This is a genomic window from Acetobacter okinawensis, from assembly GCF_002153655.1.
In the GTDB taxonomy this organism is placed as follows: Bacteria; Pseudomonadota; Alphaproteobacteria; order Acetobacterales; family Acetobacteraceae; genus Acetobacter; species Acetobacter okinawensis_A.
On the sequence record NZ_JOPJ01000001.1, the window covers coordinates 115,344 to 157,026 of the forward strand.

The following is a 41,683-nucleotide window of genomic DNA, read 5'->3' on the forward strand; positions in this document are numbered from 1 at the left end:
AATATCCTCTGCCACGATCCGGCCCGTTCCTGTTCCTGCCAATGCATGCCTGTCCGTTATTATGGCATATCTGCCCCAGCCGGACGCATCAGGCAAGGCGCAGCGTGTCTGTTGCGTGCCTGTTATACCGCCTTGCGGGCCAACAGGCAGCACTCAAAACCCCAAAATACGACTTAATGGGCTGCTTTTTGCAGCTTTGCGCCCCCGGCCTTGAGCGCGGTGGTCAACTGCGTAAAATTGGCACCAATACGCTGCTGCACGGCTGTGCTGCCTTCATGAATATACGCAATTTTTTCCCGCGCTTCATTGCTGATCGCGGTTTCATCCTTCAGGGCGGTTTTGGACACGCAGGCATTGTAGGTGCGGGCCGCTTTTTCGTACGCGCTGACCTTGTCCACGCTGGCATTATATTTTTCCACGCTGGACACATCAACCGTGGGGGCTGTGGGCTCCGTACCGCAGGATGCCGGCAGCCAGGACCGTTCCGCCGCGTGGGCAGGCGCACACACAACCACAGCTAACAGCCCCCCGATGGAAGCCAGCAAAAAACCTTTCCGCACCATTGCCAAAATACCCTTACTGCCTGAACAGCGAACCAAGGTGCCGCCCCGCTCCATGCGGGTCCATGCACCTTGCACCGCAACGGCTCATCTTCTGGCATACGCGGCGCAAAAGTCCATATCTGCCTCGCTTGGAAAAGACACAAAGAGACAGTATAGCCTGTTGGCATGCGCATTCTTTTCATTACGGCCACACGTCTGGGGGATGCGGTGCTCTCCACCGGCATTCTCAACACCCTGATCCAGCAATGGCCCGATGCGCGCATAACCGTTGCCTGCGGGCCGGTTGCCGCCGGGCTGTTCAGCCATATGCCCGGACTCGAGCGCGTTCTGGTCATGCGCAAGCGCCCTTATGACCTGCACTGGCTGGACCTGTGGAAAGCCTGCGTGCCCACCCGCTGGGACATGACCGTGGACCTACGCGGATCGGTCATCAGTTTTGTCCTGCGCTCGGGGCGGCGGTTTGTCATGCGTGGCGGGCGCAGGCCCGGCCGCCGGGTTGGCCATCTGGGCGCACTGCTTGGCCTGTCCCCCGCCCCGCACCCTACGGTCTGGCTGAATGACGCGGACAGGCTGACCGCAGCACAGACCATTCCAGCCCCCTCCCCCGGCGCTCCGGTCATAGCCCTTGGCCCCACCGCCAACTGGCATGGCAAGGTCTGGCCTACAGAAAATTACCTGCCACTGTGGCAACAGATAACCGCAGACTACCCCCATGCCCGGGCAGCCATATTCTATGGCCCCGGCACGCAGGAGGCCGAACTGGCCCAGCCCGTGCTCCATGCCCTACCCGACGCCGTGGACGCAGGGGGCCGATTTAGCCTGACCCAGACCGCCGCCATGCTGGCAAGCTGCGCACTCTATATTGGCAATGATTCCGGGTTGATGCATCTGGCTGCCGCAGCAGGCACCCCCACACTGGGGCTGTTTGGCCCGTCCCGCGCATCGGAATATGCACCCACAGGGGCGCTGACACGTTGGGTAGAGGCACCGGGGCCGGAAGGCCAGGCCCCCATTGCCGGATTAAGCGTTGAATGCGTGGCCAATGCGGCGCTCGCACTCCTGCACCAGACACAGGCGTGAACACGGACCCTCTGGCCCCCATGCACGCTCCGGTCTAGGGTTTGCCATTATGGCCTGTCCGTGCAGCCAGCGCCGCGCTCACAAGGAAAACCATACCATGTCCATGCCAGCCCCATCCCACATGACCCGGCTAGAGGGCCGGACCATTATCAAGCTTTCCGGTGCAGACCGCGTCAAGTTCCTTCAGGGACTGGTCACGGCGGATATTGCCAGTGTGCAGCCCGGGCAGGCGGTATGGGCTGCATGCCTGACCCCACAGGGCCGCTGGCAGGCAGATTTTTTTGCCATTTCCGACCCCGATGACACCTGCCTGCTGCTGGACTGTGCGACCGAACAGGCCGAAGCCCTGCGGACGCAGCTCATGCGCTTCAGGCTACGTTCGGATGTGCAGATGGAACTGACCGCGCTCTCCACCTACGCCGCGTGGGGCAACAGGCCAGATGCCGCAGTGCTTGAAAACGCCATATGCGTTGCAGACCCCAGACTGCCCAATGCCGGATGGCGGCTGATAGACCCAGCACCCGGCACCGAGCAGAATGCAACCGAGCGCGACTATGACCTGCACAGGCTGGCCCTTGGCCTGCCCGACGGTATGCAGGACTGCGAGCCCGGCCGCACACTGGCCGCAGAGGCCAACATGGACCTGCTCGGTGGCATTGCATGGAAAAAAGGATGTTACATGGGGCAGGAAGTCACGGCCCGCATGCACTACCGCACCCTGCTCAAACGCCGCCTTATGCCCATTGCCAGCACGGCACCACTCCCCGTGCCCGGCGCGCCCATTCTGCACGGCACGCAGGAGGTTGGCATCCTGCGCTCCTCGCGCGATCATATCGGGCTGGCGCTGCTCAAGGTGGACATGGCAGACAAGACCCTGACATGCCTTGGCCATAACGTGGTTGCCCGCCCACCCGCGTGGCTGCTACCTGCCCTTGGCACCCCACCAGAACCCACCACCACACCGGACTGAACCATGACCTACACCGCCCCCGATGCCGCAACGCTTGATGCCATGCTCAGCACGGTCAAATACGACGCCTCCGGCCTGATTGCCGCCATTGCCCAGCAGCACGACACGGGCGAAGTGTTGATGATTGCATGGATGAACGCCGAGGCCCTGCGGGAAACACTGGAAAACGGGCGTGTCTGTTACTATTCACGCAGCCGCAAAAAGCTCTGGCGCAAGGGCGAAACATCCGGCCAGATCCAGCACCTGAAGGAAGCACGGCTGGATTGCGATGCCGATGCCGTTCTACTGCTGGTCGAGCAGATTGGCGTTGCCTGCCACACCGGCCGCAGGAGCTGTTTTTACCGCGCCTTTACCCCCACCGGCCTTGTTGAACTGACAAAGCCCGAAATTGACCCCGCCAAACTCTACCACACCCACGGCTAGGGAGCGGGCCGAGCGCTCCCCTGCGCTGCCAGCAGGTCCAGCACGGCACTGGCCGCAGCATCTGCTGGCAAAACACCCCCCGGCCCTTCCAGCCCATGCAGGACCGAAGCAAAGGCCGTACGCTGGGCCTGTGCTGCTGCGGGGTTATCAAACAGTCTGCGCACTTCACACGCCAGCACGTCTGGTGCGCAGTTTTCTTGCAATAATTCAGGAACAACCTTGCGCCCCGCCAGCAGGTTGACCATGGCCACATAAGGCACACGGATAAGCCTGCGTGCCATAAACGCCGTAATCGGATTAACCCTGTAGGTCACGGCCATGGGTACGCCCGCCAGCGCCAGTTCCAGCGTGGAGGTGCCCGACTTGGTCAAGGCGGCCCCCGCAGCGGCAAACGCATCGTGCTTGTCCTGCACATCGGTCACAATAACCGGGCGTACAGGCCAGTCCTGTACCGCCCGCTCCACAGTAGCCGCCACTACGGGGGAGACGGGCACAACCGGCACCACATCGGGCATACTGGCGCGCAGCAGGGCCAGCATACGCCCGAACACCGGCAGCAGGCGCGGCACCTCCGAGCGGCGGCTGCCGGGCATAAGCACCAGCACACGAGCCCCCTCCGCCACCCCGTGGCGCGCCCTGAACCGGGCTGCATCCCCCTCCTGCGCACCCGATTGCAGGACCGGGTGGCCCACAAAGCGGGTTTTTAGCCCATGTGCGCCAAAAAACTTTTCCTCAAACGGCAGCAGGCACAGCAGCTCATCCCATAGTCCGGGGAATTTGCGCACGCGCTTCTGCCGCCATGCCCAGACCTGCGGCGCCACATAATGCACCCGCAAAACGCCCATGCCCGCAATCCGCCGTAACAGGCGCAGGGCAAAGCCGGGGCTATCTATGGTTATGACCAGATCGGGCTTGTGGGCGGCAATGTCCGCCACCGCCTGATCGAGCCTGCGCGCAAGCTGGCGCACACGCGGCAGAATTTCCACCAGCCCCATGACCGCAAGGTCACGCATGGGAAAGAGGCTCTCAAACCCCACCTCCACCATGCGCGGACCACCCACCCCCGCAAAGCGGATATGCGGGTTACGCGCACGCAGGGCGAGCATAAGACGCGCGCCCAGCACGTCTCCACTCGCCTCTCCGGCCAGTATCCATATCAGGGGGGATGAGGGAGAAAGACCAACCATAATCCGTGCACCTAGAACACAACGCCCGCACCACCATTCCGGCCAGGGAGGGGATGCGCAAGCCGTGATGCGAAAAGAAAAACCTTTCCGCCCATAAAAAGTCCGGTTTATGCGTGGAGCACCAGACCCTAAACCCCATCATACAGGATATTGTCCGCCTCGTGAGTGTTCAGCAGTATATGCGTGAGTGGACGGAACAGCCCGTCCGCAACGTTCTGGCCGGCATGGTCGGCACTTTTGCCCTTATTCCCGAAGTCATTGCTTTTTCCTACGCTGCGGGAGTCGCGCCAGAAGTGGGGCTTTTTGCCTCGTTTGTCATCAGCATTGCCATTGCCATAACCGGGGGCAGGCCGGGCATGATCTCGGGGGCGGCGGGCTCGGTTGCACTGGTTGCGGCAGATCTGGTGCATGGGCACGGCTTGCAATACCTGCTGCTGGCTACTCTGCTGGCGGGAGCTTTTCAGGTCCTGTTTGGCCTGCTGCGGCTCCAGAGCATGATGCGCTTTGTCTCGCGCGAGGTGGAGACGGGGTTTGTCAACGCGCTGGCTATCCTGATTTTTTCTGCCCAGATTCCACAGATGCTGCACGTCACATGGCACACCTACGCCCTGATCGCCCTTGGTCTGGCCATTGTCTACCTGCTGCCACGCCTGACCACGGCCATTCCCTCCCCCCTGATCTGCATTGTGGTGCTGACGGGGGTCAGTTTGGCCGTACCCATGCCCATCCATGTTGTGGCTGACCTTGGCGCACTGCCCACCGGCCTGCCAAGCCTGAGCCTGCCCCACCTCCCCCTGACATGGAACACCCTACAGATTGTGCTGCCCTACGCCTTTGCCATGGCCATGGTCGGCCTGCTGGAGTCACTCATGACCGCAGCAGTTGTAGATGAGCTGACAGACACCCACTCCAACAAGCGCATGGAGTGCACGGGACTTGGTATTTCCAACATTCTTGTTGGCCTGTTTGGCGGCATGGCAGGCTGCGGCATGATCGGCCAGACCGTGGGCAACCTGCGCTATGGTGGGCGCGGTCGGCTGTCCACCTTTACGGCGGGGGCCTTTTTGCTGTTGCTGCTGGTGGTCCTGCACCGCTTTGTTGCACAGGTGCCTGTGGCAGCCCTTGTGGCTATTATGATTATGGTGTCCGTCAGCACGTTCTCCTGGTCCTCCGTGCGTGAGGTCGTGCGCCACCCCAAGCTGGCCTCCACGGTCATGCTGGCAACCGTTGTTGTGGTGGTGCTCACGCATGATCTGGCGGCGGGCGTGGCCTGTGGTGTGCTGCTCAACGGGCTGTTCTTCTCGTTTCAGGTCATGGCGCTGGTGCAGGTCAGCACGCAGGATGCACCCGATGGCACCACCCGCACCTATGGCGTGCATGGCCAGCTCTTTTTTGCCTCAACCAGTGTGCTGACAGATAGCGTGGATTTTCAGGCCCCGGCCACACACGTGGTGATTGATCTGGCCGACGCCCATCTGTGGGACATCAGCGCGGCCAGCACTCTTGAAAAAACCGTGACACGGCTTGAAAAACGCGGAAAAACCGTCAGCATCATCAATGCAGATGCCCGCGCGGCAAAACTGCTGGCAACGCTTGGCCACCCCGGCCTGCTGGCCTGAACGGGCAAGGCCTGCAACAAAAAAACGGTCTTAACCTTGCCATAGCATCGGGCATTCTATTCATTACGATACAAAAACAGACTAGGAGATTCCGGAACCATGAGCACAGCACAGACAATCGGTTTTATCGGTTTTGGCGCAATGGCCAGCCGCATGGCCATCAACCTGAAAAAAGCCGGGTTTGCGACCGTAGCCTACACACCCTCCGGCAAAGGGGGAGATGACCATACCGCCTTTTTGCCCAGCCCGGCGGATGTGGCCAAAACAGCGGATATTGTTCTTGTCTGCGTTCCTGATGACGCAGCCCTGTCCGCCAGCATGTATGGGCCGCAGGGCGCACTTGCAGGCATGCCCGAAGGCGGGCTGCTGCTGAACACAAGTTCCATCTCCCCCGAAGCCGCACAGACACTGCTTGATGCGGGTGAAAAGCAGAAGATCAGCGTTGTGGACTGTCCCGTCTCAGGCAGCACACCCGAGGCAGACAGCGCTAATCTGGTTGTGCTCGCAGGTGGCAGTGAGGAAGAGATGGCCCGCGCCAAACCCGTGTTTGACGCCATTGGCCGCCTGACCATCCATGCTGGTCCCGCAGGCTCTGGCGCGCGGCTCAAGCTGGTGATCAACGGCATTATGGGGGCTGGGCTGGCTGCTGTGGCCGAGGGCATTGCCTATGGGCTGGCCGCAGGGCTGGACCGCTCCATGCTGTTTGACGCACTGGACGAAATGGCCGTGATCTCCCCCCACCACAAGCGCAAGATCAAAATGGCCAAAGCGGGTGATTTTTCACCCCAGTTCCCCACCCGGCTGATGCAAAAGGATATGCGCCTGCTTATGAATGCCTGTGCGCGTCTGGCAGTCCCCACCCCCACCATGGCGGCCGTCACGCAGCAGCTCTCCCTGACCCGCCGCGCCGCAGCAGATGCCGATTATTCGGCCCTGATCGGGGTGATGGAAAACATTGTCGCCAACGATCCGTAAGGGCTGGCCCTTCTTACGGTTCAGCCCCGCTCAAAGGCGCGCAGGGCCATCAGCCCGTGCCACATGACCCTTGCCCTGTCGCCCAGCCCTCTGGGTTGGGCGGCCTGTGTGCTCCCACGCAGCAGGTCCCGCCGCGCCAGTACAGCAGGCAGGGCTGCAAGCCGCGGGGCTGGGGGCAGCCCTGACCAGTCCAGCGCTGCAAGCCATGCCTGCCCATGCTGCCTGAGCGCCTCCCCCCCCTGTGGGCAGACAAAGCGGCCTGACTGCTGGAGTGCTGGCCAGTGCCGCAGCATGGCGCCCGCACCATAGGCCATGCCGCATGCCTCCAGCCTGAGCAGGATTGCTGCGTCTTCCACCCCCAGCAGTTCGCCCACTGCGCGTTGCAGCGCACCGGCTCCATCACGCATCATGCTCTGCCATGCGACGGGGTCACGCGGGCCACTCAACTCGCTCTCGCAAGAGTGAACAAGGCGGAGCAGCGTATTCTGCCGGGCCTGCCCGCACGCCACCATATCCAGCAAAAAAGGTGCCAGAACATGCTCTGGCGGGCGTGTCTGCTCCAGCACCTCGCGCCACCATTGCAGGCGGATCAGCCCGGCCATTGGCCCGGCAACCGCAGCCGAGCGGGCCGGGGCCAGCGCGCGAATCAGCTCATTATGGAACGCCAGCAGCACCAGCCCCCCGCTCTGGGCGGAAGCAGGCAGAAAACGCATACAGAGCAGCCTGTCCACGTCCCCTTCCGCCAGCCGCACCAATGCCTGCATATCACTGGGGGAGAGGGGAATGTTCATGGCTGTATCCTGTTGCTCTGGCCGGGGGCATGTTGCAAATTCATGCCGTTTCATGCGTAATGCACATATAGCTTTCCTTACGGACTGCCGCGCCACCCCACCCCCACCAGCAGGGCAAGTTTCCGTGAGCAAGGGAAAGAGACAGCGGCCCAAACCGTTGCCTTTGTGCCATATGGCGCACCCATAGCTCTGGACAGGCGCGTTTTTTAACACGCCCTGCTTTATATGACGGAGTTATGTCATGGCTTTTGAACTGCCAACCCTCCCCTACGCACCCAATGCTCTGGCCGCCCGTGGCATGTGCCAGGAAACACTCGAGTTCCACCACGGCAAGCACCATCTGGCCTACGTCAACACCCTGAACACGCTGCTTGAAGGCAAGCCTGAGCTTGCTGGCAAGTCCCTTGAAGAGATCATTCTCGCAGCCCACGGCAAGGCTGATCTGACCGGCCTGTTCAACAACGCTGGCCAGCATTGGAACCACTCGTTCTTCTGGAACAGCCTGTCCACCTCCGGTGGTGCCATGCCCGAAAAACTGGGCGCAAAAATTACCGCCGACTTCGGCAGCATCGACACCTTCAAGGACGAATTCCGCAAGGCCGCCATCTCCCAGTTCGGGTCTGGCTGGGCATGGCTGGTTCTGGGCAAGGATGGCAAGCTGGCCATTACCAAAACCCCCAACGGCACCAACCCGCTGGCCGAAGGTCAGGGTACGGCCCTGCTGACCGCCGACGTGTGGGAACACTCCTACTATCTGGACTTCCGCAACCGTCGTCCCGACTACATCACCAACTTCCTCGACAAGCTGGCAAACTACGAATTTGCAGAAGCCCAGTTGAACGCGGCCTGAGTGTAAAGCCCGGCCAACCCGGCCCGGCGCGGACAAAGGCGAAGCTCCCTTGCGGGCTTCGCCTTTTTTCATATCCGCCATTCCGCACAGTGTGCGGCTTATGCACACACCCCCCCTTGACTGTGCTCCGGGGCCTTCCAATCTTAGAACTGTCAACACGACAGACCCTGCCCTCCGTTGCCGCAAAGCGGGACGGGGCTCGGCCTTCAGTCGCCTACCATAAAGGGACAAGAGGGATATTATGGATATTACAAAATTTACCGAACGCTCACGCGGTTTTCTGCAGGCGGCACAGACCATTGCCCTGCGTGACTTTAACCAGCAGCTTACCCCCGAACACCTGCTTAAAGCCCTGCTTGATGATGAGGAAGGTGCCGCATCGGCCCTGATCCGCGCAGCCGGCGGCAACCCCGATGGCGTGCGCGCCGCAAACGAGCAGGCTTTGGCCAAACTGCCCAAAGTGCAGGGCGGCGGCGCAGGCCAGCCCGCGGCAACCCCCGACCTGGTGCGGGCTCTGGATTCCGCTGAGCAGATCGCACAAAAAGCGGGGGACAGCTTTGTTGCTCAGGACCGCCTGCTGGCAGCCTTGGCCGCAACCGACAGCCCGGCTGGTCAGGCGCTCAAAAACAATGGCGCCACCCCGGACGCGCTGGACAAGGCCATTACCACCATCCGCAAAGGGCGCACTGTGACCAGTGAAAACGCTGAGGCCAATTTTGATGCGCTCAAAAAATACGCACGGGATGTGACCGAGGTCGCCCAGCAGGGCAAGCTCGACCCGGTCATTGGCCGGGATGAGGAAATCCGCCGCGCCATTCAGGTTCTGGCACGGCGCAGCAAGAACAACCCCGTGCTTATTGGCGAACCCGGTGTGGGCAAAACCGCCATTGTGGAAGGACTGGCCCAGCGTATTGTCAATGGTGACGTGCCTGAAGCGCTCAAGAACAAAAAGCTCCTCTCGCTCGACATGGGCGCACTGGTGGCTGGCGCCAAATACCGTGGCGAGTTTGAAGAACGCTTAAAAGCCGTGCTCAAGGAAATTGAGACCGCCGAAGGTCAGGTGATCCTGTTTATTGATGAAATGCACACGCTGGTTGGCGCAGGCCGAACCGATGGTGCAATGGATGCCTCCAACCTGATCAAACCTGAACTGGCCCGTGGCACGCTGCACTGCATTGGTGCGACCACGCTGGACGAATACCGCAAGTATATTGAAAAAGATGCGGCTCTCGCCCGGCGTTTCCAGCCCGTTTATGTGGGCGAGCCCTCAGTGCCCGACACAATTTCCATCCTGCGCGGGATCAAGGAAAAATACGAACTCCATCACGGTGTGCGTATTACCGATGGCGCACTTGTGGCCGCTGCCACCCTGTCCAACCGCTACATTACCGACCGCTTCCTGCCCGATAAGGCCATTGACCTGATTGACGAAGCCGCAAGTCGGCTGCGCATGCAGATCGACAGCAAGCCCGAAGAGCTGGACGAACTGGACCGGCGCATTATCCAGCTCAAGATCGAGCGTGAAGCCCTGCGCAAGGAAGATGACACCGCAAGCAAGGACAGGCTGGAATCTGTTGAGGTTGAACTGGCTGATCTGGAGGAAAAATCCAACACGCTCAGCGCAACATGGCATGCAGAAAAAGACCGTGTGCATGCCGTGCAGAAGTTGCAGGAGCAGCTTGATCAGGCCCGCTCCGATGTGGAGGTGGCCCAGCGTAAGGGCGACCTGCAACGCGCATCCGAGTTGATGTACGGTGTGATCCCCAACCTGCAAAGCCAGATTGCCGCAGCCCAGCAGACGGAAGAAAAAGAAGCCAAAAACGCCAGCCTCGTCTCCGAAGCGGTGACGGATCAGGGCATTGCCTCCGTTGTCTCCCGCTGGACGGGCGTGCCGGTGGACCGGATGCTGGAGGGTGAACGCGCCAAGCTCCTGCGCATGGAGGACGAACTGCGCAAGTCGGTTGTGGGGCAGGAGCCTGCCCTGCGCGCCGTGGCCAATGCAGTGCGCCGTGCCCGCGCAGGTTTGCAGGACCCCAACCGCCCGATTGGGTCGTTCCTGTTCCTTGGCCCCACGGGCGTTGGCAAAACGGAGCTGACCAAAGCACTGGCCCGCTTCCTGTTTGATGATGACAAGGCCCTGCTGCGGATTGACATGAGCGAGTTCATGGAAAAACACGCAGTGGCACGTCTGATTGGCGCACCTCCGGGATATGTAGGGTATGAGGAAGGGGGCGTGCTGACCGAAGCCGTACGCCGCCGCCCCTATCAGGTCATTTTGTTTGACGAGGTGGAAAAAGCGCATGAGGATGTGTTCAACATCCTGTTGCAGGTCCTTGATGATGGTCGCCTGACCGATGGGCAGGGCCGCACGGTGGACTTCCGCAACACGCTTATCATTCTGACCAGCAACCTTGGTTCGGAATATCTGGCAAACCAGCCCGATGGCGACACCCCGGCCATGGTGCAGGCACAGGTGATGAAGGTGGTGCGTGAGCACTTCCGCCCCGAATTCCTGAACCGACTGGATGAGGTGATCCTCTTCTCCCGTCTGCAGCGGGTGGATATGGCGCGGATTGTGGAAATTCAGGTCAGCCGGCTGCAAAAGCTGCTTGAAGACCGCAAAATTGCCCTGCACCTTGATACACTGGCCGAAACATGGCTGGCGAACGAGGGCTATGACCCGGTTTACGGCGCACGTCCGCTTAAAAGGGTTATCCAGCGCAGCCTGCAAAACCCGCTGGCAGGGCAGTTGCTTGAAGGGTCAATCCATGACGGGGAGACGGTCAACATCTCCGCCAATGGCGATGGCCTGCTGATTAACGGCCACGCAGCGGCAGAACCCGAACCCGCTTACTGAACCGGGCTTAACGCCTGACATAACACCACGCAAAAAACGGGAGGGCGCGCGCCTTCCCGTTTTTTATTTTGAGAGAGGGGATTAAAAACCATGTCCGAGCCTGAATGGCTTGTCTGGGCCAGAGAGATACAGGCCATTGCCCAGACCGGGCTGACCTTTGCCAAAGACCCGTTTGACCGCGAACGCTACACCATGCTGCGCACTCTGGCCGCCAAAGCCATGGCGCTGGGCAGTGGCACGCCTGTGCAGCAGATTGAAAACCTGTTTGCCCAGCAGGCCGGGTACGCCACCCCCAAGCTGGAAGTGCGCACCGGGGTGTTTGATGCAGACAACCGCCTGCTCATGGTACGCGAAGTGCTGGACCAGAACCGCTGGACCGTACCCGGCGGCTGGGCGGATGTGAACCTCACCGCCTCGGAATCCGCAGCCAAGGAAGTCCGGGAGGAAACGGGTTATACAGTGCGGATTACCCGCCTTGCCATGGTGCTGGACCGCGCAAGGCAGGGGCATGAACCACCTGAGGCGTTCTCTATTACCAAACTGTTTTTTCTGGGTGAACTGACCGGCGGCGCACCCGCTACCAGCATTGAAACCAGCGAAGTGCGCTTTTTTGCACGCAATGAAATTCCGCACGACCTCTCAACCGGGCGCATATCGCGTGCCCAGATTGACCGGCTGTTCGCACACCATGCTGACCTGAGCCTGATAACCGAATTTGACTGACACAAAAAAGGGTGCGGAGCGCATAACGCGCCCGCACTCCGTTTTGCACCCCTGCCCTGCCCCTTTTAGGCCAGTTGGGGAATAATATGGCGGAACTGCCGTTCAAAACGGGCACGGTCTTCGGCCAGAAGGCGCACGGTAATATCCGTCTCCTCCTCCCGGTCATGGCGGTCCGTCACCTCACCATGCTGGTACAACCATGCCAGAGCGGCCCCTTCGGCCAGAGGCATGGCGTAGCGCACCATTTCCATCCCTGCTGTAATACGCTGGTCAATGCGGGCCAGAAGCCGGTCCAGCCCATCCCCCGTAATGGCGGAAATGGCTACCGTTTCATCCCCCTGCAAGGCTGCTGCCTGCTCACCTAGCAGGTCCACCTTGTTCAGCACCTCAATCACACGGGTCGGCCAGTCCTGCTCCAGCATGTTATCCTTGGCCATGCTTTGCAGCACACCCAGCACGTCCCTCTTCTGGGTCGCGCTGTCTGGGTGGGCTATGTCACGCACATGCAGAATAATGTCCGCCTCGGCGACCTCCTCCAGCGTTGCGCGGAAGGCGGCAATCAGTTCCGTTGGCAGATCGCTGATGAACCCCACCGTGTCAGACAGAATAACCTGCCGCCCCGATGGCAGCGCAATCGCGCGCATGGTCGGGTCCAGCGTTGCAAACAGCTGGTCCTGCGCATAGACCGTTGCCCCCGTAAGGGCATTGAACAGGGTGGATTTGCCTGCGTTGGTGTAGCCAACCAGAGCCACAACGGGGAATGGCACACGCTTGCGGGCCTGCCGGTGCAGCCCACGGGTGCGGCGCACCTGCTCCAAGTCCTTTTTAAGGCGCACAATACGCTCGCCAATCATACGCCGGTCAGCTTCGATCTGGGTTTCACCCGGACCGCCCAGAAAGCCAAAGCCACCCCGCTGGCGCTCAAGGTGGGTCCACAGGCGGACCAGACGCGAGCGCTGGTATTCCAGATGGGCGAGTTCGACCTGCAACGTCCCTTCCCGCGTGGCGGCACGAGCGCCAAAAATATCCAGAATAAGACCCGTACGGTCAATAACCTTGCACCCGAACTCGGTTTCCAGATTACGCTGCTGGGCGGGGGTCAGTTTGGTATCAACCACCAGCACATCAATATTGTCGGCCTTGATGGCAATGCGCAGGGAATCGATCTGCCCTTTGCCCAGCAATGTAGCCGAGCGGCGCATCCGCAGGAGAAGAACGGCTTTGCGAACAATAACCAGACCAATGGAGGCCGTCAGGCCCACGGCTTCTTCCAGCCGTGCCTCGGCCGCCCTTACGTCCTGCCCGTGGGCTGAGCGCTCCCACGGCAGAATAACGGCAGCACGCGTTGCAACCGTTTGTTTTTTCTCAGTAAAACTCGTCGCCAAGAGATGGTTCCTTGTCCGCCTTTGCGCCCGCTCCGGTGGGTTCTGCTATATCTACGGGAATGCTGGGCATAACAGTGCTAATCGCATGTTTGTAAATAAGCTGGGTCTGCTCATCACGCCGCAGGAGTACGACCTGATCGTCAAACCACGTAATAAATCCCTGAAGTTTGACACCGTTGACCAAAAATACGGTCACTGCCGCCCGGGAACGACGAATCTGGCCTAAAAATGCATCCTGCACATTGTGTGCATTCTCTTTTTCCACTGTGTGCGACCCTATTCCATTTTCTTTTTTTCTTGGGAGCCAGACCTAACGCCCTGCATGCCCCGCAACAACTCACTGATCAGCCAGTGTTCCGTTCGTCCGATGTTACACCAAGCTGCTTGAGTTTGCGATGCAAAGCGCTCCGCTCCATGCCTACAAACAACGCAGTGCGGCTTATGTTCCCTCCAAAACGTAACAATTGCGCCTGAAGGTACTGGGTCTCGAACAGGTCACGCGCCTCTCTCAGGGGCAGGCTCATCACATCGGTCGAGGCATCGAACTTCAACAGCCCCGGCGCGTTCTCCCCTATGGTGGAAGGTAGCATGTCCGCGCGGATCAGGTCCTGACTGCTGCCGGGCTGCATAATCAGCACTCGCTCCATCAGGTTGCGCAGTTCGCGCACATTGCCCGGCCAGTCATACGCCTGCAGAACGGCAACCGCATCGGGCGAAAGATCGCGCGAGGGCAGGCCCGCCATTTCCGCCGCACGGTGCAAAAAGAGCGTGGCCAGACCGGGAATATCATCCCGCCGTTCCTTGAGTGCGGGCATACGCAGGGGGACAACCGCCAGACGGTAGTACAGGTCCTCGCGGAAGCGCCCCCCCACAATTTCGGCCTGAAGGTCACGGTTGGTGGTGGCCAGTACGCGCACATCCACCTTAACCCGCGCCCCTCCGCCAAGGCGTTCGAATGTCTGGTCCTGCAAGGCGCGTACAATCTTGCCCTGTGTTTCCAGCGGCATGTCCGCCACTTCATCCAGCAGCAGGGTGCCACCGTGGGCACGCTCGAGCACACCGGTACGGCGGCCCACGCCATCCACCCCGCCCTCAAGCCCGAACAGTTCCTCCTCAAAACGGCCCGGTGCCAGTGTTGCGCAGTTCAGTGCGACAAACGGCCCGTCGGTCCGGCGGGAGCGGGCGTGGATCATGCGCGCAGCCACCTCCTTGCCAGACCCCGGCCCGCCACTAATGAGCACGCGCGAGCCGGTGGGGGCTACTTTTTCAATCTGGTTGCGAATGGCCACAATCTGCGCGCTGTTGCCATACAGCTCGGCATCCTGCCCGGCCCGTAGGCGCAGTTCCTCATTTTCACGCGCAAGGCGGGAGGCTTCGAGCGCACGCCGGACAATGACCAAAAGCCGATCTGCCTGAAAAGGCTTTTCTATAAAGTCATAAGCCCCGTGCTGGAGTGCCGCCACTGCGGTCTCGATCGTGCCATGGCCCGAGATCATGACCACGGGGACGGAGGCTTCCTCCGCCTTCATGGTTTGCAGGATTTCCAGCCCATCCATGTCCGAGCCCTGCAACCACACGTCCAGAATGACCAGCGATGGCCTGCGTACCCTGAACGCCGCCAGCGCGGCCTCGGAACTGGAAGCCACGCGGGCCTCATATCCCTCATCACACAGAATGCCTTCAATCAGCATCCGGATATCGGGTTCGTCATCAACGATCAGGATTTCATGCGCCATGGTCGTCTTTCACCGGCAAAACCAGAGTAGCCACAGTTCCTCTCTCTCCTGCCCTGTCTTCCAGACGCACGGTTCCACCATGGTCTTCCATGATTTTTTTCACAATAGCCAATCCCAGTCCCGTTCCCTTGGCCTTATGCGTTACATAGGGTTCCGTCAGGCGGTTCCGGTCGTCTTTTGGAAGGCCCACCCCATTGTCAGCCACGACAATAGCAATGTTTTCCGCCTCCTGCGCAATACGCACCCATACCTCCCCCGCAGATCCGCCCCCCTGCTCGGGGGGGGCAGCCTGCCGGGGCGCCATGGCAATGGCATCCGCCGCGTTTTGCAGCAGATTGATCAAGGCCTGACTGATAAGCCGCCGGTCACACCGGACCATTGGCCCATGATCGGGCAGATCAAGGTGGTATGTAATCTCATGATGGGCATTACGTTGCAGGATGAGCACCTCCTGCGCAATACGGGAAAGGTTCTCATCCTTCATAATTGGCTGGGGCATACGGGCAAAAGCCGAAAATTCGTCCACCATGCGCCCGATATCGCCGACCTGACGCACAATTGTGTCCGCACATTGGGCGAATGTATCTGGGTCGGAGGTGATCTCCTTGAGAAAACGGCGTTTGAGCCGCTCCGCCGCAAGCTGGATGGGGGTCAGCGGATTCTTGATCTCATGCGCGATGCGGCGGGCCACATCTGCCCACGCAGCCTTGCGCTGGGCCTGTTGCAGGGCGGTAATGTCATCAAACGTCATGACATACCCTTCGGTTACGGTGCCGCGCAGTTCCGCGCCCACACGCACCAGCAGGGTGCGCTGGCTGCTGGCCGGACCAATCTGGATTTCCCGCGTGAAAACGGCCTCTGGCGCACGGGTTACCTCGTCCAGCAAGGCTGCAAACTCAGGCACACGGGTCGCCAGAGGTTCGCCCGTGGCGTCTGCCAGGTTGGTCTGGAGCAGCACGCTGGCCGCGCGGTTTGGCAGTTCAATCCGCTGCTCCACATCCAGCCCGATCACCCCGGCGGACACGCCAGACAGAACAGCCTCCGTAAAGCGCCTGCGCTCATTGATCTGACCATAAGCGGCCATAAGCTCCGAGCGCTGGCTATCCAGTTCCTCCGTCATGCGGTTAAAGGCGCGCGACAGGCCCGCCACCTCATCATCGCGGTCAGTTTCGGGCACATGCACGCGCAGGTCCCCTTCGCTCACCCTGCGCGCGGCCATGCTCAGCAGGCCAAGCGGGCGGGCAATCTGGGTGGCCAGCGCAAAGCCGATCAGGGCGGCAACAGCCAGCACCAGCAACGCGACCAGCACAAAGATCATGACAAAGGTCAGCTGGATCTTGGCCTTGTTGCTGTTGAGGTGCTTGTAATCCGCCACCACGTTTTCCGTCCGGTGCATGTGCTCCAGAATGGACGGGTCCACCAGGCGGGTAATTACCAGCATAAGGGTTGGTGTTTGCGACAACTCCACAACCGCGCGCACCGTGCGCTCATCAGGGGAGTCGAGAATGGCCACGTCGTTCGAGCGCGCCATGAGTGTTGCCGCAGGTGGGGGGAGGTCCTGCAAATAGCCCGTGCGGCTCATCAACCCGCCTGCGGCTACAACGCGGTTGGTAATGGGGTCATACACAAGGGCCTCGGTCAGCCCGCGGATGGTCGCCTGACTGTCCAGCATCTGGGACAGGGCATCATGGTCCTGCAACAGTTCCATGCCACTGGCGGCCAGTTCGTTCTGTGCGCTCATGATGTAGTTGGACATCGAGAACGCATCTGTGCGGATATTGGCGTTATGTTCCTGCAAATACCCGCGAGAGGCCTGTAGCGCCTCGTTCAGGGCGGTGTTCACCCGGTCGGAAAACCATATCTGGATTCCGTAATGGAAGAACAGGGTAGCAAACACGCCAACCACAACAGTCGGTGCAACCGCCACAATGCCAAACAGGGTTACAAGGCGCACATGCAGGCGCGTACCTGCCAGCCCCTTGCGGTATTCCACCAGCATTGGCCAGCCACGCACCCCCATGGCCAGAAGCAGAAGCAGCAGAACCAGCCCGTTAATGCCCAGCACCAGCGGCTCGACCACGGCATAATGCCCAAACGACATACCACCGGAGAGCACCACAAAGGTTGCGAACACCAGACATAGCGCCAGAGCGACAAGGGTTACGGCTACACTCCTGCGCTCAAGAGCACGCAGGAGCCAGTGCAGCCGCGCGCGGGAGAAAAAATGCCTGAAGAAGAGCCGGGGCGTTTTGGGCATGGGCAAGGCTAGACCACACCGCGCACGACTGGAATTTCAAGATCGCGTATTTTTTTGCGCAAGGTGTTACGGTTCAGCCCCAGCATGGCGGCAGCCTTGATCTGGTTGCCCCGTGTTTCCGTCAATGTCATCTGGATCAACGGGCGTTCCACCTCGGCTATAATGCGGGCATGCAGGTCATGCAGCGGCATGCCTTCACGCCCCGCTTCAAGGTAGCGGGCAATATGGCGCGAAACTGAATCGACCAGCGGTTCGGCAACAGGTGCCCTGTCCGGCTCAAACTCGCTCCCCAGAGGGTCCGCCAGTTCCGCATCCACCAGATCCGCTGTAATGGTCTCCTGCGAATACAGGGCCACAATGCGGCGGATCAGGTTTTCAAGCTCACGCACGTTGCCCGGCCAGCGCCATGCCTGCAGGCGGTCCATGGCCTCCTCATCCAGCATCCGGTAGCCTCCGCCCGCCTCCCGGCACTGTGCAAGAAAATGCCGGGCAAGGAGGGGAATATCCTCCCGCCGCTCCCGCAGGGGGGGCAGGCGCAGCGGCACCACATTCAGCCTGTAGTACAGGTCCTCACGGAAGGTGCCAGCCTGAATGGCCTGCCGCAGGTCACGGTGGGTGGCAGCCACAATCCGCACATCGGCGTGCAGCGGGGTGGAGCCGCCCACGGTTGTAAACTCCCCTTCCTGCAGAACGCGCAGCAGGCGGGTCTGGGCCTCCTGCGGCATATCCCCGATTTCGTCCAGAAACAGCGTGCCGCCAGATGCCTGCTCAAACCTGCCGGGCATACGCCCCAGATTGCTGCCACGCTCATAACCGAACAGTTCGCTCTCAATCTGCTCACGCGGGATGGCAGCCATGTTGACGGCAATAAAAGGCCCGTTGCGGCGGCGGCCATATTCATGCAGAGCGCGGGCCACCAGTTCCTTGCCGGTCCCGCTTTCCCCCGTAATCATCACGGTCAGGTCCGAAGTCGTCAGCCGGGCAATGCTACGGTATATCCCCTGCATAACCACGGACTGCCCGATCAGGGGCAGGCGTTCTTCGGGCGTCTGGGGGGCTGTGGTTTTTTCCGCGGCCTGCACGGGGGTTGTGAGCGCACGGGCAACAACGGCCAGCAGCTCTTTAAGGTCAAACGGCTTGGCCAGATATTCAAACGCCCCGCGCTGGGTGGCCTTGACTGCGGTTGTCAGTGTGGACTGCGCGCTCATCACAATAACCCGCAGGTCAGGGCGGATCTGGCGGATGCGGGTCACAAGCTCCAGCCCGTTACCGTCTGGCATGGCCACATCCGTAATGACCAGATCCCCCTCCCCTTCCTGCACCCATTGCCACAAGGTCGAGGCATAGGGGGTCAACTGAACCTGATACCCCGCGCGGCCAAGTGCCTGCCCCAGCACTGTGCGAATGGACCGGTCATCATCGGCAACAAGAATGGTGGGCAGCGGTGTCATGCGTTCTGGACCAGAGGAAAAACAACAGGGAGAGGCTTATCAGGCTCAGGCAAGCCTATCGTCAAGGGAGGCCACCCCTTTCTTCCGCAAGCGGAAGAAAAAGGCTGATTTCGGTTCGGCCGGGCCGGCTTTCCACTTCCATAACCCCGCCGTGGTCGTCCATGACCTTACCCACCAGCGCCAGCCCCAGCCCGCTACCATTCACCTTGGTAGAGACAAATGGCTCAAACAGATGTGGCCTGACCGTTTCGGAAATACCCGGCCCCGTATCCCTTATTGTGACAACAAGCGGGAGATGCCGCCACTGGGTGGTGCCCGGCGCAGTCACGCGAATGCCAGGGCGGTAGCTGGTCATGAGCGTGATGTCCCCCTCCTTACCGGCTTCCTGCAAGGCTTCCGCCGCGTTTTTAACCAGATTGAGCAGGACCTGTACCAGCCTGTCCCGGTCCCCCCAGACATGAGGTAGGGAGGGATCATAGCACTCGATAATCCGCAGGCCTTTGGCAAAACCATTGCCCGCCAGCAGTTTGACATGCTCTAAAAGGCGATGGATGTTCAGCGCACGGTAGTCCATCCGTGCCTCGCCAAACATACCCATACGCTCGACCAGCGCGTCTATGCGGTCCACCTCATCACAAATCAGGGTGGCAAGGTCGCGGTCGGCATCACTTACGGCCTGTTCGAGCAACTGGGCCGCCCCCTTGATCCCGGAGAGCGGGTTACGCACCTCATGCGCCAGCATGGCCGCCATGCCAGACACACTCCGTGCCGCCGAGCGATACACCTGCTGCTGGTCCAGCACGCGCGCTGTGGACGGCAGGTGGAATGTCAGCAACAGATGGCCGGGGTGGTCCAGCACCTCCGCCCCCTGCACGCTCACCCCTTCATGGTGGAAGCGCGGAGAGCTGAATAACAGGTCATGCTCCGTTACACTGCCGCCACGTTGGCGCAGGTGGGTCAGCAAAAGATAGATCGGGTGGTCTGGTGGTGCAATTTCCGCCATGCCGCCAGCTTTGATCTGCTGGCGGGACATGCCAAAAAACTCCTCCGCAGCCATATTGACCGCAAGGACCACATTCCCCGCCCCGACTTCCAGCAAGGGCACAGGCAGGCTGTCCAGTAGTAGCGCCGCGTCAGGCTCTGCCCTGTCTGGCGCCGGTGTGCTCACGCCGCGTGGGCCTGTTCTTGCTGGCGGGCCGACTCCTGCCGGGAGGCACGTGGCTCACGCTGTGCGCCCAAAGCCATCTGCTGGTCATAGAATTCGGCAATCCGGGCCACGGCCTCCTCTGGCGTTTCCACCTTATTGAAGGCCGCACGGAAAGCAGCCGAGGCAGGCAGACCGGCCGAATACCAGGACACATGCTTGCGCGCCAGCCGCAGGCCGGGGCGGGGGCCAAAATGCTCCAGCATCATGCCATAATGCTCGAGCACAATGGCTTTTTCCTGCTCCAAGGTGGGGTCAGGCATGTCCTCCCCCGTGCGCAGGGCATGCGCAACCTGCGCCAAAAACCACGGCCGCCCATAGCAGCCGCGACCGATCATCACCCCATCCGCACCAGACTGGGCCAAGGCATTGCGTGCGTCGGTCGTGGTCAGGATGTCCCCATTCACAATAACGGGCAGGTCCACCGCATCCTTGACGTTGCGCACAAAGGCCCAGTCAGCCGTACCGTTGTAAAACTGCTGGCGGGTGCGCCCGTGCACCGTAATCATGCGAATACCCGCATCCTGTGCAATACGGGCCAGCACCGGGGCGTTCAGGTGTGCGTGGTCCCAGCCCATGCGCATTTTAAGCGTGACCGGCACGGACACGGCCTTGACCACCGTTTGCAGCATACGCTGCGCTGCGGCCTCATCACGCATCAGGGCGGAGCCAGCCATCTGCCCCACGGCCACTTTTTTGACCGGGCAACCAAAATTGATGTCAATCAGGTCCGCACCACGGTCTACGGCAATGCGGGCAGCCTCGGCCATGGCCTGCGGGTCACACCCGGCAAGCTGCACTGCATTGGGGCCACCAGCATCGGCCACCTCGGCCATGCGCAGTGTGGTGTCGTTCTCACGCACCATGGCCCATGAGGCAATCATTTCAGAAACAACAAGGCCAGCGCCAAGCCTGCGTACCAGCCGCCGGAATGGCAGGTCGGTCACACCGGACATGGGAGCCAGAATTACCGGCGTATCAAGGACAACACCGCCCAGATCAATGGGACGCAGCAGGGGTTGCGTTTGCACAGTCATTTCCATTTGCCTACGAATTAGGCAGAAATACCGATCCACGCGCCCCTGTGCAATGTTTTTCGTAACGGTTGAGCGGTAAAAACCTTACGGCACCAGCACGCTTACCGTGGCGGCACAGGCTATGCCCTCCTCACGCCCGGTAAAGCCGAGCCGTTCCGAGGTTGTCGCCTTGACCGAAATACGATCCACATCCACTTCCAGCAACGCCGCCAGACGCTCGCGCATGGCCTGCGCATGGGGGCCAATTTTGGGGCGTTCACAAATCAGGGTCAGATCGGCATTGACCAGCATGCCACCCCGCTCACGGATACGCTGCCCCGCATGGATAAGAAAGCGGGCGCTGTCCGCATCCTTCCACTCGTTCTGACTGGGGGGGAAGTGCCTGCCGATATCTCCTTCGGCCAGCGCGCCATAAATGGCGTCACACAACGCATGAATCCCCACATCGGCATCGGAATGCCCGGCAAGGCCATGTGTATGCGGGATGGTAATGCCGCACATAATGAGCGGACGCCCTTCCTCAAAGGCATGCACATCATACCCAAGGCCCACACGCGGCAGCAATGTGGGGCCGATCAGCCTTTCAAGACGCACCAGATCTGCCTCGTATGTCAGTTTGATATTATCTTCATCGCCGCGCACAAGTGCAACACTCATACCCGCAGCCTCAAGCAGGGCGGCGTCGTCGGTCGCATCGAGCGATGCTGCGGCGCGGTGCAGGTCCAAGAACAGACCAAAGCGGAAGCCTTGGGGCGTCTGCGCACGGAACAGGTGGTCACGCGGGACAGTCCCGTCGATCACACCGTCTTTTTCACGCTTGAGGGTATCGGCCACAGGCACTGCGGGAATGGCACCCGGATGCTCCGCCAGCGCCGCCACAACGGCATTGACCAGCGCAGCGCTCACATACGGGCGGGCACCATCATGTACCAGCACCAGATCGGGCTTTTGCTCGGGGGGGAGCGCATCAAGCGCTTCCAGCCCGGCGCGCACACTGGCCTGACGTGTCTGCCCACCCTGCACAGGCGGCAGAACGCTCAGGCCGTCCAGTGCCTCGGCCAGAGAGGCCGGGTCGCCTACAGGCTGAATAGAGGAGACATGCGGCAGAAGAGCCTGCGCGGCATGACGGATAACGGGCTGGCCAGCAAGCAGCACGTACTGCTTGGGCGTGGCACACCCCGTGGTGGCGGCATAGCGGCTGCCTGTACCGGCAGCCAGTAGAATGGCAGCTACTCGCATGTACGAAGCAATGGAACCACACCCCCGCCCCGTCAAGTCTCAAAATAGCAGGGAAGATGACCTACGGCGGCTGGCAACGGGCCATGCATCCGCCCCCACGGCAGCGTGCTGGCGCAAACACCAGCCACACGCACAGCTACCGTGCACACAGTGCGCTCACACGCACCCCCACCTGCCTACCGGCAGGCAGGATACACCTGAACGCAGGCGTTAAAGGGCAGCGTCCCCCGTCTCCCGCGTGCGGATACGGATAACGCGGGCGAGGTCACTGACAAAGATTTTGCCATCCCCGATCTTGCCCGTGTGGGCGGCATCCAGAATCGCTTCCAGCACCTGATCGAGCAGGGCATCGCTCACAGCGACTTCCACCTTGATCTTGGGCAGAAAGCTGATCCGGTATTCAGCCCCACGGTAGATTTCGGTCTGCCCTTTCTGGCGACCAAAACCCTTGACCTCGGAAACAGTAATCCCCTGAACACCCAGCGGCGCGAGCGCTTCGCGGACATCATCGAGTTTAAAGGGCTTTATAATGGCGGTAATCAGCTTCATACTGCCTGCAACTCCCTGCTGCAAAACATTTCCATGACGTTACGATGTTGGCACAGTTAAACACCAATTGCCAAGAGCTTTGATGCACCTCAAGGCAAGACGGCTGGTTTTGTCGCACAGGAGGGCGCATATAGGGGGCATGACCTGCAACAGCCTGTGCGGGCTTTTTGGGCCTGCCGCCCGCCAGATGCGTGAATTGTAAGGATAAACACCCCATGCGCCCAATCCCCCCCCACGCTACGGCAGAGCACGCCAGCACCCACCTCCCGCATGTCGCGGATGTGGACGTGTGCATTATTGGCGCGGGCCCCGTTGGCGCGGCCCTTGCCTGCCGTCTGGCGCGTGGCGGCATGCAGGTTGCCGTTGTGGACAAAGCTGCCCTCCCCCCCATGGAACACCCCGATCTGGACGGGCGGGCCTATGCCATTGCCGCAGGCCCAAAGGAATACCTTGAAAGTGCGGGAGTCTGGGATGAACTCCCCACCGCCTCCTGCCCTATTGAGGAAATTCTGGTCACTGATGGTCGGCCGGGTGAGCCTGCATCCTCCCTCTTCCTTGAATTCACGCGTGAGGATGCCACACAGCCTTTTGGCTGGATGGTAGAAGCCCGCGCCCTGCGTGTAGCCCTGAACAAATGCCTGAGCACCACTCCGGGCGTGACCGTGCTGGCCCCGGCTGAAGCCAAAATTACCCGCACAGCCCATAGCGCACATGTGCAACTGCTTGATGGCCGCAGCTTTAATGCCCGCCTGATTGTGGCCGCCGATGGCCGCCGGAGCCGCCTGCGCACCGAGGCAGGCATTCCCCTGACCCGCCTGCCCTACGGGCAGACCGCCATTGTGTGCGCCATTGCCCACGAGTTCCCGCACGACAACAGCGCTCTGGAGCACTTCCTGCCTGCTGGCCCGTTTGCCCAGCTCCCCATGACCGGCACAGAAGAACACCCCTACATGTCCGCCATTGTGTGGAGCGACAAGGACGGCGTGGCCGAGCGCTTTGCCGCCCTGCCTGACGATGCGTTCGCCCGTCAGGTTGAGCGCCGCATGGGCAACACCCGCCTTGGCCGCGTAACCCCCGTGGGGCGGCGCTGGACATACCCGCTCTCCGCCCAGTATGCAGCGCGCTATACGGATACGCGGCTTATTCTGGTAGGCGATGCCGCACATGGTATTCACCCCATTGCGGGTCAGGGGCTTAACCTTGGTTACCGCGATATCATCCACCTGAGCACGTTGCTGCTGGACATACACGCACAGGGCAAGGACCCCGGCGCTCCCGCCGTTGTTGCGCGGTATCAAGCCTTGTGCCGACCGGCCAATATGCTCATGCTGGCCGCAACAGATGCGCTGGACAGGCTGTTCAGTAATGACAACCCGGTTCTCCGTCTGGCGCGTGATCTGGGTATTGCTGGCGTGCATCGCTTTCCCGCACTACGGAAAGCCTTTGTAAAGCACGCCATGGGTTTGTAGTAACGGAGTAGCCGGGATGCGCGACGCTCAAATTGCCTCTGTCAGTTCCAGCCATTTTGAGGAAAGCAGCCTGCTGTGCGCGCCACAGCTCACCGTGCTGTGGGAACAGATGACGCAGGAGGCCTGCAGTTGCCATGACCCGCTGGTGCGCGGTCTGCTGGCCACTGGCGTGCGCAGCCATTCCAGCTTTGCCTCTGCCCTTGCGGCCCTGATCGGTCGCAAACTGGGGGACCACTCCGTAGCAGCGGATGCCCTGTCCGAACTGGTTAAGGAAAGTTTTGACGCAGAGCCCGACCTTGTGTGCGCGGCGGCGGCAGACCTGCTGGCCATTCGTGAACGCGACCCGGCCTGCCCGGACTTTGTAACCCCTTTCCTGTTCTTCAAGGGGTACCACGCGGTGCAGACCTACCGGGTTGCCCGCTGGCTCTGGCTATGCGAGCGGCGGCATCTGGCTTTGCACATGCAAAGCCGGGCATCGGAACTGTTTGGGGTGGATATTCACCCCGCAGCCCAGCTTGGCCGACGTATTCTGTTCGACCACGGCACTGGCATAGTGGTGGGGGAGACGTCCATTATTGAAGACGACGTATCCATTTTGCAAAATGTCACCCTCGGTGGCACTGGCAAACACTGCGGGGACCGACACCCCAAGGTGCGTCGCGGCGTGCTGATTGGTGCTGGTGCCAAGGTACTGGGCAATATTGAAATTGGCGAAGGGGCCAAAATTGGCGCAGGTTCCATAGTGCTTGAGCCCGTACCCCCCTTTACCACCGTGGTGGGTAACCCTGCCCGTAAGGTGGGTGTGCGGCACAAGGGCATGCCCGCCCTGAACATGGACCAGACACTCCCCCCGATTGACTACATTATCTGACCCAAGGCCCATGTGGGAGCAGCGGCTTTAACCTGCCCCCACATATTTTCGTCTTAAAAAAACACCCGGCCTCATTGCCCCTATTGGCTCAGACAGACCGTGCAAAGCGCAGAACCTTGTAAAATGCATCTGGCATCCCCCACAGCCACATAGCTGTGGTCGCAACAAGACGGGCGCAAGATGCCTCTCGCAGCGCGGGCATGCAGAAGGACACTTTACCTGCGTCGAAAGCTGACAAACCCGCCAGCAACAAGGTAGCGGCACCCACCACCACGCAAAAAAGGGCGGAGCATAACTCCACCCTGACAATCATCACGCATCTGGCCTGAAAAAACTGGTGCGCCCTATTGGATTCGAACCAATGACCCACAGCTTAGAAGGCTGTTGCTCTATCCAACTGAGCTAAGGGCGCTAAACAGCCCCTCCCGCATAAGGGGAAAGGGGCTAAAAATCAATGCGTCCAGTTCTGCACCCGCGTATAGCCAAAATTATCGGCATAAACCTTGGGGCGGCGGAGGCGCTGCGTGGGCTGCTCCACTTCGTAAGCAATCTGCTCACGCTGGGCATAGGCTACTGCGGCCTCACATGTCTCAAACAAAAGCCGAAGCTGGGAATTTGTATCCGCACTACCGGACCACCCCATAAGGGCATCCTGCTTACGTGGAGCACTCTGCCCGTACTCAAACACCCACTGGTGGGTGCCGATAAGACCGGACTGACCGGCTGGCTTGGACTGCTTATAAATACGCGCTGGCATGATGTGCCTCCCGCTTTATTTATGGTCGGGGCGCCCGGACTCGAACCGGGGGCCTCGTGTACCCAAAACACGCGCGCTACCAGGCTGCGCCACGCCCCGAACAAGCGGGAAACTAGGCGTCTAATTGCAAACTGGCAACCCTGCTGCGTTAAAAAAATTACTCCGCACACTCTTTTTTGTTGCTGACCAGTGGCGGCACAAACAACGGAGCCGTATCCCACGGGAACAGAACCCACGTATCCTGCGGAACTTCCGTAATAAACAGGTCTGTCAGGGCTTTACCTGCTGGCTTGGCATACAGGCAGGCAAAATAGGCTTTGGGCAGGCGCTCACGCACAAAACGCGCGGTAACACCGGAATCGACCAGATCATCAATAATCAGGAAGCCTTCCCCATCCCCTGCGGCATCGGGGGATTTGATAATCTGGGGCTGCCCCATTTCCTCTTCATCATATGTCACGACCGAAATGGTCTCGATCAGCCGGCAACCCAATTCTCTGGCGGCAATGGCTGCGGGGATCAACCCGCCACGGGTCACCGCGACAATACCCTTAAAAGGCATTCTGGGCATAAGGGCCGCCGCCAGTGCCCGAGCATCCCGATGCAGTTGCTCCCATGTTACCGTGGCATAATGCACAGCCATAAACACAATCCTTTACCATAAACTGGCAGACCGGGCCTTGCCCCTTGCCTTTACGCGCCCTCTTTAGCAGGAAGCGGCGCCAGTTCCTACATCGTGTTGTCTTTGCGCCATCCCCCCTGTGTCAGCTTGGTGAGCCGCGACTGGTGTTGCCTCATCTCTGCCCGTAGGGCGGCTCAGTCTTCCTCCACCAAGGGAACATCCCCTACCTGCTCCAGATATTCAGGCTCACCGTAATCGCCTATATCCTCATCCACCTGCATGCGCACGACAACCGCACCGGCAACCCGCAGGATGCCAGCCCGGATTTTGTCCACCCGCCTGCGTGCATCATCCACATTGGGGCATAAAATGGGAGCACCAGCCCGCAATGCCGCCCCCTGCCATATAAAGGGTTGAAACACGATACGCTCGGCTACGGCCATATTTGCCTCCCACGCCCAGTATGTTCTGTTTTTGTTCTAACATACTCCAGCCATCAGGCCAAGACATTACCGTGGGGAGACGCACGAACCGCCTACCTTTGCACAGTCCCCTGTGCCGCCAGATGCGGCAACTCCATGCCATACTCCTCCCCATAGCGGGCCGCGAACACATCGCGCTCAAGCCGTTCGCAATAATCCAGATAGCGGATCAACGCCTTTTCTGCCCGCACGGTGCGACCATAGCTCCGCTTGTAATGCCGCCAGAGCATCAGCACGTTTACCGACCATGCATCATAGCTGTGCTGGCTCACACGCTGCCTGATGCTCGGCGGCAGTGCATCAAACGCCTGCCAGTCATTGCCATCATACCTGCGCCAGACCTCATGGCGCAGGGTGCGTTCGTTGGTGCGTGCTTGCAGGCGGCTCATTGTGCCGCAGGCTCTGTCTGCCAGACGGGAAACGGGTCTGGCAGATGCGCAAACTCCTGTGCGTCAAACAGGGTTTGCCCAGTATCGGGCACAAGGCAGGCATTCAGTGCCGCGCGAATGGCGGCCTCGTCCATGGCCGGGGTGCCAATGAACACCATTTCCTGCCGTCGGTCGCCGTACACCCGGTCCCAGCGGGAGACCAGCATGTCCTGCCACTCCTTGTCGTCCGGCCAGTGTTCAGGCGGAATGGCCACCCACCAGTGCCCTGCGGCCTCCGTACGCACCAGTGCTCCCGCCTGACCCAACTCCCCCACCCATCTGGGGCGCGTTGCCAGCCAGAAATAGCCTTTGGCCCGCACAACGCCCGGCCATGCATGATCAATAAAAGCCTTGAATTTTACCGGGTCAAAAGGCCGCCTTGCCTGAAAGACAAAGCTGTGAATTCCGTATTCCTCCGTCTCGGGAACATGATCGGAAAAACCATAAAGCTCTTTGTACCATAAGGGATTTTTATGTGCTTTGTCGTAATCAAAGCGGTGCGTATCCAACACCCGCTCCAAAGGAACAGCGCCATGGTCCGCCTCCACAATATCGGCATCGGGGTTCAGGCTGGCAATAATCTGGCGCGCAGCCATACGCTGCTCCGCCGTGGCGCTGGAGACCTTGTTCAGCACAACAACATCGGCAAATTCGATCTGCTCAACCAGAAGGGACACAAGCGCGCGGTCATCTTCTTCCCCCGCGACCTCCCCCCGATCCCTGAGAAAATCTGTGGAGCTGTAATCACGCAATAGATTGACTGCGTCCACAACACTCACCATCGTGTCCAGCCGGGCTATGTCAGAAAGGCTGCGCCCTTCTTCGTCCCTGAACTCGAATGTTGCAGCAATTGGCAGAGGCTCTGCAATCCCTGTTGATTCTACCAGCAGATAATCAAACCGCCCCTCGCTGGCCAGGCGCTGCACCTCCTGCAAAAGGTCATCGCGCAGGGTGCAGCAGATGCAGCCATTGCTCATTTCCACCAGTTTTTCATCCGTGCGGGACAAATTGCTGCCACCGCGCACCAGATCGGCATCAATGTTTACATCGCTCATATCGTTCACAATCACCGCAACACGTCTGCCGGTACGGTTATTGAGGATATGATTGAGGAGCGTTGTTTTTCCGGCACCTAAAAAACCGGACAGGACGGTAACGGGCAATCTGCTGGGCATGAGCGGGGCCTTATTGCTGGAACAGGTCTCCCTCCGCTATATATGCAATATTATAACATAACAATTATTGCCCGAGAGAAATTTCCCATTCCTGCCGGTGCGGCATGGCCCCGACCATGCCGCACCCAGGCCAGAGTTATGGCGCGCTCAAATGCGTGTAGAGAATGGAGCAGCCGATACCGATCAGCGCCATGCCCCCCAGAATTTCTGCATAACGGCCGATCCACACGCTGGCATGCCGGCCGATAATAACGCCCAGCGTGGCCACAACCGTAGTCGTCCCCCCAATAACCAGACAGGCCGCCAGAATATTAACCCGCATCACACCCAGACTGACCCCAACAGCCGTTGCGTCTATGCTGGTGGCCAATGCGGTTGTCACCAACCCCAGTACGCCACGGTTATGGCGGCTCTGCCTGACATCATGCTCGGGGGTCTCTGCATCATGCCCTGTGCAGGCAAGCCGGATCATGTTGCCGCCAATAACCAAAAGCAGGCCAAACGCGATCCAATGGTCGACTGCGGCAATCCATGTGCTGAGCGCCAGCCCCAGAACCCAGCCAATGACAGGGGTTATCGCCTCAAAAAAACCAAATACGGCGCCAATGCGCACAGCATCGTTCAAACGGGCGTTCTGCACCGTCGCACCTTTGCCAACGGCTGCGGCAAAAGCATCGACAGACAGGCTGAGACCAAGAATACCCAGCGTGAAAATACCGGTCATGACAATTCCAAGGGCCGCAAGAGACTCACACGGCAGACGGAACTCCCCCGGCCACATCTGGAGGTTCCGCTGCCGTTGGTCTTGCCTGGCGTTTTGCGACCAAAACGCTGCCTCCACCATGGCCCGAAAGCCAAGTGTGTTGATGAAGGCCCCTCATGACTGAGGGTAACTACTCCCCAAGGACGGGGCGATGCCTACCAAGCACCGCACCGGATTGCAACCTTTTGTTTATTCGCTTTTAATCCACAGGCTTACCCACGCAAGCATCCTCAGAATCTGTGGATAACACCATAAGCGCACAGGCTGACAGTCCGACGGATACCAGCCTGTACGAGCACTCAGCGCGCCATACCCGAGGAGATGACCCCGCTGACCACACCCGCAATAACTCCGCTGGCAATGCTGGTCAGCAGGAACTGGTTGCCATACTGCATCCAGCGATAACCCGGCGGCGGGGCATACAGCCCGCGCTGGCTACGCCAGTCCTGCACATACCAGCGATTATTGACTGGCCCGTCATAGCGGTCTCCCCGCTTCCAGCGCCGGTTCATGTCATAATGGTCACCATCAAACCCCGGACCACCACGGCCACCACGCCCATGCCCACGGCCCGGCCCACCCTGTACGGGCGGCGGATTATGCAGGCCCGGATTACCCCTCTGGCCCGGCGGCCCGCCACCGGGTCCACCCGGCCCCATACCCTGCGCATTGGCAGAAGACCCAGCCAGTAAAAAACCATTCAACATAACGGCGACAAGGAGCTTGATATTCACCAGATTTATTCCTTTGGGCCTAAGCCACTATGCAATTGTACCCGGCAAGGTTTGGCTACTTTTACGGCGCCATTATGGCACCCACACGCTGTAAACTCCGGCTCAGTAGCCATGGTTCCCCGCGCGGACATACGCCATGTCATCCATACGGGCTTTTAACCTGCCAAGGGCTGCCTTGCACAACTTATGCGCAAAAGCTTTATCTGATCTTTAATAATGAATTAAATCATGCCGCATAGTCACAGAATATTCTTGCAAGACATCTAAAACGGAATTGAACGGATGGAATAGATACTGTATTTTGCACAAAATTTTATAGTGCAAAGAGATTATTTTGCTCCACTCCCTTACATCTCGGATCGTCTTTGTTGGCTCCATTGTCAGCGTTAATCTGGTCTGCCTCTCGGGTCTGCTGCTTTCTGCCTCCAACAGCATGATTGCCAGCTTTGAATGGAATACCCACAGCCAGAAAATTACAGAAATCGTCTCCGAGACCCTGTCCGACCTGCGCGAGGCACAGGCTGAGGAGCGTGGCTACCTCCTGACCACCGACCCCTCCTTTGCCAAGGATTTTGACGACCGCGTTGCCGCGGCCCTCTCCAAAGTCAACATGCTGGAGCAACTGGTGCAGGACAATCCGGTCCAGCACGAACGCGCCCAAAGCCTGCAAATTGCCACCAACGAGCGCATAGACACCCTGACCAAACAGATCGCACTCGCCCGTCAGGGACGGTTTGAGGAGGCAAGGTCCCGCGTTATTCTGGGGCAGGGCCGTGTGGACATGGCCATTATTGTGCAAAAAGCGGAAGAAATCCGGCAGACAGAACAAGAACAGCTCATTGCGCGGGAGGCAACCGCCAAAGCCCATGTCAGCTGGAACAGAAAGCTGGTTCTGGGTGGCTGCCTGATTATTGTGCTGCTGGTCAATGGCCTGCTGTATCTTGTGCTTAACGGCATGCGCCGCTCTGTCAGCCTGATCGTGCGCGCCATGGCCGACTTTGGGAACGGCAACCGCGCAGCCCGCGTGGATGACAAAATGGGTTGTACCGAGTTTGACATGCTCGCGCAGGGTTACAACACCATGGCCGAGCGGATGGACGCCGCCATGCAGGCGCAGGAGGCCAGCGACCACAAACTGCTCCAGGCCAATGCGGAACTCAAACGCAACAACGAAGCCATGGAACTGCTGGGCGAAATGGCCCACCGGTTGCAGGCCGCGCGCACCAGCACTGAACTCTCAGCCATTATCTGCGCATTTGTGCCACGTGTGCTGCCTAATATTCCCGGCGCGCTGTACACGTACAACCACACAACCAACCAGCTTGAGCGCATTGCACAATGGGGTGCCATTGCTGTGGGGTGCGATGTGCTGCATCCCTCATCATGCTGGGCGCTGCGGTTAGGGCAGAGCCATGCCGTTTCCACCAGCGGGGGGGATGTGGTCTGCCAGCATGTGGGGAAGGACGTGAGCATCTACCACTGCGAGCCATTGTTTGCGAGTGGTGAGGTTGTTGGGCTTTTATACCTGCAAAGTCTTGTTGCGGAGGAAAACCGCTTCCGCCTTGTCGCACTGGTGGAAAACATAGCCTCTGCTCTGGTCAACCAGAACCTGCAAAAAAACCTGCTTGAACAGACAATCCATGACCCGCTGACAGGCCTGTACAACCGCAGACATATGGAAGAAAGCCTGAACGCGGAAATTGCCACGGCCAGCAGGAACAACACCGCTCTGGGCCTGATCATGGCCGATATTGACCATTTTAAGCATATTAACGACGAGTTCGGGCATGACGCAGGCGATATGGTCCTGCGCACCATTGCCAATGAAATACAGAACTCCTTCAGAAGCGATGATATTGTCTGCCGCTTTGGGGGCGAGGAATTCCTGATCATCACCGCCTCACACCCGCTGGATGCGCTTGTCCAGCGGGTAGAAAGCCTGCGTGACAACCTGTCCCGGCTGGAGCTGCACTATAATGGCCGCACCCTTGGCAAAATCACCATGTCATTTGGTATTGCCATGTGGGACAAATCCCTACCGGCAGAAACAGCGGCCATTATCCGCAAGGCCGATACAGCACTTTATCAGGCCAAAAAAGACGGACGGGACAGGATTATCATCGCCTAACCTGCTCCTGTGCCGTGGGGGCAGTTTGATCTCCCCCCTTGATCTGCCTGCCCATCCAACCCACTGTAAGGCATCATCAGCACTGTGGCAGACCCTCTGCCACAGTCTGTGCCAGTGGCAAATTGGGCAACGGTTAGGACAGCACCATGGATCTGATTAACATTCTCAAGCACCGCCACACGACAAAGGCTTACGACAAAGAGCGTAAGATACCAGCACCCATTGCAGCGCAACTGCTGGAATCCCTGCGTTACAGCCCATCATCCGTCAACTCCCAGCCTTGGCACTTTTTTGTCGCGGACAATGACGCGGGCAAAGCCCGGATTGCCAAGGCCACCAGCGGCCCCTTCGCTTTTAATGCCCCACGGGTCATGGACGCGTCACATGTTGTGGTGCTGAGTGCGCGCAACAGCCTGCCTGCGGACTACCTGCAAACACTGGCCGATCAGGAGCAGGCCGATGGCCGCTATGCCAATGAGGAGGCACGCGCTCTGGCGCACAAAGGCCGTTCCGGCTTTGTAGGACTGCACGAGCAGGCCGGGGACGTGCCGACATGGACACAAAAGCAGACCTATATTGCGCAGGGTTTCCTACTCTTGTCCGCAGCACTGCTTGGCGTGGACGCCACCCCCATGGAGGGCTTTGACGCCAGCATTTTAAGCACGGAACTGGGGTTGGCAGAAAAAGGCCTGTCTCCGGCCGTTATTGTCGCTCTGGGCTACCATTCGGATGCCGACTTTAACGCCAGCCTCCCCAAATCCCGCCTGCCGGAAAAATCCGTTTTCTCACATATCTGACAGCCTCTTTCCCGAGTTGGGCAAATGCCACACCTCGGGAAAAGCCGCTTTTTTATGACCCGCCGTTTGTGCGTAGCGGGTCATCATTCAGCTTCATGTGCCGGACAATCTGCTCAAGCTCATGCGCATAAGCAGTTTTAACATTGTTCACGGCTTTGCCGACCCGCTCCTTGGGGTGTTTTTGGCATTCGTCGCGTATGGCTTTGGACAGACCTCTGGTCACCTCATCTGGCATGCGGGATTCACTCATTTTATCGCCAGAATAATCGCCATGCTCGGAGTTCAGGTAATCTATGCAGATGCCATTGGCATTTTGCGTGGTTTTCTGCATCAACGCCTTGTAATCGCCGTCCTCTTCCGTGTCCTGCGCCATAACCGGCACGGAGCACATGGCCAGCAGGCTGCCCATAACAAGACCTAAAAGCTGTTTACGCATGGTCTGCGCCTTCCATCCACCATGCCAGACACGCGGCATGGTGGGCAGCATACCACACTCCCGGGTCGCACACCTACACAGCCACACCCGACTGGCATGAAAAGCGCGTGTGCACCACGGCCTGCCATTCATGGCTCATGTGGCCCGCACACCACCAAGGCAGCGAGATTATACGTTAAGGCGTTGCCCGGTTTGTGGCAAAGCCTCAAACATCTGCGACAACTCCGCCATAACCGCAGCGGGCACGCCCCCACCATAGCGGGTGCACAAACACAGTGTTTCGCGCAGTCGCAGATTATCAAGGGCCTGAAAACACAACACGCCAGCGGAAACATCGTGCACAACATCCAGCCATGTCAGCACTCCCATATACTCCCCGCGCCGGATGTATGCGCGAATAAGTTCCACCGAGTTGGTGTTGACCAGACCTTTGGGCTGCACGCGCATGCGTGTGAACTCCCCATCCAGTCTGGGCCAGAGAGAGAGCGAACTATCCGGCAGACAAAGTGGCAAATCAGCACAGGCATACAGCAGATCCGCCACCTTGCCCCCGGTGGGGAGCATTCCTGCCGTTGCAATCAAACCAATGTCATAATCACGCTTTTTTTGAATGGATATGTCCTGATCATCCAGAACATTAAACGCAATAATCACATCCAGTTCCCCCGCACGTAACTGACGCACAAGGGTGTTTGTGTCCGAGACGATCAGTCTCAAAGCCGTTTTGTGGTCGCGCAGGTCCGGGTGGACTGCGACAAATGGCAAAAGACATTCCATAATACCCAAACGCACCCCCGCAGCATCGGGGCGGGCAATTGTGGCGCGCAGGCGGCGCTCGGCATCAATCCACTGGGTTGCCTGCTCCAGCAGTTTTTTACCCGCATCCGTCAGGCGGCTGCCCTGTGGGGTACGGACCATTAACGGTGCACCAAATGCACGCTCAAGCATCTGCATCTGTCGGATCAGGGCGGAGGGGGCAACATTCAGCACCTCCGCTGCACGCCGAACCGAATTGTGGCGACTGATTTCCACAAAAGACAGCAGTTCGCGTGAAAATGCCGACATTTTTACAAAATACCCCCGTGTATGAAAAATCAGAACACCGCTGACAATTCATTGCGCTACAGGAACATAAATGCAATGTTTTAAAGTCTGAAGCTTCCTTGCTGTATATTTTTACGGGAGCCCTCTCATGTCCACCGACCCATCACCCCAGCACAGCCTGACTGCCACAGACCGAAAACTACTCGAGAGAACACTCCAGATTTCTCAGGAAAGCAGGCTTGCTGGCAATCATCCCTTTGGGGCCCTGCTGGCGGCAGAAGATGGAACAATCCTGCTTGAATCCGGCAACAGTGCTGCAACAGACCGTGGGACGGGACACGCGGAACTCAATGTCGCCCGCAAGGCAGCACAGTTATATACGCCGGACTTTCTGGCTGCATGCACACTGGTCACCTCGGTAGAGCCGTGCTGCATGTGTGCAGGCAGCATTTACTGGGCAGGCATTGGCCGCCTTGTTTACGGCATGACCGAAAAGCGCCTGGCAACCCTGACCGGCGACAACCCCGAAAACCTGACCATGAACATGCCCTGCACGCAGGTGTTTGACGCAGGCCAGCGCAAGGTTGTGGTCATCGGCCCTGTTGAAGACATGGAAGCCCGAATTGCCCATGTGCACGAAGGATTCTGGTAAGATCATGGAACAGCAGACACCCCAAACGCACACCATGAGCGGTAAAAACGGAGTGGATGAGGTGCTACCCCTCCCCCGTATGGTCCCACTGGCCGTGCAGCACGTCATGGTCATGTATATGGGGGCCATTACCACCCCACTTGTCATCGGCCGTGTTCTGGCTCTTCCCGCGGCGCAAACAGCAACCCTTATTCAGGCAGACCTGCTGACCAGTGGTGCCGCCACATTATTGCAGACCATTGGCACGCGCTGGCTGGGCGCGCGCCTGCCGCTGATGCAGGGCGTCTCGTTTGCAACCGTGTCGTGCGTGATCGGTATTGCCTCCTCCGCCACTTTAGCCACAAGCCATGACAATGAAGGGTTACGCACGGTTTATGGCGCGGTCATTGTGGCGGGTCTGGCCGCCATGCTCGCAGCGCCACTGGGCCGCCATATCATGCGGTTTTTTCCGCCAGTTGTGGTTGGCACGTCCCTTGCCATCATGGGGTTCAGCCTGTTGCCGGTCGCTATTGACCAGATCGCTTCCGGCGCAGGCCTGCATGCGGGGCGGAACATGCTTGTCGCCATGAGTGTATTTGCCAGTGCAATTTTTTTATCCATTACCGGGCGTGGTGTTTTTAAAAATCTGGCCGTCATTATTGGCGTGGGGGTCGGCCTTGTGGTGGCTTTTGCAGCAGGCCAGCTTACCCCACATCTGAGCGGTATGCCGCCACTGCTGGCACCCGTCAGGCCCCTGCCCTTTGGCTGGCCGATTTTTCAGTTAATGCCTTCCCTGAGCATGATTGTCATTGTGGCCATTACGTGGGTTGAATCCATTGGGGATGCAGTTGTTGTGGGAGAAATGACAGGACGCCACGCAACCCCCAAACTGGTGAGCAGACTGCTGCGGGCAGATGGGCTGGCAACATTGCTGGGGGGGATTATGGGGTCTTTCCCCTACACCGCTTTTTCCGAAAATGTTGCGCTTTTAAGCATTACGGGCGTGCGCAGCCGGTGGATTGTCGCCATGGCCGGGGGGATTTTATGTGTTCTGGGGCTTTCGCCTTTTCTGGCCACGGCGGTGGCCGCCCTCCCCCCTGCCGTGGCCGGAGGCGCCGGTCTGATGATTTTTGGAACCCTGATGATGGTGGGCATACAGATGCTGGCATCCCTTGGGCTGGAACCGGGGAACAAGCCGTTTATTGTTGCCTCTGTCAGCATTGTTCTGGCCATGGCCATTGTGATGAAGCCGGATTTTTTTATGTTTATGCCTGACTGGACACAACCCGTCCTGCAATCCCCCGTTGTGGCTGGTTGCGTGAGCGCCATTGTGCTCAATATTCTTTTTTCATTCCGAGAGAAAAAAGAAGCCCCCCTGAGCGCATGAACACCATGCGCGTCCTTGCTGCTCCATGCCCCATTAACGTCTCAATAACATTCTTCGGGCATCCTGCCTTTACTTTGTGTATCGCAGGATATTCCCATGACACACCTGACCTCCACACAGCCTACACGCGGTTACACCCTGCTATCCACCACACCTGAGCAAACGGCACAAAACGCAACAGCAGCACAACAGAACCGGGCAGGCACATCCCCTTCCCGCCCCGCAACGTTGCGCGGAACGGACACAGCCTCTTCCGTTCAGATAAGCCTGTCGCAGGCGGGGCTGGATTTTCTGGCTCATCCGAGTGCGGCCACTACGCCTGAGCAGGCTGCGGCTCAGGAGGCTTTGGCCCGGCTGGACCGCCTTGCCAGTGCAAGCCATACGGAGGCCCGTGAGGAGGCGGAAGAACGGGTCAATACTATCAAGGCCCAAATACACCAGCTTATGCAGATAAAAGACCTGCTTTCGCCCAAGGCACTGGCGCAGGAACTGGCACAACTGGCCCGGCAACTGGCCGCAGCAGTCGCGCAATACACACAAAGTGGGGGGAGCAGCACAGCCAATGCAGCCGCAGGCAATGCCGTGCTCGCAGCTACCCAGACAACACCATCAACATCATCACCCACACAAGCTGCCTCCACCCTCCCCACAGATGTAACAACCACTGACACACAACAGCCCGCGACCACATTACCGGACGCACAGACCACAACGCAGGGAGGCACACCGGCCACAAAAACAGATAACGATCAGGGTTTTGCCCAAGCTGTTCAGGGCTTGTCCGCGCAGATGAAGGCCCTGCTGGCACAAAACAGGCTACGCCTGCAAAAACTGCACATCACATCGGATAGTGACACGCAAACCGCACAAAACGCGCTTGAGACCGTCAGCCAGCTCATACCAAAAATATAGCCACAATGGCACTTTGGGCCAGAAGAAGCACAAACCTTTATGGCACGTCACACGGGCTGAAAAAAACTTCAGCCCGTGTGAGCCGCACCATGCCAGATTTTCAGGCTCTGGCAGCAAGCACACCATCGCGGACACGTTTGCCTATATCCGCATCAATATGTGTCCAGTAGTCAAAGACCCGAGACAGCACCGGCTCTTCAACACCCTGCAGCACATGACCGACAATATTACCAACCAGCCGTTCGCGGGCCGCAGCATCCATAACGCGGTTGATTAATATATTGGCCTGACTGAAGTCATCATCATCACGGCGCAGGGTATAGGCAGCCCGCATGAACGGGCCATCTGCCTCCCACACAGCATTTTCGGGGAAGTGCCGGGCATCCGCCACCGGACCACCCTTGGAGTTTGGCACATAAACCGGGTCGTGCGCTGGCTGCACGCGCATGGCGCCACCTTTGACATACCCATGAACAGGGCATTTGGCTGCGTTAACCGGGATCTGCTTATAGTTCACACCCAGCCGCGCCCTGTGTGCATCCGCATAGGCAAAAGAGCGCCCGAGCAGCATTTTATCGGGGGAAAGGCCCGTGCCCGGCACAAAATTATTCGGCTCGAAGGCAAGCTGCTCAATCTGGGAATGAAAATCCGTTGGATTGCGATCAAGCGTCAGCTTGCCAACATCAATCAAAGGGAAGTCCGCGTGTGGCCACACCTTGGTCAGGTCAAAAGGGTTGATGTGGTAGGTTATTGCATCTTCATACGGCATAACCTGCATGCGCAGCGTCCAACTGGGGTAATCCCCCCGTTTGATGGCCATATGCAGGTCACGGCGGTGGTAGTCCGCATCGGCACCGGCAATCTTGCCCGCCTGCTCCTGAGTCAGAAACTTGATGCCCTGATCGGTTTTGAAGTGATACTTCACCCAGAACCGCTCCCCCTTTGCATTAACCCACATATAGGTATGGCTGGAGAACCCATCCATATGCCGCCATGTTGCGGGAATACCACGATCGCCCATAAGCCATGTGACCTGATGGGCTGTCTCCGGGCTAAGGGTCCAGAAGTCCCACTGCATGTCGTTATCACGCAGGCCGTTATCAACCCGGCGTTTTTGGGAATGAATGAAGTGCTGGAACTTGAGCGGGTCACGCACAAAAAAGATCGGCGTGTTATTGCCGACCATGTCAAAATTTCCCTCACCTGTATAAAACTTCAGGGCAAAACCACGCGGGTCGCGCCATGTATCCGGGCTGCCTGCCTCCCCCGCAACGGTTGAAAAACGGGCCACCACCTCGGTTTTGGCACCCGGCTGCAAAAACTGCGCGCTGGTATACGCACTCACATCATGCGTGACTTCAAACGTGCCAAAAGCGCCGCTCCCCTTGGCGTGCGGCTGGCGGTCCGGAATCATCTCGCGGTTGAACGCGGCCATCTGCTCGATAAGGTAATGGTCGTGCAACACAATTGGCCCATCTGCGCCAACGCTCAACGAATGTTCGTCGCTGGAAACCGGAATACCGGATTCCGTTGTATGTCTTTTCGCGCTCGGGTCGTGTGCCACCATGGTTTCCTCCACCTATACGCCATAGAGATATTGGAACGCATGGTCCGCGCCAGATGTTCACCCACCCTGCATCACTTTTTCCGGCGATAGGGTAGCCCCACGGGGAGGAACGACCTGTGGCCCGTGAGTCACATATTTAATTTTTAATGTTTGCAACGGATACAAACTGGCTGCCCCACACTATAGATGCGAATTATTGTCATTTTCATCAAAGGTCTTCGCATGACTCTCGCCCGTCCCTCAATCGGCGTTATGAGCCTGTTTACAGCAGGGATCTGTCTGGCCTACCCCCTTGCCACAAAGGCAGAAACATCACTCTCGCAGGATTCCGAAACTGCAAAAGACGAGTATGTTGAAGTCAAGGCCAAGCGCTCGGGCTATGTGGCGAGCAGCACATCCATTGCCACAAAAACCGATGTCCCCCTGCGTGAGGTTCCCCAGTCCGTTACGGTCATTACCCGTATGCAGATGGATGAACAGCACGCACGCAGCATCTCCGATGCCTTGAACTATTCTGCCGGTGTTTCCGCCGGGAGCCGCCCGGGCAGCCGGTTTGACAGTATTTACCTCCGTGGTTTTGGCGGGTTTGGCGGGAGCGCCAACTATGTGCAGTTCCTTGATGGGACGCGGCTGACACAGGGTATCTCCTATGCCGTACCGTCGTTTGATGAGTACTTCATGCAAAGCGTGGAAGTTCTCAGGGGGCCAGCATCGGTGCTGTATGGCCAGTCCAGCCCCGGCGGTTTTGTGAACATGACCATGAAAACCCCCACAGCAACCCCATACCATGAGGTCCGGCTCGGCACCGGGTCATATGATTATGGGGAGGCCATGCTCGATATGTCTGACCGTATCAACAAAAGCGGCACACTGAGCGCCCGGCTGACTGCTGTAGGCAGGACCGGCAATACGCAGGTCAACTACACTCAGGACCACCGTATTGGTGTTATGCCCCAGATTGCGTGGCGTCCAACCGATCATACGGATTTAAACGTCCGGCTTTTTTATCAGAACGATCCATCTTCGCTCTACGGCATGGCCCTGCCTGCCGCAGGCACGGTGCTCCCCAACAAAAATGGCAGGCTGCCAACCAGCCTGTTTACCAGCGAACCGGGCTTTGACCAGTACAGACGCACGGAATATATGACGGAAATTGCCTTCCGCCACCGCTTCAACGATGCTCTGACATGGCGGCAGAACTTCCGCTATCTGCACCTTGATTCAGATTTCCGTTCCATTTCCCTGCGCGCACTGGCCAGTAATCAGGCAACAGCATCGCGGATGTACACAATATCACGCGAGCATATGGATGCATTCAACAGCGATAACAGTCTGGAGACCCGTTTTCACACCGGTCATGTCAAACATACGCTTATTGCTGGCATAGATTACCTGCACAATGCCTCCGACCGTATTCTGGGTAACGGCACAGTGCCCTCACTCAACCTGTACGATCCAGTCTATGGCGCTCATTTTTCCCCCACCGCGACAAGCGATGCATCGCAAATTCTCAACCAGCTTGGCCTCTACATTCAGGATCAGGCAAAGTGGAAGCGCTTCTCCTTTATTCTGGGCGGGCGGTTTGACTGGACAACACTCGACACAACCTACCGCTGGGGTGGAAAATCAGTCTCTTCCTCCGCCAGAAAACCCACCTATCGCGGTGGCATTGTCTATTCGTTTGACAATGGTATTTCGCCATATTTTTCGTATAGCACATCGTTCATGCCAACGGCTGGCACAAGCTATGCCGGGGCATCTTTCAAACCCACCACAGGCAACCAGTACGAAGTGGGGGTAAAGTACCAACCCAGCAAAATACCCATGACCATTACCGGGTCAGCCTATACCATTCATCAGGAAAATGTTCTGACCACAGACCCCGCGCACACCACTTACAATATCCAGACTGGCGCAGTACGCTCCCGTGGCTTTGAGCTGGAAGCACGGGCACACCCTCTTCCCGGCCTGAACCTGATTGCCTCTTACGCCTATAACGACATTCAGATCAGGCACGACACAACCGCAAGCAACATTGGCAACCGCCTGCTTGCTGCGCCTTCCAACACGGCCTCCGGCTGGGTCAGCTATACGTTCCAGAACGGCAGGGCCAAAGGGTTCGGGCTCGGTGGCGGCGTACGTTACAATGGTTTCAGCTACGGGGACAACGCAAACACCTTTAAGGTGCCCGGTTACATTCTGGGTGAAGCAGAAGCCCATTATGATATGGGCGGCGCCTTTTCCTCGCTGAAGAACCTCCTGCTTCAGGTCAATGCAACCAACCTTGCAGACAATAAATATGTTGTTGCATGCGCGTCTTCCATGAACTGCTTTTATGGCACCCGCCGCACTATTCTTGGCAACATACAATACCGCTGGTAACGGGGCCGCCTTGTCCTGCAAGGTTTAACGTCCCCCACTGGCTGTGAATTACACTTTACAGCCAGTGGGGCAGATGCCCCTCTCCCGCGCCCAAATCATCCTCATACCCACAGTGGAATAGCGCGCCACTTTATCCTTACTGATCGACGAACTGTTCCTGCCCGACGATTCCCATCTGTGTCACGCCCAGGCGCTGTGCGTC

At 59.0% G+C, this 41,683-nt stretch carries 40 protein-coding genes, 2 tRNA genes and 1 riboswitch (1 of these 43 running past the window's edge); of the genes, 17 read left to right on the forward strand and 25 right to left on the reverse strand.

Going from position 1 to position 41,683, the window contains the following annotated elements; genetic code table 11:
- A protein-coding gene (locus HK26_RS00540; RefSeq protein WP_086637988.1) for a tetratricopeptide repeat protein crosses the window boundary here: on the reverse strand, positions 1-15 show its start. The gene continues 681 nt to the left of window position 1, outside the view; only the first 15 of its 696 coding nucleotides appear in the window; it begins with the start codon at positions 13-15; its stop codon lies off the left edge, out of view.
- Between the two features lie 158 nt (positions 16-173).
- Positions 174-563 (reverse strand): hypothetical protein, encoded by a 390-nt coding sequence (locus HK26_RS00545; RefSeq protein WP_086637989.1) that lies wholly within the window; start codon positions 561-563, stop codon positions 174-176.
- 165 nt (positions 564-728) lie between these two features.
- Between HK26_RS00545 and HK26_RS00550 the strand changes: the two genes are divergently transcribed.
- The 3 genes from HK26_RS00550 (at position 729) to hisI (ending at position 3,036) form a co-directional block, all read left to right on the forward strand.
- The gene (locus tag HK26_RS00550; protein ID WP_086637990.1) at positions 729-1,643 is read left to right on the forward strand and encodes a glycosyltransferase family 9 protein; all 915 of its coding nucleotides are present in this window, start codon (positions 729-731) and stop codon (positions 1,641-1,643) included.
- A gap of 103 nt (positions 1,644-1,746) precedes the next feature.
- Complete coding sequence (gene ygfZ / locus HK26_RS00555; RefSeq protein WP_086638038.1) at positions 1,747-2,613, forward strand: CAF17-like 4Fe-4S cluster assembly/insertion protein YgfZ; 867 nt, start codon at positions 1,747-1,749, stop codon at positions 2,611-2,613.
- A 3-nt stretch (positions 2,614-2,616) separates the two neighbouring features.
- Positions 2,617-3,036 carry a phosphoribosyl-AMP cyclohydrolase gene (gene hisI, locus HK26_RS00560; protein ID WP_086637991.1) on the forward strand — a complete coding sequence of 140 codons (420 nt, stop codon included), beginning with the start codon at positions 2,617-2,619 and terminating at the stop codon, positions 3,034-3,036.
- Here the strand turns inward: hisI and lpxB are convergent.
- Positions 3,033-4,223: a lipid-A-disaccharide synthase gene (gene lpxB, locus HK26_RS00565; protein WP_086637992.1), complete on the reverse strand. Its 1,191-nt coding sequence runs from the start codon at positions 4,221-4,223 to the stop codon at positions 3,033-3,035. The two genes, hisI and lpxB, sit on opposite strands and share 4 nt — an antisense overlap.
- Before the next feature lie 179 nt (positions 4,224-4,402).
- Here lpxB and HK26_RS00570 point away from each other — a divergent pair, with 179 nt between their 5' ends.
- Together HK26_RS00570 and HK26_RS00575 are read left to right on the forward strand one after the other, a co-directional pair.
- Complete coding sequence (locus tag HK26_RS00570) at positions 4,403-5,842, forward strand: SulP family inorganic anion transporter (RefSeq protein WP_374188199.1); 1,440 nt, start codon at positions 4,403-4,405, stop codon at positions 5,840-5,842.
- A gap of 99 nt (positions 5,843-5,941) precedes the next feature.
- The gene (locus HK26_RS00575; protein WP_086637993.1) at positions 5,942-6,817 is read left to right on the forward strand and encodes an NAD(P)-dependent oxidoreductase; all 876 of its coding nucleotides are present in this window, start codon (positions 5,942-5,944) and stop codon (positions 6,815-6,817) included.
- Between the two features lie 20 nt (positions 6,818-6,837).
- Here HK26_RS00575 and HK26_RS00580 read toward each other — a convergent pair whose 3' ends face one another.
- Complete coding sequence (locus HK26_RS00580) at positions 6,838-7,608, reverse strand: squalene/phytoene synthase family protein (RefSeq protein WP_086638040.1); 771 nt, start codon at positions 7,606-7,608, stop codon at positions 6,838-6,840.
- A 241-nt stretch (positions 7,609-7,849) separates the two neighbouring features.
- On the opposite strand from HK26_RS00580, the gene HK26_RS00585 reads away from it, so the two are divergent.
- From HK26_RS00585 to HK26_RS00595, 3 genes are all read left to right on the forward strand, one after another.
- The gene (locus HK26_RS00585; RefSeq protein WP_086637994.1) at positions 7,850-8,458 is read left to right on the forward strand and encodes a superoxide dismutase; all 609 of its coding nucleotides are present in this window, start codon (positions 7,850-7,852) and stop codon (positions 8,456-8,458) included.
- Between the two features lie 241 nt (positions 8,459-8,699).
- Positions 8,700-11,315, forward strand: a complete 2,616-nt coding sequence (gene clpB / locus HK26_RS00590; protein ID WP_086637995.1) for an ATP-dependent chaperone ClpB — start codon at positions 8,700-8,702, stop codon at positions 11,313-11,315.
- A gap of 90 nt (positions 11,316-11,405) precedes the next feature.
- On the forward strand, positions 11,406-12,038 hold the full coding sequence (locus HK26_RS00595; protein WP_086637996.1) for an NUDIX hydrolase: 633 nt from the start codon (positions 11,406-11,408) through the stop codon (positions 12,036-12,038).
- Between the two features lie 65 nt (positions 12,039-12,103).
- On the opposite strand, the gene hflX is transcribed toward HK26_RS00595, so the two are convergent.
- From hflX to HK26_RS00640, 9 genes are all read right to left on the reverse strand, one after another.
- Positions 12,104-13,423, reverse strand: coding sequence for a GTPase HflX (gene hflX, locus HK26_RS00600; protein WP_086637997.1), 1,320 nt, complete (start codon positions 13,421-13,423; stop codon positions 12,104-12,106).
- Complete coding sequence (gene hfq, locus HK26_RS00605; protein ID WP_086637998.1) at positions 13,404-13,688, reverse strand: RNA chaperone Hfq; 285 nt, start codon at positions 13,686-13,688, stop codon at positions 13,404-13,406. The genes hflX and hfq overlap by 20 nt, the downstream gene beginning before the upstream one ends.
- Before the next feature lie 79 nt (positions 13,689-13,767).
- Positions 13,768-15,159 carry a nitrogen assimilation response regulator NtrX gene (gene ntrX / locus HK26_RS00610; RefSeq protein WP_086637999.1) on the reverse strand — a complete coding sequence of 464 codons (1,392 nt, stop codon included), beginning with the start codon at positions 15,157-15,159 and terminating at the stop codon, positions 13,768-13,770.
- The gene (locus tag HK26_RS00615) at positions 15,149-17,416 is read right to left on the reverse strand and encodes a sensor histidine kinase NtrY-like (protein ID WP_086638000.1); all 2,268 of its coding nucleotides are present in this window, start codon (positions 17,414-17,416) and stop codon (positions 15,149-15,151) included. Before HK26_RS00615 ends, ntrX begins: the two co-directional genes overlap by 11 nt.
- An 8-nt stretch (positions 17,417-17,424) precedes the next feature.
- Positions 17,425-18,867: a nitrogen regulation protein NR(I) gene (gene ntrC / locus HK26_RS00620; protein ID WP_086638001.1), complete on the reverse strand. Its 1,443-nt coding sequence runs from the start codon at positions 18,865-18,867 to the stop codon at positions 17,425-17,427.
- A 61-nt stretch (positions 18,868-18,928) separates the two neighbouring features.
- Positions 18,929-20,035: a two-component system sensor histidine kinase NtrB gene (locus tag HK26_RS00625; RefSeq protein ID WP_086638002.1), complete on the reverse strand. Its 1,107-nt coding sequence runs from the start codon at positions 20,033-20,035 to the stop codon at positions 18,929-18,931.
- Positions 20,032-21,102, reverse strand: coding sequence for a tRNA dihydrouridine synthase DusB (dusB, locus tag HK26_RS00630; RefSeq protein WP_180539227.1), 1,071 nt, complete (start codon positions 21,100-21,102; stop codon positions 20,032-20,034). The genes HK26_RS00625 and dusB overlap by 4 nt, the downstream gene beginning before the upstream one ends.
- Before the next feature lie 90 nt (positions 21,103-21,192).
- Positions 21,193-22,347 (reverse strand): bifunctional 2-C-methyl-D-erythritol 4-phosphate cytidylyltransferase/2-C-methyl-D-erythritol 2,4-cyclodiphosphate synthase, encoded by a 1,155-nt coding sequence (locus HK26_RS00635; RefSeq protein ID WP_086638004.1) that lies wholly within the window; start codon positions 22,345-22,347, stop codon positions 21,193-21,195.
- Positions 22,348-22,557: 210 nt separating this feature from the next.
- A complete protein-coding gene (locus HK26_RS00640; RefSeq protein WP_086638005.1) occupies positions 22,558-22,896 on the reverse strand; it encodes a P-II family nitrogen regulator in 339 nt (112 codons plus the stop codon).
- Between the two features lie 215 nt (positions 22,897-23,111).
- Here HK26_RS00640 and HK26_RS00645 point away from each other — a divergent pair, with 215 nt between their 5' ends.
- The 3 genes from HK26_RS00645 (at position 23,112) to HK26_RS13815 (ending at position 25,565) form a co-directional block, all read left to right on the forward strand.
- On the forward strand, positions 23,112-24,365 hold the full coding sequence (locus tag HK26_RS00645) for a UbiH/UbiF/VisC/COQ6 family ubiquinone biosynthesis hydroxylase (protein ID WP_086638006.1): 1,254 nt from the start codon (positions 23,112-23,114) through the stop codon (positions 24,363-24,365).
- 16 nt (positions 24,366-24,381) lie between these two features.
- Complete coding sequence (gene cysE / locus HK26_RS00650; protein ID WP_086638007.1) at positions 24,382-25,236, forward strand: serine O-acetyltransferase; 855 nt, start codon at positions 24,382-24,384, stop codon at positions 25,234-25,236.
- Between the two features lie 200 nt (positions 25,237-25,436).
- Positions 25,437-25,565, forward strand: a complete 129-nt coding sequence (locus HK26_RS13815) for a hypothetical protein (protein WP_257640797.1) — start codon at positions 25,437-25,439, stop codon at positions 25,563-25,565.
- Positions 25,566-25,571: 6 nt separating this feature from the next.
- On the opposite strand, the gene HK26_RS00660 is transcribed toward HK26_RS13815, so the two are convergent.
- From HK26_RS00660 to HK26_RS00700, 9 genes are all read right to left on the reverse strand, one after another.
- Positions 25,572-25,648: transfer RNA gene (locus HK26_RS00660), tRNA-Arg, on the reverse strand.
- 39 nt (positions 25,649-25,687) lie between these two features.
- On the reverse strand, positions 25,688-25,993 hold the full coding sequence (locus tag HK26_RS00665; RefSeq protein ID WP_086638009.1) for an ETC complex I subunit: 306 nt from the start codon (positions 25,991-25,993) through the stop codon (positions 25,688-25,690).
- A 22-nt stretch (positions 25,994-26,015) separates the two neighbouring features.
- Positions 26,016-26,092 (reverse strand) — tRNA-Pro (locus HK26_RS00670).
- 58 nt (positions 26,093-26,150) lie between these two features.
- Entirely contained in the window at positions 26,151-26,636 is a 486-nt protein-coding gene (gene gpt, locus HK26_RS00675) for a xanthine phosphoribosyltransferase (protein WP_086638010.1), read from the reverse strand.
- A 173-nt stretch (positions 26,637-26,809) separates the two neighbouring features.
- On the reverse strand, positions 26,810-27,058 hold the full coding sequence (locus HK26_RS00680) for a hypothetical protein (RefSeq protein ID WP_086638011.1): 249 nt from the start codon (positions 27,056-27,058) through the stop codon (positions 26,810-26,812).
- A gap of 92 nt (positions 27,059-27,150) precedes the next feature.
- A complete protein-coding gene (locus HK26_RS00685; RefSeq protein ID WP_086638012.1) occupies positions 27,151-27,486 on the reverse strand; it encodes a DUF6525 family protein in 336 nt (111 codons plus the stop codon).
- Positions 27,483-28,700 carry a zinc metallochaperone GTPase ZigA gene (zigA, locus tag HK26_RS00690; RefSeq protein WP_086638013.1) on the reverse strand — a complete coding sequence of 406 codons (1,218 nt, stop codon included), beginning with the start codon at positions 28,698-28,700 and terminating at the stop codon, positions 27,483-27,485. The genes HK26_RS00685 and zigA overlap by 4 nt, the downstream gene beginning before the upstream one ends.
- Before the next feature lie 136 nt (positions 28,701-28,836).
- Positions 28,837-29,424 (reverse strand): manganese efflux pump MntP, encoded by a 588-nt coding sequence (locus HK26_RS00695; RefSeq protein ID WP_086638041.1) that lies wholly within the window; start codon positions 29,422-29,424, stop codon positions 28,837-28,839.
- Between the two features lie 87 nt (positions 29,425-29,511).
- Positions 29,512-29,614: riboswitch (yybP-ykoY riboswitch) on the reverse strand.
- 148 nt (positions 29,615-29,762) lie between these two features.
- A complete protein-coding gene (locus HK26_RS00700) occupies positions 29,763-30,197 on the reverse strand; it encodes an RcnB family protein (RefSeq protein WP_257640798.1) in 435 nt (144 codons plus the stop codon).
- Positions 30,198-30,531: 334 nt separating this feature from the next.
- On the opposite strand from HK26_RS00700, the gene HK26_RS00705 reads away from it, so the two are divergent.
- Positions 30,532-32,325: a diguanylate cyclase gene (locus HK26_RS00705; RefSeq protein WP_086638014.1), complete on the forward strand. Its 1,794-nt coding sequence runs from the start codon at positions 30,532-30,534 to the stop codon at positions 32,323-32,325.
- Positions 32,326-32,471: 146 nt separating this feature from the next.
- Positions 32,472-33,122: an oxygen-insensitive NAD(P)H nitroreductase gene (nfsB, locus tag HK26_RS00710; RefSeq protein ID WP_086638015.1), complete on the forward strand. Its 651-nt coding sequence runs from the start codon at positions 32,472-32,474 to the stop codon at positions 33,120-33,122.
- 52 nt (positions 33,123-33,174) lie between these two features.
- On the opposite strand, the gene HK26_RS13820 is transcribed toward nfsB, so the two are convergent.
- Together HK26_RS13820 and HK26_RS00720 are read right to left on the reverse strand one after the other, a co-directional pair.
- Positions 33,175-33,609 carry a hypothetical protein gene (locus HK26_RS13820; protein ID WP_257640799.1) on the reverse strand — a complete coding sequence of 145 codons (435 nt, stop codon included), beginning with the start codon at positions 33,607-33,609 and terminating at the stop codon, positions 33,175-33,177.
- Between the two features lie 117 nt (positions 33,610-33,726).
- Complete coding sequence (locus HK26_RS00720) at positions 33,727-34,623, reverse strand: LysR family transcriptional regulator (RefSeq protein WP_086638016.1); 897 nt, start codon at positions 34,621-34,623, stop codon at positions 33,727-33,729.
- A 127-nt stretch (positions 34,624-34,750) separates the two neighbouring features.
- Between HK26_RS00720 and HK26_RS00725 the strand changes: the two genes are divergently transcribed.
- From HK26_RS00725 to HK26_RS00735, 3 genes are all read left to right on the forward strand, one after another.
- Positions 34,751-35,254, forward strand: coding sequence for a nucleoside deaminase (locus tag HK26_RS00725; protein WP_086638017.1), 504 nt, complete (start codon positions 34,751-34,753; stop codon positions 35,252-35,254).
- 4 nt (positions 35,255-35,258) lie between these two features.
- Positions 35,259-36,620, forward strand: coding sequence for a solute carrier family 23 protein (locus HK26_RS00730; protein ID WP_180539217.1), 1,362 nt, complete (start codon positions 35,259-35,261; stop codon positions 36,618-36,620).
- A gap of 96 nt (positions 36,621-36,716) precedes the next feature.
- Positions 36,717-37,532 carry a hypothetical protein gene (locus HK26_RS00735; protein WP_086638019.1) on the forward strand — a complete coding sequence of 272 codons (816 nt, stop codon included), beginning with the start codon at positions 36,717-36,719 and terminating at the stop codon, positions 37,530-37,532.
- Positions 37,533-37,632: 100 nt separating this feature from the next.
- Here HK26_RS00735 and HK26_RS00740 read toward each other — a convergent pair whose 3' ends face one another.
- Positions 37,633-39,099, reverse strand: a complete 1,467-nt coding sequence (locus HK26_RS00740) for a catalase (RefSeq protein WP_086638044.1) — start codon at positions 39,097-39,099, stop codon at positions 37,633-37,635.
- A 222-nt stretch (positions 39,100-39,321) separates the two neighbouring features.
- On the opposite strand from HK26_RS00740, the gene HK26_RS00745 reads away from it, so the two are divergent.
- Positions 39,322-41,481, forward strand: coding sequence for a TonB-dependent siderophore receptor (locus tag HK26_RS00745; protein WP_180539219.1), 2,160 nt, complete (start codon positions 39,322-39,324; stop codon positions 41,479-41,481).
- Positions 41,482-41,683: the final 202 nt, after the last annotated feature.

What these genes read in the sequence shown, in the direction of transcription:
- cysE (WP_086638007.1), top strand. Translation starts at nt 24,382, where the DNA reads ATGCGCGACGCTCAAATTGCCTCTGTCAGTTCCAGCCATTTTGAGGAA.
- HK26_RS00545 (WP_086637989.1), bottom strand. Translation starts at nt 563, where the DNA reads ATGGTGCGGAAAGGTTTTTTGCTGGCTTCCATCGGGGGGCTGTTAGCT.
- ygfZ (WP_086638038.1), top strand. Translation starts at nt 1,747, where the DNA reads ATGCCAGCCCCATCCCACATGACCCGGCTAGAGGGCCGGACCATTATC.
- zigA (WP_086638013.1), bottom strand. Translation starts at nt 28,700, where the DNA reads ATGCCCAGCAGATTGCCCGTTACCGTCCTGTCCGGTTTTTTAGGTGCC.
- HK26_RS00615 (WP_086638000.1), bottom strand. Translation starts at nt 17,416, where the DNA reads ATGCCCAAAACGCCCCGGCTCTTCTTCAGGCATTTTTTCTCCCGCGCG.
- HK26_RS00680 (WP_086638011.1), bottom strand. Translation starts at nt 27,058, where the DNA reads ATGGCCGTAGCCGAGCGTATCGTGTTTCAACCCTTTATATGGCAGGGG.
- clpB (WP_086637995.1), top strand. Translation starts at nt 8,700, where the DNA reads ATGGATATTACAAAATTTACCGAACGCTCACGCGGTTTTCTGCAGGCG.
- gpt (WP_086638010.1), bottom strand. Translation starts at nt 26,636, where the DNA reads ATGGCTGTGCATTATGCCACGGTAACATGGGAGCAACTGCATCGGGAT.
- HK26_RS00645 (WP_086638006.1), top strand. Translation starts at nt 23,112, where the DNA reads ATGCGCCCAATCCCCCCCCACGCTACGGCAGAGCACGCCAGCACCCAC.
- ntrC (WP_086638001.1), bottom strand. Translation starts at nt 18,867, where the DNA reads ATGACACCGCTGCCCACCATTCTTGTTGCCGATGATGACCGGTCCATT.
- HK26_RS00570 (WP_374188199.1), top strand. Translation starts at nt 4,403, where the DNA reads ATGCGTGAGTGGACGGAACAGCCCGTCCGCAACGTTCTGGCCGGCATG.
- HK26_RS00735 (WP_086638019.1), top strand. Translation starts at nt 36,717, where the DNA reads ATGACACACCTGACCTCCACACAGCCTACACGCGGTTACACCCTGCTA.
- HK26_RS00665 (WP_086638009.1), bottom strand. Translation starts at nt 25,993, where the DNA reads ATGCCAGCGCGTATTTATAAGCAGTCCAAGCCAGCCGGTCAGTCCGGT.
- HK26_RS00580 (WP_086638040.1), bottom strand. Translation starts at nt 7,608, where the DNA reads ATGAACATTCCCCTCTCCCCCAGTGATATGCAGGCATTGGTGCGGCTG.
- HK26_RS13815 (WP_257640797.1), top strand. Translation starts at nt 25,437, where the DNA reads ATGCAGAAGGACACTTTACCTGCGTCGAAAGCTGACAAACCCGCCAGC.
- HK26_RS00640 (WP_086638005.1), bottom strand. Translation starts at nt 22,896, where the DNA reads ATGAAGCTGATTACCGCCATTATAAAGCCCTTTAAACTCGATGATGTC.
- HK26_RS00635 (WP_086638004.1), bottom strand. Translation starts at nt 22,347, where the DNA reads ATGCGAGTAGCTGCCATTCTACTGGCTGCCGGTACAGGCAGCCGCTAT.
- lpxB (WP_086637992.1), bottom strand. Translation starts at nt 4,223, where the DNA reads ATGGTTGGTCTTTCTCCCTCATCCCCCCTGATATGGATACTGGCCGGA.
- HK26_RS00585 (WP_086637994.1), top strand. Translation starts at nt 7,850, where the DNA reads ATGGCTTTTGAACTGCCAACCCTCCCCTACGCACCCAATGCTCTGGCC.
- HK26_RS00695 (WP_086638041.1), bottom strand. Translation starts at nt 29,424, where the DNA reads ATGACCGGTATTTTCACGCTGGGTATTCTTGGTCTCAGCCTGTCTGTC.
- nfsB (WP_086638015.1), top strand. Translation starts at nt 32,472, where the DNA reads ATGGATCTGATTAACATTCTCAAGCACCGCCACACGACAAAGGCTTAC.
- HK26_RS00575 (WP_086637993.1), top strand. Translation starts at nt 5,942, where the DNA reads ATGAGCACAGCACAGACAATCGGTTTTATCGGTTTTGGCGCAATGGCC.
- HK26_RS00725 (WP_086638017.1), top strand. Translation starts at nt 34,751, where the DNA reads ATGTCCACCGACCCATCACCCCAGCACAGCCTGACTGCCACAGACCGA.
- HK26_RS00595 (WP_086637996.1), top strand. Translation starts at nt 11,406, where the DNA reads ATGTCCGAGCCTGAATGGCTTGTCTGGGCCAGAGAGATACAGGCCATT.
- HK26_RS13820 (WP_257640799.1), bottom strand. Translation starts at nt 33,609, where the DNA reads ATGCTGCCCACCATGCCGCGTGTCTGGCATGGTGGATGGAAGGCGCAG.
- HK26_RS00730 (WP_180539217.1), top strand. Translation starts at nt 35,259, where the DNA reads ATGGAACAGCAGACACCCCAAACGCACACCATGAGCGGTAAAAACGGA.
- HK26_RS00550 (WP_086637990.1), top strand. Translation starts at nt 729, where the DNA reads ATGCGCATTCTTTTCATTACGGCCACACGTCTGGGGGATGCGGTGCTC.
- HK26_RS00740 (WP_086638044.1), bottom strand. Translation starts at nt 39,099, where the DNA reads ATGGTGGCACACGACCCGAGCGCGAAAAGACATACAACGGAATCCGGT.
- HK26_RS00745 (WP_180539219.1), top strand. Translation starts at nt 39,322, where the DNA reads ATGACTCTCGCCCGTCCCTCAATCGGCGTTATGAGCCTGTTTACAGCA.
- ntrX (WP_086637999.1), bottom strand. Translation starts at nt 15,159, where the DNA reads ATGGCGCATGAAATCCTGATCGTTGATGACGAACCCGATATCCGGATG.
- HK26_RS00685 (WP_086638012.1), bottom strand. Translation starts at nt 27,486, where the DNA reads ATGAGCCGCCTGCAAGCACGCACCAACGAACGCACCCTGCGCCATGAG.
- hisI (WP_086637991.1), top strand. Translation starts at nt 2,617, where the DNA reads ATGACCTACACCGCCCCCGATGCCGCAACGCTTGATGCCATGCTCAGC.
- HK26_RS00720 (WP_086638016.1), bottom strand. Translation starts at nt 34,623, where the DNA reads ATGTCGGCATTTTCACGCGAACTGCTGTCTTTTGTGGAAATCAGTCGC.